The sequence below is a fragment of the Pseudomonas sp. LAMO17WK12:I10 genome, assembly GCF_900215185.1.
GTDB lineage: Bacteria > Pseudomonadota > Gammaproteobacteria > Pseudomonadales > Pseudomonadaceae > Aquipseudomonas > Aquipseudomonas chlororaphis.
In genome coordinates, this window is sequence record NZ_OBDX01000037.1 from 1 (window position 1) to 57,671 (window position 57,671).

Here is a 57,671-nt window from a genome sequence, read left to right on the forward strand (position 1 = left end):
CTAAGTGACCAAGGTAAGATTGACTTTTTAGTTAAATCGCTGGAAAACACCGACGATGCAAGAGAACTGGTTCGCCTGAGCGGTTCTAATAAGGCAGTTGAGTAATCAATAGATCTGGGGCGACCGCGACAACCTACAGGTCGATTAAATAATTGGCAAAGTCCTCTGGATGAACTGAACCGGGCTCGAGAGAACCTAAAAAAACACGCGGAGATCTTCAAAATGCCCTCGCGCTCGGTCATCGAGGGCAATCCGACTACCGCCTTGTCGGAAGAGATGCCTGACTATCTGCCAGCACTGCAACGGCATGAAACTATCGGCCCAAACATATTAAATCCGGCGGGAAAGTGCGAAGCAACGATGGCACCGGCGGCCGAATTCATGAGAGAACAAGGATTCACTGACATCAAGTTCAGGGGAATGTTTGGATGGAAAACCCCCAATGACGTGGATAGCTTCAACCATTTCGTGGTCCTGGGCACCAAGAACGGCAAGCAATATGTGTTCGATCTGACCGCAGGCCAGTTTGAAAAGGGCATGCCATTGCTCAATGGCCCGAAGATCTTGTCCGAAACAGACTGGGCAAAGCTCTATCAAGAGTCCGCCGGTAAGCAAAGGCTCATTGTGTACAGAGACTTTACCTCTTCGGCGCAGGCTGCAAATATGTTCAAGCTGCCACCAGCAACGCTCTTTGATGCACTGGAGCAAGGAGTGAGCGGTGCAACAGTGTTAAGCGAACCACGTTGGTATCAGACTTACCTGAGGCAGAAATTCCCCTTGGGTGACTGATGCTTTGGGTAACCTCCGAAACTTGGGACGACTCAGAACGTTCTGTGCTCGACTTGAAATTGGCGTGGTTGTCCAGGTCGGTGGTTTGGATAGGCTGAACGACTGCCGGTGGTTTTGTTGCATTACGTGTAGAAGTTCAGACTTGATCTGACAGTGGGCCTTGCAGAGAGGTGGGGTTACCCGTTTTGATAGAAATGCAAATCTTCATCAGAACAGCGCTAAATGCGCAGGAGTAACGGTCGCGGTAGGGATGGCAGTTACCTGCCACCCCCCGCACAGATCCGTACGTGCGGAACTACCGCATACGGCTCCTGCCTCGGGTATGTGACGCGAAACGATCGTAACTGATCCATAAACCCCACCTATCCAAAAACAGGCGCGCGTTCAGTGCGTGATGCGGGGGTGAGATCAGATCCTGCTGGCGCGGGGCTATTCGCGGCGGAACTACTTCTTTTTTTGTGGCCTGATGTCCACCACCGTCCCCGTCCGATGCCCCTCCAGTAACCCTTCAGTCGTTTGGCAAACTGGATCAGAGGCGGTATGTCGCTTTCATGCGCATGGCGCAGCCATTGCTGCCAGGCTGATCGCCAACCCCAGGCGGTGCTCGGTGTCCAAAGCATTTTGAGTTCAGCCTTCATCAAATAGACCGTCATCAACGCTTGGTTGGCCGCCAGCAGATCCTCCAGGCGGACTTGTTGTTCCGGCGTTTTCAGGTTCTGCCGATTGCGCAGCAACAGCCATCGCGCCTGCTTGATGACCTTGCGGGCAGGCTTGTCGTGACGTAGCCGATTCGCTTCATCGACGCGAACTCGATCAATCACCTCTCGACCATATTTGGCCACCACATGGAAGAGGTCGTAGACCACGCGCGCTTTTGGGCAGTGCTGGCGAACCTCCAGGTCAAAGGCAGTGTTCATGTCCATCGCCACCGCTTCGATGCGAGCGCAACCCTCTGGCCCCAGCTCTTCGAAAAAGGGTCTGACTGCCGCCCGGCTGCGGCCTTCACCGATCCACAGCACTCGCCGGGTATCCGCATCCATCACAACGCTGGCGTAACGATGACCTTTGAACAGCGCGAACTCGTCCATCACCAAGCGTCGCGGCTGGGCCTTCGGCAGATCGTTCAATGCCGCTTGCAAGGCGCGACGTTCCAGCAAGCGAACGCTGTCCCAATGCAACTCGAACAGTTGGGCCACGTGTAGCGTGGGAAGGCGCTCGCAGGCCTGAATGACCGCCTCGGCCAAGCGGCGCGTCATGCGGGCATAGCGATCCAGCCAACTGACGGCCTCCATGCGTTTGCCACAGTCCCGACAGCCAACTCGCCTGAGCAAAACGCAGAGGCGCACCGCACGGCCGAGAATGGGCAGATCGCGGATGACGCGCTGGCAATACTCATGCGTGGTTGAACAGGGTTTTTGGCAGCCGCCACAGGAAGGGAATCGGGTGGCGTGGGGAATCAGGTCGATCTGCAGGGCGTCGCCCTCAGGCTTGATCGTGACGACAGAAAAGCCCTCCCAAAAGGGAAGGAAAGTATTAATATCACGCATAAGAACGCCGGTTTGTTAGATGTGTTTGCTCGCACGAACATCATCAATCAAATCGGCGTTCTTGTTTCTGTGTTTCCCGGGATTCCGTGAAGAACCTTTTTATTGCCCCCTGGAAAACAACACCCCCTACACTGGTATACCGATCCGGCACTGTGGTTTATGCAATGCCCGCCACACACTCGAAAAGGAATCGTCCGTGTACGAGCCGTTGACCGACCCGGCAGCCCGCGTGGCCGTCAATCAATATTTTGATGACCTGATCGCCCTGGCCGACCCAGAGGGTGCATTACCGCTGCTGCGGCCCCAGGTCGAAGACTTCCGCTTTGAAGCCTTGAATCACGCCGGCATGCTTCGCACGCAAAACCAATTGCATGGCTTCCTGTGGGGGCTGATGGTGGCCGGCGCGCTAACGCCTGAGCAGGCCCGGGACCTGAGTCTGCGTTTAGACCGTGGACGCGATGCCGGGTGGTTGTAATGAGCGCCCGTTACTGTAACGCGGCGCCCATCGACTCGACTGACACCCTCCGCCCCTCCTTACGACCTGCACTGTTACTCGTTTTGTTTTTCTTGTGGTTTTCCCCCTGGACCGCCGGGCAGGGTGTGAGTCGGGAGTGGTGGCTTGCCTCCATTCCAGTCAGCCCCATCCATCGCGGCCTTTGTCGCAGAGTGGGCCTCTGCTTCTCGTAACCGGTCATTCGCGGCTTTCGCTTCCTTCTCGGCAGCCAGTTTCTCTGCATTGGGGGTTGGGTGCGAGGCGGGACTAGGCCCTGGATCGGCAGCGGATGCTGCCAGAGGGAATGCAACAGACAGCATCAGAAGCGGAATAATCTTCATGTCGAGGCACCTACAAGTAACCATAGTCACAGCCTTTTGAGTGTAGCCCCTGGTTGGATGGTGCCCTTGTAGGTCGGCGAATTTTCAATCGTTGCTAGGCTTCAGTAGGACGATGAGGAATAGCAAATGCGCCAGTTTGAAATTGACGATGTGGCCAAGGCTGCTGCAGGCGATCCAAATGCACAACTTCGAGTAGAACGCCGCCAGGAAGTGCTCAGGTTGAATCAGGAAAAGCGCAAGAGTGCAATGGCCCTTGCAACCCCCCTATGGCGGGACAAAAAGGCCATCAGGGATATCTACCAGGAAGCGCGCAGGCTTACTGTTGAGACAGGTATTAAGCATGAAGTCGACCACATCGTACCGATCATGGGAAAAAAGGTCTGTGGGCTGCACGTTGAAGCCAACCTCCAGATCCTTACCAAGACTGAGAACATTCGAAAACATGCCACGTTCTCCGAACCTGACATTTTTAAGCAACTAGAAAAAGCGGGGCTGCTAGTCATTTCAGGTAAGCGTAGTCTCAAGGCAGCACTGAAGGTAGGCAAGCCGGTGGTTGCTGTTGGCGATCACGGACCGTGTTTCAGGATCACTATTCAGAATGAGCAGCTTGTTGTGGTTGCCATTGGCGAGATTGCATCCGCTGCTGAGGTGGTCACCATTGTCAGTAGGGAATCCGTTGCTGCCGTAATCATTGTCCGTTCTGTCGCTTCAACAGTTTATAAGTAACAACTCAATCCAGCAGACCTTCAGCAGGCTCTTGCTGAGTGTGCTGTTAGCCAACCATTAGCCGGTCGGCCGGGTACTGTCGCATAAACTCCATGCTCGCTTCTGCAGGCGCATCCAGCCAGTCGTTGTAGATCCCCTGAGGAAGGATGACGACCATGCGCTTTTCATCGTTTGTTCTTAGTTGTGATCTCTCTGTACTAGGGGGCCGAAATGTTTGGACTGCACTTGTTGGATTTTAAACTTGTAATGATTCGATTCACTTCTAGGATCCGATCCATTAACGTGTATCTGACTCCGGAGTGACGTTCGGATAGTGAAGTAAGTTTTAGTACGCATGGGCTGTCAGGCTTTAGCAGTTTCTTTATGCTAGGACCGGGGCGAGTGCCTGTTAGCTCATGCTGAAGCTTATCTAGATTGTATTTGAATTGCTCCTCTTTAGATTTTTCAAGAAAGTCATTTAGTTTGTACTCGGTATCCTCCAAAGAACTGCAGATGTTTTCTAAAGTATCAATTCTTAAGAACCGAATCCTGTCCAGGGGGAGTCTATATCAACTGGAAATTCAGTACTTGTAAACGCCTTCTCTCCGAGCATGTCAAGTAACTGTTGTGCTGAATTGAAGCCAAAGTCGTCGTTGGTGATTATAAATGAGAAGAACTCAAAGTCAGAGTATTTGTCGCTGCCAGACAGAATCTTGATGCATTGCTGTGATTGAAAAACTCCCTTTATGTGGCTCCCTTCTAGCCGCTTAGTCAGAGTTTCTTCATCCAGAATTGTTTTTACGAAGTCGGTCTGTTCGACACCTTTGCTTTCTATTAAGAGGATTTTTTTAGAGTCTTCTAAAATAAGAAGGTGGTCTACAACATTTTTTCTTTTTCCTGACGTACCAAATGAGCGATACAGATCTTTGATCTGATCTTCGTCAAGGTGGGTAAGATGAGTTGTGGATAAAATCGTGCCAATGTGATCTTCAAACGCTGTGGTGAAAACTGCTTTAAATTTTGAAGCGATAACTCTTGAGTTTGCTGTTTTGAAAATGTGAGGAAGCAAGAAACTAGCAGAAGAGGTAGCAAGATTAGTTGAGATTGTGCGTAAACCATTACCAGTGAAAAGAAAGGGTTTTTGCTTTAGTGGGGAATCGTAGAAGTGACTTGAAAAGTCAGCGTCGTATGTGGTGAATCCTTCAAAGAATCTAGGCATTTCCACTGCAGAGAGCGAAAAGTGTTTAAAGAAATTATATATATCGCTGGGCGTAAGGCAGTTTTGGCTGCCAGTTAATAGGTTGAGAATATTTGTTTCGAAAGAATCTGAGGTGTATTCTATGTGCTGGGTAAGTAACAGCATCCATATCCAGCAGTAAGCTACAATGGATATGCCGAACTCAGACTCGAAGTAGTCATTAAGCTCGCTTTTGTCTGCCACTAGAATTAGCTGACGACTGATGTCAGATAGCGCCCTTAGTGCATCATGCTGATATGTGAGTTGTTGGCTAACCATGGCTCGCATTGCAACAAGAGGATTGTTGTCGTTATCCAGGAAAGGAATTATGCAGTCATTGAACCCCCCAGAGGGAGTTAATGATGGAAATGATTTCGTTTTTTCCAGGTCGACGCTTTCCACCTTTAGAAGTTGCGCTTAGCTTTATTACTAATATCCATACGAACTCAAAGTTAAAGCTTTGGTTGTTCTCGTTGCTTAATGTGGCTATGTGTTTGAGGCAATAGGATATGAAATAGCTTTTGTTATAGCCTGAGATTCTCTTCAGAGCTCGCTCAAAGCGTACTTGATATAGTGCTTGGGCCTTACTGTTTGGGCTGGTAATGAATAGTTCGGGTTGGGGAGGTAGCTCAGCGTCCGTCATCAGAATTTCTCCATGTCTTAAAAAGATTAAGCACATACTAGCGACAGCAAGCCTGTTGTGAGCTACATGATGACTGCAAAAAAGAAAGGCCACTCGAAGGTGGCCTGAAAATCATGCAGCAATCAATTGCCTGGCAAGTGCCATCTCTACTGAATCACCATCCTGGTTCAACGAGTCGAGACCTGAATCTGGCACGTCTCCTGACGTGCTTTGAGCCACGGCAATCTTCTTGGCCATCAGTTGCAGACAGGTAATCTGCGAACTGCCGGCATAGCCAAAGAAAATGACCCGCACAGGCTGCTTCTGCCCGATCCGCCACGACCGTCGTGCGGCCTGTTGCAGGGTGTACACGTTGTAACCCGTCTGCAGGAACACAATGGTCGGGAAGTCGAGCAGATCCAGCCCGGTCTTTACCAGCTCCGGGTTGGTGATCAGCACGTCGATCCCACGATCGACCTGGTCGAGGATCCAGTCCTCGCGCCTGGCCGTATCCACCGAGGCTCGAAGAACTGCAACCCTCAAACCAGATTGTTCCAGCACCCGCTTGAGTCTGCTTGTTGTATCCCGAGTTCCTGTGTACACGGAGTAAGCCAGAACCTTACGGTTATTGGCCTTCTCCGCAAGGCAGAGATCCAACAGCGCCTGCTCCTTGGGCATCAGTTCCTCATCCCCAAAGATCGTCGGCACAAAGGCCAGCGTGTCTCTGGAGCGAGGATGTTTCACCACTTCAGGCCGGAAGCAGCAGTCGGGCCAGGCCAGTAGTACGTTGAGCACAACGCCCAAAAGCGTGGTGTCGCGGCGGGCGAGGGCCTGACGCAACTCAGCAGTCAAAGTTCCTGCAAGCCTCTGGTAGGCTGAAGCCTGGTCAGGGGCCATTGGTATGTCGATGAACTCCTCCTGGTAATCGGGCAAGACGTTGCCGCCTATATCCTTGAGCTTGAGGAATACGGTGAACGGCAGCACGAAGCGGTGTATGCCCTTGGGGCCGAAGCCCGGGGCTTTCACCGTCCGCACCGAGAGCTTCTTGCCTTTGGCCGTCTTGTGAGAGTCACCGTCACGTTCGGTGTATATGTCTTTCAGCACCCCATGATCACGCATGAAAGACATGGCCGCGGGGGCCATGCTTCCTCGTGCGTTGGGTTGGTAGCCGTCCTCGATCATCCTCCGAGTCAGGATGCGGAACAGAAGGTAGAACAGATCGTCAGCGTAACCACCCATCAGGGTGCCGGTCAGCAGCACCGTCTTCCGTGCTTTCGCTGCGAGCACCCCCATGGCCTGGCCCTGGGCCGAACCGCTGTTTTTGTATTCATGCCCCTCATCCACCACCAGCAGATCGAAGCATCCGTCTGGTAGGTAGCGTTTGATAAACTCGGTGGGTTGATAACCGCCTTCGCCAAAGCCGAACTCGAGGTTGGCCATCCCGCGTTCCATGCGTTTAGCCTGGCGGTCGTTGAAGATAAAGTTGCCCTTGGCGTCCATCAGATTGATGAACTCGGACACGTTGTCCACCAGCATCGAGGCGAGGAAATCCTCTCCGAAGTCGTTCAACAGCCTTTCGGCGCGCACAGGGCCAATGGCCGGGATGCGACACATCGACTTAAGGATGGTCGTGCGGCGGCTGCCACCTTCCGTCCTTCCAGGTCGCATTAGGGTCCATAAAGCTGCATCACAGTGAGGGCAGCGCCGGCGGCGTTCCTCCCGCTGAAATTCCTCGATGGTGATCAGGTTGCCTTCGAGGTCCTGCAGCACACGACCGCAGTCCGGGCAGCCAGCAAGTAGACGACCACCACCAGCACGTCGTTGCCAGCATGAGAGGCGCCAGTGGAAACCCATCCGCATTCGCACGCGGCCGAGGATGAAAAACTCCTGGCGTCCGTCATAGGGCAAACCGATCTGGTCGCGCAGCTTGAGCAGCTTGGCCAGTGAGTCCGGTCCGTTGAGTACCCAGACTCGGGCGTCGGGGACCGTTTCGAGGATCTCGCGCCGCCATTTGTAGACCAGGTGAGGTGGAGATATGACCATGGTTCGGCGGTATCCTGCAGCGTGCATCACTGCAGCGACGGCGATCGCCATCATGGTTTTGCCGGTACCCATTTCCGCATTGATGATGCCGGCCTGTTCATTGCGATCGAGCAGCAGTGCGGCAATCGCCTGAACAACGTCAGCCTGGGCCGGGAATGGCTTGCGATTGAGATTATCCATCACTCGCTGGCGAGCAGGATCGTTGTTGCCAGCGTAGACCGGGGGGGGTGGATTGGTTGAGAGAGTCCAGCAGCTCGTCACCAAACTCCTCAATGAAGTCGGTTAGGCCAATGGTCAGTGGGAAAGCAGATGCTGGAATAACAGCTTGCGAGAGGTCGTTCACGGTGTTTCTCCTGGACGGATGAAACAGGGCATGCACGACACCCGGTCGGGTATGATGCATACCCTGCGGGTTGGTAGATGGTGCCGGGGTGGCAGTAGGTCAGTAGTCCTCAGGCAGCAGGACGGTGGTTACGCTGCGATCGGCTTCGGTGATGATCCAGAGCCTGGTTTCGTCGCCGGCTGAAATGTCGTAAGCGGAGAACAAACGATCGCCGCACTTTAGAGCCTGTTGGTTGGTCTGTTTGTCCTCGTCGCACAATTCCCCCCAGTCACCGGCCATGTGGCGCCGAACGTATGGGGTAAGGTTTAGTGAACCGTTCTCCACCAGGTGATGGACAGCGTTGGTGCAAACAAGACGCCCCGGGGGAAACATGGGCACAGTCAGATGGGGCCCTGTTTCCACCGTTGGTGGTGCAGGTGGTGCCTCTTCCTCTGAGGTGGATGAGCTTATGGTCAGAACGCGACCAAAGTTTGGTGAGCTGCTGGTCATTTCCCAGGCCCGAATAATGGGCACGAAGCGATCGGTCAGGATCCTCACTTCAGAAACGTTGCCGTCCTCGTCTTCAGTGAACTCGGTCTTGCGGACCTTATCTTTGTAGGTGTCGCCCTTTAGTACCAGCACCCGTCCCGATCGAGAAGTCACGACTCCTGCTATCGCTCCAGCAGCCAGCGCGAGCGCTAGGTGCCAGCGAGACAGCTCCTTCACTGGAGGTCGAGGCTGAATACCAGCCTGGCCAAAGTGCAGGGTGAAATCTGACCATAGGCCCTTTAGACGTTGAATCTCAGCGCCGAACTGCTCCGGTTCAATAGTGATTCTGTAGAAGTGCTCAAGCTCGTTCGTAGTCGGTACCACCGCGTAAGGTTCCCATGGCCATGTGGCTGGAAGTTCCTCTGCGACTTCTTGTCCGGTCCCGATCGCCTGCAGGCGATCACGCACCTGGGCAACCTCACGAGGCCTGGCCAGGTCCTGCCGGCGAATGCGAATCCCGAAAATGACGACCTGCTTGAAGGTCAGGTCAGCCGCCGCGTAGATGCGCAGATCGGTGAAGTGGTTGCATAACCACCCGCTCAGCTCATCGTCCAGGACGTAGTGTGGAACGATCAGAACCAGAACCCCGCCGTACTGCAGTAGGGGTAAGGATCGTTGGTAGAACAGCTTTTCCAGGCGCCGTCGACCGTTGCCTTGATACTGCGAGGCGCCGGAATGATCTGCGACAAGATCGCCATACGGTGGGTTGAGCCATAGAAGGCTGAAGGATTGGCGGCTGATCATGGTATCCATGAGGTCGCTGTGTAGTACCCGATCGAGCAGGGTGCGTGCGTGCCCTGCACGCTGTTGGTCATATTCGACTGCGAATGCGTCGACCTGGTCTCGACCAAGTGCATGTGCTGCTTCCGCAATGGCAACGCCTTCGCCGGCACAGGGATCGAAGATCCGCATTCTGCCTGTCATAGAGGGGATGAGAGCCTGTAGCGAACGCTCCAGGGTGATTTCATCTGTGGGGTAGTAACCGTTGCGGGCAAAGTTGCGCGCCAGGCGCGGGAACATAAGAGCCATGAAGCCTCCTGGGTATGTGTGCTGTGTTGACGCAAGGTTTGCTGAAGGGGCTCAAGGAGTGGCCTGAGCAGTGGAGTTCTCGATCAGGGTCAGTAGCCAGGTAGACTTCATCTGCCTTCTCCACAGCGTCCTTTATTGCACGCAAGTTCCCCAGTCTTCTACCGAGGACCTTGTAGATGAGTTTGTAGTCCTTGCGAACGCCAGTGGTAATCTCGCTGTCGTTCATACCACTCTCGGGAAGGTCGCGGATATGCCCGCCGCTTGCAAGTACCTGCCAGTCCTCATGCGGACGCAGTTTCTTCATCATCGGCCGCAGCTTCTTCAATTTGCCCGGTGACTCGATGATCATCAGTTTCATGCGGAACCCCTATCTATTAGCCAGGACCGGACTGTCGCGGTCGCGGGGGAGGGGCTTCAATAGGAAATGGTCTGTCCGAAGGAGGGGGTATTCGAGGTGCTAGAGATCGAGCGACAGCTGCTGTTCCTGGGCAAACCCTTTCAGCCATGACGCTTTCATCGCAGGATGACGGTACGGGCAGCTACACACCCGTAGCCCTTTCTGGTCGGCTGCCGCACCAGCAGCTTCTACGGTCGGATGAGGGTTGTTCTGATGACGCCTATCCAACGGCTTTATGGTTCCAGTAACATTTTCCACTGGCTGAGTCTCCCGAAGAGCAAGTCAGTCCCACTGTAGATTCACGTTTTGGCGATTTTTCTGCAGAAAAGCAGATACTTGATATCTGAGTCGATGGTTTATCGATCAGGTTGATGTAATCAACCAAAAATACGATGAATGGCGCGATTTTTCAGTCGTTGAATTGTCGATTCTGCTGATACCGGCGTGTCGAACCAGGTTGCTGACTTAACCCACGTAACAAAATCTTCTTCACATTGACCGCTCCTACGTTGAAGCACAGCAAGCTCGCCAGACAGCTCGACGTGAAGCCGTTCGGTGTCCCAGTCGAAGGATTCAAGATAGTCGCTGCCGAATCGCTCGGAGTTAAAAAGCTCACGCATGAAGTAGCGAGCGGTCGAGGAACTCAGATCGCTGTAATCCTCAGCATATACGTCGGACGTCTTCCATTCAGGCAAGACCCAAGATGCAAGTCTGGCATTATCGGTGATCCCATAGTAGTCCGGTGCATTGACGCTGCTCTCATCAGAGTATCGCCAGTACAGGCGTCCCAGCTCAGGATGATCCACCGCTACCAGAAACCAGCCTTCAGAGTTCCTCACCTCATCATCGCCCAGTAACATTTTTAACACCCCCGCAAGTAGAAAAAAGGGGAGGGGATGACGCTGGATCATCTCCCTTCCCCAGAAACCTCACGATTGGGGCCGGAAAATTAAAGCCCCCCAATCCAGTTAGAAGTGAGGGTCAGAATCCGGGTAGAAATCGGAATCATGATTGCCTTGTGAATCTGGTTGGTTTCGTTGCGTGTTGTCTTGCGATGGCGATGGCGATGGCGATGGCGACTGCGGCCGGCTGTTCTGCTGAGACGATTGGCCCTGTGAGGGAGCCAAGTTCACCATGCTGATGCGGTGCGGCAGGATGGCCACCCTGGTTGCCTGCACTTTGAGCGCTTCGAACTCGCCTTCGTCGGTTTTCCAGCTGTCCATCACGGCGCGGCCGGTGACCTGGACGCGCATGCCTTTCTGGAACAGATTTGCATAGTGCGAAGCATCTTTGTGCCACCACTCCACGTTTGCCCAGAACCCCCCACGATCTTCGTAACCCCCACCTTCTTTCGGAATCGAGTTGTCGAAGTAAACGTTAATCCGCAGCAGTCGCCGCGGCTCCTTGTTGCCGTTTGGGAATTCCTTGAACTCCGGGGCGGAGCCGATGTTGCCTTCCCAGCCAGAAATGGGTGTACCCATGATTTACTCTCCAAGGTTATTGGTGCTGCGATTGGTTGGTGTGCTGCTGCAGGCGCGCGAAGTAAGTGGCCTCTGCCTGGCCCATCTTCTCTGCACACTCGGAGGCCTGCTTGGCGATCGAGTGAATCAGGCTCATCTGCATGTTGAGGGTGATGCGTTGCTGTTCCAGAGCGAGCAGGTCCTGCAGCAGGGTTTCAGGTGTTTTGGGGGAGCGGACCATATCGGCCCAGACACCGACGCCCATGCGCCGACCCATTACCTTCTGCCAGCGCAAGAACATCGTGCCGGCCTGGGTGTTTTGTTCTGTCATACGAACGGGTAGTAGCGGGAAGGGATGCCGCTTGGTCTGATCCAGTACTTCCTGGGCAAGCGCTTTCAGGCCCGCCTCAATGGCTCTGCATTGATCCGCTAACTGGTCCAGCTCCCCCTTACCTTTAAAAGGCTTTAAAAGGCCTTTTAGTGAGGCACCGTGTTGCAGCCCCTGGAAGGCATCCTGTTGCAGTGATCGAAAGGCGAAGCGTTCGCCGTTCCGGGTCGCGCGGTACACGACTTCATCCTGTGGGCAAAAGGCAGGAGGCTTTCCGCGCGACATGAGGCCTGCCGCGACCAGCCCGTTGAGGTGCTGGCTATCGTCGGAATTGGGGCTGGTGAGAAAGTGGTTGCGACTCACCGTGCGCCGATATCGGTTGTCGGGCGATAAGCCGAGCGTGTGCCAAAGAAGACTGAGTTGCTCTTGGCTTACGATTTGAGGACTCATACCTGGCCCTCCGACTTCGACTCAGGGGCCAAGGCTTCAGTCCACAACCGTATGGTTTCTTGTTCATTGGCGGTGAGCTGAGCATTCGTCTGCACCTCCGAAATCTTCGCCTGCAGGGCCTTGAGTCGATCTTCAACTTCGGAGCCATCGTCATAGGCGATATCTGAGGTCAGCTGACTGACCAAGTCCCAGCGTAACGAGCTGAGATGGTTGGCACGGTAGTCGGTGATACTGTTCCAACCTGACGTTACACCCAGAGAAAACACGCCTTCTGCGCTTCGGTTGGTATGCGGCCGAAGACCGCAGGAATCATGGGCTGAGGAAACCGGAGACTTTCGATTTTCTCGGGTTCACGCATTTCTGTAGCCGATCCAAGAACGGCATGTTCGAGGTAGGACGGGTCACTATCAGCAAGCGTATAAGGGCAACGCTCAAGGAAATACGGGCGCAGTTGCATAAGCGCAGGCACGAGCCAGTCCAAGTGATCGGGCAGTGGTTGAGTCGGCTGTTTAGAGGGTATTGCAATTATTACCATGTGCCGGGTAATCGACGGCGGCTGGATACTTTTCGCCGTGAAATTATCAGCGCATGGAGGCATGCTCTTAAACGGCGGAGTCAGCGACACCGTCTGAATTGGGAGCGCATGACTGCTCTGGCAAGACTATTCATCCCCTATCCGCGTGAGTTACCGATGCATCCTTATCCCATAACCCGCTTCGGCGTCAAAACCCAAGGCAGGAGCCGTATGCGGTAGTTCCGCACGTACGGATCTGCGCGGGGGGTGGCAGGTGACTGCCATTCCTACCGCGACCCTAGTCTCCCCCCAGAATTCTTCGCCCCCCTCGCCAACGGGGGGGCACGGTGCGCGAAACGGTCAATCTGGCTAGGTATGGCTCATGCGGGGCAGAAAGATGCCTCGAAATGCGGTGCCGGAAATAGCGCAACTTCCCATATCTCCTGAGGAGACACAATGAATCATTGCCCTACCATACTGCGCGGTGCGCTTGCTGCCACCACCTTGCTACTGGCCAACCTGGCCGCGGCGCAAACGCCTCCCCAGGGGCATAATTCTGTCGAAGCCTTACGCATTCAGAGCATCGCCGAAGAAGCTTATATCTACGGCCTACCCATCGTGATGAATTATGGCGTGATGTATTCCTATGCCGTAGACAACAGTTCGCCGCAATACAAAGCGCCATTCAATCAGTTGCACAACATCGCCCGCGTTTTCACACCGGAAGACAAGGCTGTGGTCACGGCGAACAGCGACACACCCTATTCTTTCGCCTGGCTGGGCCTGTGCACCGAACCTATGGTATTGAGCGTGCCGCCGGTAGAAAAGGGGCGCTACTACTCACTGATGCTGTGTGACGGTAACACCTATAATTACGGACTGATCGGCAGTATTGCGACGGCTGGTGAGCCGGGCGACTATCTGGTGGTCGGCCCTGACTGGCAAGGCGAGACGCCCAAGGGCATTAAGAAGCTGTATCGCTCGACAACTCAGTTTTCGATGGTTGGCTACCGCACTCAGTTGTTCTCGCCGCAAGACATCGATTGGCCCTTTCGTCAGGTCTAGGATCGAGAGCGTATAGATAGTGTCGGCGTTGGCGGTAAGAAAGAGCGAGTTGGAGTCCATCAACTCGGAGAAAATAATCACCGAGTTGTCGTTAGCCCCGATGCTGTGGAAACCCTCGCGAATCGCATAGGCCGAGGCCCCCGAGAAACTGTTCATGAACGCGTCAATGCCGCGAGTGAACGCCAGCGTGTCGTAGACGTCCCGGGTGTTTTTTACGGTCGGCGCGCCGTCCTTGAACTCCAACGTACCGACACGGGTCTCGATGCGATCCGGCGTGGTGATCTCGGGGGGAATCTCGGTTGCCGCCTGCGTCGCGCTTATTACAGGCAAGGCCAGCGCAACAACGGCTGACAATGCGGCGAGTGGTCTGAAAGTTTGCGTCATGGAGTTCTCCTTGAAGGATGCCAAGTAAATGGACTACCCAAACTCAGGAACTATTGGCGCAGGGACATTTCTCAGAGCGCGGTGAATCATCCATCTGCGCTCTCGTCATCACAGAGTGGTACTGACATCGAATCGCTCGGATGATCGTTTACAAATGTTGCGCACCATTGTCGGAGCAGCACAGCCTGCTTGATCAGTTTTTTCCAGCAAACCAAGCATAGGTGCACATTTGCCATTGCTCCAGCTCAACGGCGCTGCACTACCCCCCATGAGTGGGGGGGTGCGAAGCAATTCAACACTTTCTAATGCGACCGCCCGTCCGGTAAAAACTTTGATCGGCGGCTAGGTTGCGGTTATGACAGGGTGTAAATGGACAATGCTGAATCATCAGCAATACTTCACTTCGCCATAAGAGCCCGGTTGCGCTGTTATCTGATCGATAGTGATTAAGCATCATTAGAGAGGGACGTCATGCCGTCGAATTCAAGTGCACTGCCTGCTGCGTTATTCGGATTGCTGACACTTTTTGTTAGTGAACGAGGTTTTGCCGGCGGGCTTATGTTGTATGAAATCGCAACTGACAACGCCGGGTTGGCCAATGCCGGTGCGGCGGCGAGAGCACAAGGCCCTTCGACCATTGCCAGTAATCCCGCAGGCTTGAGTTATCTAAGTGGCACTCAAATCACCGCCGGCGCGCAGATTTTGTTCGGCAACCTGTCGTTCGAACGGGACGGTGATACCAATACCCCAGGTACTGGCAGTGGCAATGTGCTTGATCCCATACCGGGCGCCAGTTTTTTCATTAGCCATCAACTGGATGACCAGTGGTCCGTCGGCTTCGGTTCCTATGGCGATTTCGGCCTGGCGGAAAACTATGACAACGATTGGTCCGGACGTTATTTCGTGCAGAACGCGAGCATCGCCGGTTTGTCACTGGTGCCGAGCGTGGCGTATCGCTTCAACGAGCAATGGTCAGTAGGTGTCGGTGTCAAGGCCATGTACGGCATGCTGAAATCCGAGGCAGCGATCGATCAGAGACCGCTGGGTCTCACGGACCGTGCCGATGGCCAATACAAGTACAGGGACAGCGATTGGGGCTACGGCGCCAACATCGGCGTGATCTATGCACCGCAACCAGGCACCCGAATCGGCCTGGCTTACACCAGTCAGGTCGACCTGGATTTTGAAGACGACCTGGACGTGAAAAGTAATGCGCCGCTGGTGAGTCGACTGGACGGCACCAACCTCGAACTTGATCTGAAGGTACCGCAAACCGCCACTCTCAGCCTGTACCAGCAACTGGACTCGCGATGGGCGTTGCTGGCTTCTGTCAACTGGCAGGACTGGTCGAAATTCGGCGACATCGAAATCGACGTGGAGACCAACGCCGGCGGTGCCCGGTCGACCACCATTGATGCGCATTTCAAAGACACTTATCAGTTGGCTCTGGGCGCGCAATACCAGATGACCCCGGATTTGTTATGGGACTTCGGTATCGCCTACGACACCTCGGCAGTCTCCGACGGCAATCGCACGTTGACCGTGCCCATGAGCGCCGCCTGGCGCTTCGCCGCTGGCCTTACTTATTCGCTGAACAAAGAGACCGACCTCAACTTCAGTTGGGTCACGGTCTGGATGGGTGACATGTCCGTCGACCAGACCAAATCCCTGTCGGGCAATCGCACATCAGGCGAGTTCGATAACGCCTGGATTCAAGCCCTGTCAGCCAACATGACCTGGCGTTATTGAACGAAGGACTACCCCGCAATACCTCACACCCAAGGAGTACTGCTACATGAACCTCTCCCACAAGTGGATAGTTGGTGCGGCACTAAGCAGTTTGCTACTGGCCGGCTGCGTTTCGAAGGTGACCGAAAAAGATCAGTACTCCGGTTTCTTGAAGGACTATGACGGTTTGCAGGAAACCACCTCGCCGAGTGGGGCGACAGTGATGCGATGGGTGGCGCCCGGCTTTCAGCCTTCGGCCTATTCAACGGTAGTGTTCGAGCGTCTGGAACTGTATCCGGTTCCGAAACCGAATGAGCGGGTGGACTTGAAAACCTTGCAGGATTTGCAGGCCTACACCACTGAAAGCGCCAAGCAGGCGCTGTCACAAAATTACCGGGTTGTGCCGAGCACCCGGGACGTGCGCAAAGGCGAAAAAGCACTTGTCCTGCATGCGGCAATCACTGGCGTGACGGCCTCTAACGAAGGGATGAAATGGTACGAAGTGGTACCGGTCGCGGCGGTGATAGGCGCCACCCAGGCGGCCAGCGGTCACCGTGATCAGAACACCGAGCTTTATATCGAGGCCGATCTGGTCGATGTCAGTACCGGAGCGCCGGTCGCAAAAGTGGTGCGCAAAGTGTTTGGCGAAAACCTGCAGAACTCCAGCCAGAAAATCACCGCGAATGAATTCAAGGCGGCTATAAGGGCGATGACCAGCGACTTGCAGGCTGTGCTCCGGTAGCCACTCGCGGTATGCAACCGAGCCGTGTACTGCGCGCCGTTTCCCAGGAGTTCGATATGAACAAGCGCATTGAACGGTCTGTTCTCTCGTTGATCGCTTTCAGTGTGTCTGTTTCCAGCTACGCGGACAGCCAGGCTGAGTTGGCCAAACAGGCACTGAACCCGGTCGCGGCGCTGTACAGCTTGCCGATTCAGTACAACTGGAGCCAGAAAATGGGACCCACCGGCGAAGGCATCCAGAGCGTTACCGACATCCAGCCGGTTCTACCTTTCTCACTCAACGAAGACTGGAACCTGATCTCTCGCACGATTCTGCCGATCATTGATCAACACGGATTGGCTCCGGGAGGTGTCGCCGATAAAAGCGGGGTAGGGGACGTATCTCAAAGCTTCTTCTTCTCACCGAAAAAGCCCACCGAGGATGGCTGGATCTGGGGTGTAGGTCCGGCACTGCTGTTGCCCACTGGCAGCGACGAGTTGCTCAGCAGTAAGCAGTGGGGACTTGGGCCGACAGCGGTTGCGCTGAAGCAGGCTCACGGCTGGACCACGGGTATTCTGGCCAACCATATCTGGTCGCTGGATAACAGCCCACCCGACGACAAGGAGAAAGTAAATCAAACGTATCTGCAACCCTTCCTGGTGTACACCACAGCGACTTACACAAGCTTTGGCATTAACACGGAATCCACTTATGACTGGGAGACCAAGGAGTGGAACGTGCCGATCAATCTGCCCGTGACGCAGCTGTTCAAGGTCGGCAAGCAACCCATGAGTCTTCAAGTGGGGCCGCGCTATTGGGCAGACAGTCCTGAAGATGGAGCACATGGCTGGGGCTTTCGAGTGGCATACACGCTACTCTTTCCTAAATGAAATGCACCGCTAAGAGTACGCAGTTCCCATTCATGATCGACTGCGGCCTCCGGCCGAGCCGCTCATTGTTTTGCATAAAGGCCTGAAAAAATGGATCGCGTAGAGCCCCAACTGATCCTCAAGACCACGCCCCCGCGTGGCCAGAAGTCGGCCCGGATGCGCAGCCGGCTGGCTATCGATACCCCGGAGCTTATCGACAAAGTGGTGATTGCCGTTCATGCGCCGGCAGGTTTTGGCAAAACGTTCCTGTTGACCCAGTGGCGCCGGGAGTGTTTGTCCCACGGCGCAGTGGTGGCGTGGCTGACGCTCGATATGCGTGATGATGATGCCCGATTTATTCAAGGGTTGGGAACGGCCATGGCGATTGGCAGCGGTCGGCCATCCTTTGCTCGCGCCTTCGAGCGTATCCCGGGGCCGGGGCGTGACGAGTTCGAAGGGTTGACACAGTGGCTGGCGGAAGTGGCGGATCTGGGCAGCGAGACTGTGTTGATTCTCGATGAGGCTGATGCCTTGCCCGAGTCAACCGTGCACCATTCGCTGACTTACCTGTTACATAACGCCCCCGCCAACTTACGCGTCATCATGGCCTCTCGCGCACGTCTGAATCTGCAGGTTGCCGACCTCGCGGCGAGAGGGCGGTACGCGACAATTACGGCGACCGCCCTGCGGTTTGGCGTTGAAGAAGCAGTCGAGATTCTCACGAGTCGTTTTGGCAAAAAGATCGATGCCGACCTCTGTGTGCGCCTGAATGAGGTCACCGAAGGCTGGCCACTTGGCTTGCAGCTGGCTATTTCGTCGATGGAAAAGAGTTCCAGTCTGGGGGCCGCCGTCGAGGAACTTTCGAAATGTACCGGCGATATCCAGGGTTATTTCGTCAACAGCCTGGTGGCACATCTGCCTGAAGAGCAAGTCGTGTTTCTGACGGGCATTGCGTTGTTGGAGATGGTTCAGCCTTCTTTATGCATCGCGCTGACGGGTAATCCGCGCTCGGGGGAATTACTCCAGGAACTGTGCGTTTCGACACCGATTTTCGTCGAGAGTGTCGACAGCGATTGGGTGCGCATTCATCCATTGGCCCGGGAATTCCTCCTGGGTCGTTTTGCAAAATTGCCCCCAGAGCAGCGGCAGGGTTTTCACGAACGTGCAGCGATTTGGCTGCAACAGCACGAGTTCCTGGAGCAGGCTGCTCGCCAATACCTGTTGGCCGGGCTACCGAAGCCTGCTTACGCAATGATCGAAGAATGCCTGTACGACGTGATGTTGCGCGGACAGTTCAGTCGAGTGCTGGAATGGGTCGAAGAACTTGAGCCAGAGACCGTGTTGTCACACCCGCGCATCTGCCTGGCCGCCGCCTGGGCACTGGCAATGGGCGAGCGTCAGGCTGAAGCCGCGCGATTAGTTACTATCATCAAGCAACATCCGTCTGCCGATGAGGCCACCCGTTGCGAGGCCGCGGCCATTGAAGCCGCCGCCGTTTTTTTTGCCGATCATCCGGACGAGTCACTGGCACTCATTACGCCATGGGTTGAGCGTTTGCCTTCGTTCCCGATCAAAGTACAGGCCATTGTTGCGAACCAGATTGCTCGACTGACCTTGTCTCAGGGCCTGCCGGAAAAAGCCCGGCGCATCTTTCAGCGTGCACCGCATTACACGTGGAGCCCAGGGCTGGATGCCATTCGCGGATTTGGGGAGTGGTTGGTTGGCCTGACGTATCTGTGGGAGGGACGGATGTTGTCATCGGAAGCGGCCTTGCGCGCCAGTCTGTTGCTCGCTGAGCGAGATATTGGCCGCCGCAGTCCTATTGCCGTGATGATGGCCAGCACGCTGGCGACGGTGTTGCTGGAACGAGGGGACATTCAGGAAGCCAGCACGGTGTTGGCGAACCGGATGGATATGGTTGAGCGTCTCGCTTCGCCTGAGGTCCTTGTGCTGGGGTATATCACCGCTTCTCGGCTGGCTTCGATGCAGGGTCATGGACATCGCGGCCAGGACCTTCTTGAGGCGTTATTCGCGCTGGGAGAAGAGCGCAGCATTCCACGGTTTTGCATCGCATCGCTTGGCGAGCAGATTCGTCTGCATGCCTTGCAGGGGCATCGCGATACCTGCCAGGCGTTATGGCAGCGTCTGGAGGCTGTCACTCCGGTCATTGCCCGCGAACTAACGGGTCTGCTTGGTCCGGAACTGGCCTTGATGGTTAGCGTGGCCAACACTTATGTCTTACTGGCCAAGCGTGATTGGAAGGCCATGCTAGTAGAGCTGGATAAGGCCAACGCTGTAGCCGAGCACCTGCGCCGGGGCCGCGATAGTGTACAGATCAAATTGCTCAAGGCCTTGGCACTCAAGGAGACGGGTGAAGAGGGTACGGGCTGTTTGCTGGAGGCCGTCAGCCTCGCGCAAGAGAACGGTATGCAGCGCGTGGTGCTAGACACCCATCCGGACCTGATCAAATGGGTACAGACGCTCCAACGTGAAACGCAGCAGCCATTCGCGGCGACACCGTCACACGCGCCAGTTACGCGGCCGGAGTCCGTGGCATCGAGCGTGTCTCCCAGTCGTCTGCTGACACCCAAGGAGCGGGAGGTATTGCACTTGCTGGCACGCAATCTCTCCAACAAGCAAATCGCGCTGGCCTTGAATGTCGGCGAGGAAACGGTGAAGTGGCACCTGAAAAACCTGTTTGGAAAATTCCAGGCCGGGACGCGACAGCATGTCGTCGCGCGTGCGTACATGCTGGGGATCCTCGAAACAGCGGGCTGAGGCCCACTCGCGATCCAGGGTGATCCGTTCGGACCACCTTTCAATTTCCCCCCAATCCGATTTCCAGCCACCCCCCCTGTCAATGGGGGGTTGTGCTGTTCGGCTTCACCATAGTCTGGCCCCAACAAGAGCGCTAATGCGCATCGGCTGGTGGGGAGCAGGGTTTATGTCTGGAAAAGTGCTGGTCGCCGGCGCAGCAATGGCATCGTTTCTGCCGCTGGGTGGCTGTGACAGCCATGCGGCGTTGGCAGGGCAGGCCATTCGTGCGGCGTTGGCCGATGCACGGATCGACTATGACCTGGTCGACCAGGTATTCACCTCCTGCGTTCACGGTGAAGCCGGTATCGCCGAGCAGATATTGTCGCAGATTGGCTACTCCGGTGTGCCGGTCTTCAGCCTCAGCGATGGCTGTGCCTCGGCGAGCAGCGCTTTTCAGTTGGCTCACAATAGCGTGCTGTGCGGTCAGGCTGAATGTGTGCTGGTGGTGGGCGTCGAGTGCATGCCGGCGCGCATTTCCAATCGAGAGTTTTTCGGCTTGAAAGAACTTTCTCGCTTTGAGTCGGCAACGGCCGGGCAGGGTGACAGCCCTATCGCGTTTATCGAGCGTCGACAGCAACCGGCGCTGCTGTTCGCGGCCCAAACCAGCTGGTTGTTAACCCGAATGGGCATTGCTGAAAGCAGCTTCGATCAGGTGCTTGAGGGGGCACGGACCCAGGCCGGCCTCAACCCCTACGCCGTGTTGAACCGCGTGCCGGGTCGCGACGGCTGGCTTCCCCCTTATTTGTGCCCACCCGCTTGCGGTGCGGCAGCGGTGTTGATCTGCACCCCGGCTTTTGCGTTGCGCTTCGGCGCCAAGGCAGACGTCACCGTACTGGCAAGCGCCAGGGGTAGCGACAGTGCGTCGGAACAGGAATCGGGCTGCGTGCTGGATGTGCTGGGACGGGCGACCACTCGACGTGTGGCGCAGCAGGCCTATGAGCAGGCGGGGCTCGGCGCAGAAGACATCGACGTGGTTGAACTGCATGACCAAAGCGTCGGCGATTTCATGGTCAATAGCGCTGCGTTGGGCTTTTGCCGGGAAGACGAAATCGATCGGTTTGTGCAGTTCGGTCACCGTCTGAAAGGGCAGATGAAGGCGGTGAACCCGTCAGGTGGGTTGCTGGGACGTGGTCACGCCCCGGGGGCTACCGGATTGGCGCAACTGGTCGAGCTGGTCTGGCAACTGCGCGATATGGCCGATGGCAGGCAGATTTCAGGCACCCGTACGGCACTCCAGCACAGCACAGCTCTGGGGCGTGCCGTGTCAGTCACCATTTTGCAACGCACGTGAGAGGAGGCTCAGCGCGCCGTGATTTAACCCATGACTTTTCGTAAACCATAGAGCAGGTGGCACGTTTGATGAACAAAAATAATAAGATCTGCCATGCAAACTTCCGTAAGGGGGTGTTGACCTCCGCTATTCTCACCGGTCTGGGCATCGCGCCTGTACACGCCATCGAGATCAACACGGGGAATGAAGACTTTGCGGTTCGCTTCGACAACACGTTGAAGTTCAACTACGCCCAGCGCGTAGAGTCGCCCAACAGCAAGTTGGCCAATGCGTGGAACAACAATGATGGGAATCGCAACTTCTCCTCCGGCAGCCCGGTTTCCCAGCGACTGGATGTGTTGTCCGAACTGGACGTGGTTTACAAACAGAAAGCCGGTTTCCGTGTCAGTGCCAATTCCTGGTACGACCACGCCTATGACGATATTGGCAGCGATAACGCTTCGACCAACCAGCTCAACAATGGCAGGCTTGATTCCCGTCACCAGAGCGGGTTCGCCGATCGGTACTACAACGGTCCTTCTTCGGAAATTCTCGATGCTTTCGTGTTCGGCAGCACTGAAGTCGGCGATGAATCGCTGCTCAGCGGCAAGGCGGGCAAGCACACGGTCTACTGGGGCGAAAGCATCCTCGCCTTTGCCCATGGCAACAGTTACGGCCAGTCCGGTCTGGATCTGTCCAAAGCGCTGGCGGTGCCGGGAACAGAAGCGAAAGAACTGTTCATTCCGCGCAATCAATTGTCCACCAGCTTCACACTCAACTCGGAACTGACTCTCGCTGCGCAGTACTTCCTGGATTGGGACGCCGCGCGCTTACCGGAGTCGGGCACCTACCTGGGGTTTAACGACGGCATTCAAAGTGGCGGACACAACCTGTCGCTGGTGGCTGCACAAAACCCTCGTTTCGGCACGCCCGGCCCGTTGGGCGCCAACCAGTTCCTGCGCCTGTCCAACGGCCACACCTACACGCCCGACAACCACGGTGACTTTGGCCTGATGACCAAGTGGAGCCCGGATTGGCTGCAAGGCACCCTCGGTGTCTACTACCGGAAAACCTCCGACATCCTGCCGAACCTGGTCTTGCAACCAACAGCTGTCGGCCCGGCGCAACTGATTTCCGGCAATGCCGGCAGCTACAACCAGTTCTATGTCGATGACATCGACATCTACGGTATCAGCCTGTCGAAAAGCATTGAAGGCGTCAGCGTCGGCCTCGACCTGAACTACCGCCATAACATGCCGCTGGCCAGCGTGCCGGCCACCGTCAATCCGGCGGCGGGTGCTGCCGGTTTGCCGGGGTTCATCAGCAGGTTCGACGGTGACAACGGCGTGGCCCGAGGCAACACCGTGCACGCGGTCATCAACGGCTTGACCACCTTCGGCGCCACACCGGTCTGGGACAGCTCGACCTTGCTGGTTGAACTCGCCTACAGCCGCTGGTTGGACGTCACCGACAATAAACAACTGTTCAAGGGCGAAGACTGGTATCGCGGCGTCGACAAGGTCAGCAAAGACAACTACGTCCTGGGCATCAACTTCAACCCGACCTGGTACCAGGTGTTCCCCGGCATCGATATGTACTTGCCGGCCGCCTACAACGTCGGGCTGTCGGGTAACTCGGCGGTGCAATTGGGGGGTAATAAAGATTCAGGCAGCTACTCGGTGGGCGTTGGCATGGATGTGCACAACCAGTACCGGTTTGACCTGAAGTATGTAGACAACTTTGGTCCGTTCGACACCTGCGATTCAGCCGGTGGCGCGGGTGCGCAAGGCGCGGGCGCCGTACCTGGGGCCAATGGTCAATACAACTGCGTACTGGGGCAGACCACTGCTTTCGGCGGTACACAGCCTCAGCTCAAGGATCGGGGCATGGTCACTTTTACATTCAAAACGACCATTTGATCGAAGTCTTTGCTTGATAGCAGGAGTCACTCCATGAAGTTCGTCAACACACTGTTGTTCGCCGCCTTGACCGTCGCCATTTCCGGCGCGGCACATGCGGCAGTCTCTGCGGATGAAGCGGCAAAACTGGGTAGCAGCCTGACAGGCGTCGGCGCGGAAAAAGCCGGTAATGCCGACAACACCATTCCGGCCTACACCGGCGGCCTCAGCACACCGCCAGCCAGTTTCCAGCCGGGCAGTTCGTTCCGCCCGGATCCGTTCGAGGCCGACAAACCACGCGCCGTCATCGACGGCAAAAATGTCGCTCAGTTCGCCGATAAGCTGACCGCCTCCACTCAAGAATTGCTCAAGCGTTACCCAACGTTCAGGGTCGATGTGTTTCCAACCCACCGCAGCGTGGCGCTACCTCAATGGTTGCTGGATAACACCGCGAAAAACGCCGTAGGCGCCAAAACGCTTGAGAGCGGTGTAGCGCTGGAAAACGCACTGCCGGGCGTTCCGTTCCCGATCCCGAAAGATGGCTACGAGGCCATGTGGAATCACCTGCTGCGCTATCAGGGTCACGCCACCAATTTCAAATACGATTCCTGGAACGTCGACGGTTCTGGCAAGGCGATTCTGGCCACGTCTGGCAATGCCTATCTCGAATACCCGCTCTATGATCCGAAGCGTACGGAACCGGCGAAAGAGACCGATCTGTTCTTCAAGACCAAACTCTACTATCAGGCCCCGGCCCGTCGCGCGGGTGAAGCCATCCTGGTGCAGGATGCGGTCAATCCGCTGAAAATGGAGCGTCGTGGCTGGCAATACCTGCCGGGCCAGCGTCGGGTCAAACTCGCGCCGGACATCGCCTACGACACGCCGAACCCTGGGTCGGCCGGTGCTTCGACCTATGACGATGCCTGGGTATACAACGGCGCTATGGACCGTTACGACTTCAAGCTCGTTGGCAAAAAGGAAATGATCGTTCCTTACAACACTTACAAGCTGAACTATCACAAGGAAGCCGCGGATATCACCACGCCGCATCACGTCAATCCGGACCTGATGCGCTGGGAGCTGCACCGCATGTGGGTGGTCGAAGCCACGCTGAAACCGGGCAAACGCCACATCTACAGCAAGCGCACCTTCTACCTCGACGAAGACAGCTGGATTGCTCTGGCCTCCGATGAATATGACGCCAGCGGCAAGCTGTACCGCGGCTCCTTCGCACACCTGGCTTACAGCTATGACGTGCAGGCGCCGAACTCCGACAATCACATGATTTATGACTTTGTCTCCGGCAGCTACAACATCACCGGCATCTACGGCCCGTATGGCGGCGTCAAGTACATCGACCCGCTTTCAAAAGCGCAGTGGGCACCTGAGTCGCTGGCTGGCACGGGTATTCGCTAAGCCATAAACGCAGGTGTTTTTTTGTCGCCGGCAGTGTTCCTCGCCCTGTTCGGCGGCTTTTGCCGAGTAGATTTCATGAATACATTTAGATGGATAGCGCTCACTGCGCTGGCCGTGGCAATGGCCGTGCCATTTACCAGAGTCGTGGTGGCCGCAGATTTTGTCGACACGTTGTCGAGTCCGGCGATTCAGAGTGAAAAAGCCATTAACGGCATGTTCACAGGGTTGGCCAGTGCGGGTAAACGCCTGGTCGCCGTGGGCCAGCGCGGCCATATTTTTTATTCCGATGATGCCGGCGTCCGCTGGCATCAGGCACAAGTGCCGGTGAGTTCCGATCTGGTGGCCGTGCAGTTCCCTAGCCCGACGCAGGGTTGGGCTGTCGGGCATGACGGCATTGTGCTGCACAGCGACGACAGCGGCCAAACCTGGAGCCCTCAGCTTGATGGCCGACAGGTAGGGCAGATCATGCTCGACCACTATCAGCGGCAAACAGCGCAACAGCCGGATGACCCCGCGAGTGCTTTTTTATCGGGTGAAGCTCAACGAATGATCGATGAAGGGGCGGATAAACCCTTTCTGGACGTGTGGTTCTCTGATGAAAAAAACGGCTACGTCGTCGGTGCGTTCAACCTGATTTTCCGTACTGAAGATGGCGGTCAGACCTGGGTTCCGCTGATGGAGCGTACCGACAACCCGGGGGCACTGAACTTCTACGGGATGCGTGCGATTGGCGACGACCTGTTCATCGTCGGCGAGCAGGGGCTGGTGTTGAAGCTGGACTCGGCAACGCAACGATTCGTCAACGTGCCTACCCCCTACAACGGCAGCTATTTCGGCATCACCGGCTCGTCGCGTGCGGTGCTCGTTTATGGCCTGCGGGGCAATGTGTATCGCAGCGTCGATCACGGAACGAACTGGGACAAGGTTGAACTGGGCGTGTCCTCGAGCATCACCGCAAGCACCGTCACGGCCGACGGCCAAATCATTCTGGTCAGCCAGGCTGGCCATGTCCTGGTCAGCGTTGACGACGGTGCAAGCTTCACGCAAAAGCCCCAAGAGCACCTGGGGCCTGCCGCTGCGGCGCAGGCCGTCGGGTCGGGTTCAATGGTGGTCGCAGGCGCGCAAGGTTTGCGTCAGTTGCCGTACCAATGAGCCCACTTCACATAATAAAAAGAGACGAGCCACGTCATGGGTAATTACAACCTCGATACGATGCCGGTGATCCGAGAGCTCAAGGGCTTCGATGCACTCTCCGGCGATGTCCTTGAACGCCTGATCTTCAATAACCGCCTACTGGTGGTGCTGACCTGCCTGATCGTAACGGTGTTGCTGAGCTATTTCGCGGCCACCCGGCTGACGCTCAATGCCAACTTCGAAAAGATGATTCCGCAGAGCCAGCCGTACATCAAAAACTACCTGGAGAATCGCCAGTCGCTACGAGGGCTGGGCAACACGGTTCGGGTGGTGGTTGAAAACACCGAAGGCAGCATCTACGACCCGAAATACCTGGACGTGCTCAAGCAGGTCAATGACGCGTTGTTCTTGACACCGGGTGTGGACCGGGCATGGATGAAGTCGTTGTGGACGCCTGCCGTGCGCTGGACCGAGGTCACGGAGGAAGGCTTCCGTGGCGGCCCGGTCATGCCGGACTCCTATGACGGCTCGACCAGTGGCGTCGAGCAACTGCGCTTGAATATTGCGCGCTCCGGGATCATCGGAAGTCTTGTCGGCAATAACTTCAAATCGAGCATGATCGTCGTGCCGCTGCTGGAGAAGGATCCGGTCACGGGCGCGGCCATCGACTATCACCAGTTCTCGCGCATGCTCGAAGAGCAACTGCGCAACAAGTTCGAGTTTTCCGGCAGCAACGCGGCACACGTTGCTGGTGAGGAGGGCAAAGGCCCCATCAAGATCCGTGTAATCGGTTTTGCCAAACTGGCCGGCGATTTGATCGATGGCCTGATGCTGATCATGATGTACTTCGGCGCAGCAGCGCTGATCGCCACCGCAATTATCTATGCCTTCACCCGTTGCGTGCGCAGCACCGCGTTGGTGATTCTGTGCTCGGTGGTGGCCGTGGTCTGGCAACTGGGATTGATCACCTTGTTCGGCTACGCACTCGATCCGTTTTCGATTCTGGTGCCGTTTCTGGTGTTCGCCATCGGCGTATCCCACGGCGCGCAGAAAATGAACGGGATCATACAGGACGTCGGCCGTGGCACCCATCAGCTGGTCGCCGCGCGTTACACCTTCCGCCGACTGTTCCTGGTCGGTCTGACCGCGCTGCTGGCTGATGCCGTGGGCTTTGCGGTGCTGATGCTGATCGACATTCCGGTGATCCAGGATCTGGCCGTCACTGCGAGCATTGGCGTAGCGGTATTGATCTTCACTAACCTGGTGCTTCTGCCGGTGCTCCTGTCGTATTGGGGTATCAGTCAAAAGGCGGCGGCGCGCAGTTTGCGTCAGGAAAGCAAGGAGCTGAAAGGCAAAGGATTGGGCAATCTGTGGAGTTTGCTCGACCGTTTTACCGAGCGTCGCTGGGCGACAGTGGCGGTGGTGGTTGCCGGGCTGTTGGCGATCGGGGGCTTCATGGTCAGCACGCACTTGAAGATCGGCGATCTCGATCCGGGCGCGCCCGAGTTGCACGCCGACTCGCGTTACAACCGCGACAACGCTTACATCACGGCCAACTATTCGCTGTCCAGCGACCAGTTCGCGGTCATGGTCAAAACCGCCAGCGAAGGCTGCCTAAAGTACGAGACCCTCGTGGAGGCGGACCGTCTCGGCTGGCTCCTGCAACAGCAACCGGGCGTGCAGACCACCGTGTCGCTGGTCAACGCTGTACGGCAAATCACGGCGGGTTCCTATGAAGGCAACCCGAAAATGCTGACCATCGCGCGTAATCAGGATGTGCTCAATTACGGCGCGCAGCAGGCCTCGGTGAACAATCCGGAATTATTCAACAGCGATTGCTCGATGATGCCAGTGATTACCTATCTATCGGATCACAAGTCTGAAACCCTCGATCACGTGGTGAAAGTGGCCGATCAGTTCGCCCGCGAACACAGCGACGACGAGCGCCAGTTCATGCTCGCCGCTGGCAGCGCCGGGATCGAAGCGGCAACCAACATCGTCGTGCGCGACGCCAACCGCACCATGCTGTTCTACGTGTACGGCGCGGTGATCGCGCTGTGCTTCATCACCTTCCGCAGCTGGCGCGCCGTGGTGGTGGCGGTCGTTCCATTGATGCTGACGTCAATTCTCTGCGAAGCGTTGATGGTCTGGCTGGGTATGGGCGTGAAGGTCGCGACCTTGCCGGTGATTGCCCTGGGCGTCGGCATTGGCGTCGATTACGCGCTGTATCTGCTCAGTGTTCAGTTGGCGCAGCAGCGTGCCGGTCTGTCGTTGACCGAAGCCTACAAAAACTCCGTCGCGTTCACCGGCAAAGTCGTGGCGCTGGTGGGTATCACCCTGGCTGCGGGCGTAATCACCTGGGCCTGGTCGCCGATCAAGTTCCAGGCTGACATGGGCATCCTGCTGACCTTCATGTTCATCTGGAACATGATCGGTGCCCTGGTGTTGATCCCTGCGCTGTCGCACTTCCTGCTGCGCCGCGCACCTTGAAAACCGGAAACCCTTATGGCCATCCCTGAACTCAAAAACAAGAAAGTCCTCGTTACCGGCGCCGCCTCAGGCATCGGTCGCGCAGCGGCGTTTGCATTCGCCAAACGCGGTGCGCACATCATTGCCATGGACGTTAATCCACAGGCATTGAAACAGCTTCAGGTCGACATCGTGGCTGTGGGCGGCATTTGCATGATCCATCAACTCGATGTTTCCAATGACGACGACATGAAGGCGTTTGCCGAGCATCCGTACATGAAGCTGCACCCGATCGATGTGTTGATCAACAACGCTGGAATCGGTTATCTGGGCCAGTTCCTCCAGAGCGACCTGTCCCACTGGCGGCGGGTCATGGACATCAACCTGATGGGCGTCGTGCATGGCTGTTATCACTTCATTCCGCAAATGATTCAGGCCGGCGGGGTGCGCCATGTACTGAATGTGGCCTCGGCGGCGGGCATCTATCCCTCACCGACGATGGGTGCTTATGCAGCCTCAAAACATGCGGTATTTGGTTTCAGTGAAGTGCTGAAAATGGAACTGGACGACTCCAATGTCCGCATCACCACGGTCTGCCCCGGCATCATCAATACCGCCATCACCCAGTCCGCTGGCAACATCTCGCCTTCCATCACCGACGAGCAGCTCGAACGACTGCAGGCTTACTACAAGGCCAAGGGCTGTGAACCCGAATTGGTCGCCGAAGCGATGGTCCGCGCCGTGCAGAAAGGCCAGGATCTGGTGCTGATCGGGCCGTTCGCCAAACTGATTTTCCACCTCAAGCGCCTGTCCCTGGGGCTGATGCGCCGTGTGATGCTCAGCGCCGCCCGGAAGCTCGGTTATCTGTGATTGTCTGCGCTGACTCAAACAAGAATAAAAGGAACCCATAACTATGCTGGGCTTGATGCAAGATCAACCGCTGTTGATTTCTTCCGTTCTGGAACATGCACTGAAGGCGCATACGCACACTGAAATTGCCTCGCGCACGGCTGATGGGTCGATGCATCACTGCACGTATGGCGACATCGGTCGCCGTGCCAAACAGGTTGCCAACGCGCTGGTCACACTGGGCGTGCAACCCGGCGATCGTATTGGCACCCTGGCCTGGAACGGTTACCGGCACATGGAGTTGTACTTCGGTGTTTCGGGCATGGGCGCGGTGCTGCATACGATTAACCCCCGGTTATTCGCCGAGCAGATCGAGTTCACGCTAACCACGCCGAGGACCAGTACCTGATTTTCGACCTGTCGTTTGCCTCGTTGGTCGAGTAAGTCGCGCCTCGCCTGAAAACGGTCAAAGCCTTCATTGCGCTGTGTGACCGTGAGCAGATGCCGGCCATCGTGGTGAATAATCTGATCTGCTACGAAGAACTGCTCGCAGAGCAAAGCAGTGAGTTCCTCTGGCCCGAGTTCGATGAGCGCACGGCGTCATCGATGTGTTACACCTTGGGCACCACGGGCAATCCGAAGGGTGTGCTGTATTCGCATCGATCGTCGATCCTGCATTCGCTGGCACTGTGTACTTCGGATGGCTTTGGTTTGTCGTCGGCGGATTCGGCGCTGTTGGTCGTGCCGATGTTCCACGTCAATGCCTGGGGTATGCCTTATGCCGCTGCGATGTGTGGCGCCAAATTGGTCTTGCCGGGTGCTGCGCTCGACGGCGAGAGTCTTTACACGATAATGCGCGATGAGCAGGTCACTTTGGCGCTCGGTGTGCCGACGGTGTGGATGCTGCTGCAGCAGCATGTCGAAGCGACGGGGCTGCAACCTTCGAAAGAGCTGTGCCTGAACCGGGTGGTGATCGGTGGCGCCGCGGCGCCGCGCAGCCAGGTCGAGACGTTTGAAACCGCGTTTGATTCCCATGTGCTGCATGCCTGGGGTATGACCGAGATGTCGCCACTGGGCACCATTTGCAACCCTTTGCCCAAGCACCGTGACGCGCCATTGTGCGAGGTGCTCGACTTGCAAGCCAAACAGGGGCGGGCGCTGTTCGGTGTGTCGATGAAAATCGTCAATGGAGAGGGCGCTGAGTTACCGCGTGATGGCAAGGTTTCCGGTTTTTTGCTGGTCAAGGGGCCGTGGATTGCCAGCCAGTATTACGGCGGGGAGGGAGGGCAAATTCTGGATGGCGACGGCTGGCTCGATACAGGCGATATTGCAACTATCGACACCGATGGCTACATGCAAATCACCGATCGCGCCAAGGACGTGATCAAGTCAGGCGGTGAATGGATTTCATCGATCGACCTGGAAAACGCCGTCGTCAGTCATCCAGCGGTCGCTGACGCCGCGGTGATTGGCATCCCTCATCCTAAATGGCAGGAGTGCCCGTTGTTGGTGGTGCTCAAATCCGGCAAGACAGCCAGCAAAGACGAGTTGCTGACGGTTTTGCAAAGCCGCGTGGCGAAGTGGTGGTTGCCGGACGATGTGGTGTTCGTCGAGGCGTTGCCGCATACCGCCACCGGCAAATTGCAAAAAATGAAGCTGCGCGAACAGTTTCGCGATTATCGTTTTGCGAACTGACCTGCTACTTATCCAATGGAACAATCAGCGGGCCGTCAAAGGCCTGCATGATCAACGCCGCGGGTTGTTTGTGGCTGACTAGTTGGGCCATGGCGTTCATGTAGGGTGTCAGGTGGCGGAAGTATTTCTTATAGCTCGAGCACAGGTAGTTGAGGCCCGGCTCGCCGTTGGGCGTATTCATGAAACGGTTTTTCGGGCACTCACCGTGGCAGGCAAAACGGTAGTCGCACTGCTGGCAATACGTCGGCAGCGTCTCTTCCTTGGCCGCGCCGAAGGCCTGTTGCGCGGCTGAGGCGAGCAGCACGGTGGGATCATCGGTTTTCAGGTTGCCCAGCAGGTACTCGGGGTACATGTAGTGATCGCAGGAGTAGACATTGCCGTCGTGTTCCACGATTGCCGCTTTGCCGCAGCGAGGGCTGAACAGGCACACCGACGCAGGCAGCTGGCACCATGAGGCCAGCGCCCATTCGAAATTCATGACGTGAACCTCACCGACATCCTTACGAACCCACTCGTCAAAAATCTTGATAAGAAAGTCGCCATAGGCCTCTGGCTCGACCGTGTGTTCCGTCACCACCGCTGGCTCCGACACCGCATGCAAGCGCAGTTCCGGCGGGACCGCGAAATGCAAGCCCTGACTGACTTGCGGGGCGTTGGGCGGGCGTTCCACCACCGGATTGAACTGAATGTGACGAACGCCTTCATCCTTGAGGAACCGATAAATTTCCAAAGGGTAATGGGCGACATCGCGAGCCACGGTAACCAGCACATTGAAGTCGACACCATGCAGCCTGAGCAGCCCGAGTCCGCGCATGACTTCGTCAAAACTAGAGCGCCCGCGCTTGTCGGGGCGATACAGATCGTGGACGAAACGAGGGCCATCGAGGCTGATTCCGACCATGAAGCTTTCACGTGCGAAGAACGCGCACCAGTCATCGCTGAGCAATGTGCCATTGGTCTGCAATGTGTTGCGAATGACTTTGTTCCCCGCGAACTGACGTTGATACAGAACCGCGCGCTGGAAAAAGTCCAGACCGAGCAGCGTCGGCTCGCCGCCTTGCCAGGTAAATTCGACTTCAGGTGTGGGTTGGGCTTCGATGTAGCGTTGCACATACAGGCGCAACACTTCGTCGGTCATACTGAAGCGTTCCCGTGGCGGGTAAAGCTGTTCCTTTTCCAGATAGAAGCAGTAACTGCAATCGAGGTTGCAGATTGGCCCGACGGGCTTGGCCATCAGATGCAGGCCCTGGGATGGGGGTTCGTGGGTAGGCATGATTGGCAAGCTGCGTTCGGACCGCTCGGCGAGTCGCTGCGGTTACAACGCCAGAGGCTAGGGGACGAACCTGTGTTGGCCGCCCCCCATGATTGGGGGGACGGCGATGGTCCGCCTCTATTTGACCTCCTCGACCTCATAGTTCACGTAGCCGAACTCACTGCTGCGAGCCGCCACGTATTTACCGTTTTGCTCAAAGACGGTGGCCTCGAAGGGCGAGCCGCCGAGGGTTGTCACCAGATGTCCGTCCTTGATTTTGTAACTGGCCGGGACGCCGAACTGGCCACCATGCAACATGTTCAGGTATTCACCGTCCGCAGCCGGCTTGCCGTCGACACTGGCGACCACGCGCTGGCCATCCGTACCATAGACAATTTCAAAGGTCTGACCGGTGACCGTATTACGCACCTTGATGGTTTTACCCACCACGTAGGCTTGCAACTGCTCGTTGGTGAGCGCCTTGGCACCCTCGGTTTTTCAGGTCGTCAATGGTCTTGCCACGTGCCATCAACTTGCTGTCCTCGGCGTTCGGCGAGTACCAGATCGGCGAGGTCCAGGCGCGTTCCTGCACGGTGGCCGACACGTCGGCTGGCGGCGGCACTTGCAGTTTGGCCGCATCATAAGTGCTCCAGCGCGGTGTTGGAATCTGCAATACGCGGGCGTAGTAGAACGCGTGCTGGGCTGGATCGAATTCCGGTCGACCCAGACTTTTTCAGTTCGGTGGCGCCAATGGTGTTGGTGTAAGTGGCCTTGGAAACATCCACGGTAGAGCCCACTGCCGGGACTTTACCGGTGGCTGGATCCGGTTTTCGATCACCGGACCAGGCGACGTCGTAGATCTTCCAGCCCTTGATGATCTGGATCCGGTCGAGGTTGCTATCATCGGTATCCTTGGTTGCCCATACCACAAAGGACGGCGCATCTTTGCCCGGTTTTGCCGGCAAGTCTGCGCCCATCGGAACGCCCTGGGCGTAGGCGGCATGAACCCAGTCTTTCTCGTTCCACAGGTTGCTGTCGAAACTCCAGCCGCCAAACAAGCGCACGGGAATCCGCACGCCGCTGGTGCCATAGACTTCTTTGCGCTTCATCGCATCGAAGATCGACTCACGGGTGTTTTCTTCAGCCCAGACACCGGCCAGACCGGAGGTACTGGTTTGCAACGCTTCCATGCCCGAGTTCTTTTTGCCGGAAAGACGTAACTCAGGGTTGTAATCGGTAAAGCCGTGGGAGCCGAAGTTGTTGTCCTGTGCATACGGGATCACCCCGTTGTGAGAGTCGCTGGCACCTACAACACCCATCTTGTAGGGGTTGAAGCCTTTGGTCTCCTGTAAGGCCATGCCGTTTTGCCAGGCTTGCCTGATGTAGCTGCCATTGAGTTTGGAAGTGCCGTTGTCCAGGCCAATAAGAAAATTCATGATTTCATAGTTGGCAAATTCGTCCGTCGGCGACAGCTCCGGATGGGTTTCCGAAGTGCCTTTGACTTGGTGGATTTCGAAGGATTCGTTGCGCATCCGTGTTTCAGCCCACGCGGTATCGATTGGGCGACCACGGTCATCGACGTCGACCGGAAACATCATGCCGTTGCTGAGGTTGGCATTGTGCGAGATCGCCAGCACTTCATTGCCCTTTTTGCGTTGATCGTCCATCCAGCCCCACAAGTCTTCCGGCTTACCCGAATCCAGTGCAGTGAATGGCAGTTCAGGCACCTTTTTCGAGTCGCGGAAGAACACATTGCGGTGCATGTTTTGGTTGTTGGGAGCCGATGTCCATTCATACGCGACGAAGGTGGTGAACTTGCCTGGCTTGTAGTACTTGTCAGCGATGGCGATGTTTTGTTGCCAGATATTGCCCGCAATCTTCGGATCAATCAGCTCCTTGATCGGGTGGTTCATACTTTCTGCAATCCACTTGAAGACCCGATTGAAATCGGCAGGCGTTTTGACAACCAGCTTTTGCGCAATGGGTATTTTACTGAAGTCCGATTTGGGGTCGTTGGCCAGCGCGATAACCCCCACGTATTCCGAATGATCGGTCACCCCATGGAAATCCAGCGGGCGTCCCCTGAGCTTCACTTCACCGCCCATCGGGTGCGCGACGGGTATACCCAGCGAATACTTGTAAGCATCCTCCGGCCCGATCAGGTGGTTACCGATCAGGTAGGCATCCGACCACGACGTATGCGAGTGCGTCTGCCCAAAGTAGACCTCTCGATCCGGGTTGCCTTCCGCCATAGCCTGCGTGCTTACGGCGAGAGCGAGCAGGGCGTAACTAAACAGTGAGGGTGCGATGAGGTGATTATTGGTTTTCATATTCCACGTCTCCGAAGCACGGCAATGACAGGACGGTGCAGCTCAGGACCAAAAACTCGAGACTCTCTCGAAAAACCAGAAGGCGGCGAGCGTTCCTAACCCATAGGCAGCAATGGGTTGGGCATACAGGAGCGCAGGTCTTGGCAGTCGATAACGCAGCAACATCGCCCGCAGGTAAGCACCACGGCGACAAACATCAGTTGGCCAATCTCGACGCCGATGTTGAAGGTAAGCAACGCCAGGGGCAGGTCGCGTTGTGGCAGGCCAACTTGCGCCAGCGCTCCGGCAAACCCAAAGCCATGCAGCAAGCTAAAACAGAACGCCACGACCCATGGCCATTGCGCGGTGAAGCTGGGTTCACCGTGATTCTTGCGCACGATTTCAACCGCCAGCAGCAGAATGCTCAGCGCAATCATCGCTTCGACAGGAGGGCCGGGAAGCCGCACGGCGCCCAGTGCCGCAAGCGCCAGCGTGATGGAGTGGGCGAGGGTGAACGCGGTGATGGTCTTCACTAGCATCCAGCCGTTGCGCACCAGCAGCAGGAGGCCGAAGACAAACAGCAGGTGATCGAAACCGCCGAGGATGTGCTCGATACCGTGAACCAGAAATGCACCTGCCACCGAAAACGCTCCCGACGTGGCAGTGATCTCTATCCATGGCTGGGCGGGTTTCACGAGGGTGGTCGTTAGCGTTCCGTCAAGGAGAGAAACACGCATCAACACATCGCTGATGCTCGCTTGCAGGCCGATGAACTCGATACGCTGACCGACCAGGCCTGCGGGACCTGTATCAATGACTCGGCGTTCTATCAGTGAGTCGTTCAGTTCGCTGACCACGGGTTCAACGATCGTTTGGACGCCTTCGGGAAATCTCAGCGCGATAGGCAATCGCATCCCGGAAAGCACTGGCGTACGCCAAAGCACGTCATAGCGCCCGGCAGCGGTTTCGGTGATTTCCATATATGCAGGGCGGGATTCATGAGCGAAGGACAATTGCCCCACGAACAAGAGAAAAAACAGAAGCCAGACGGTACGCCCCATTACGGCTGCTCCGTTTCAGTGGCCGCAATCCCGCTGGAGGCAGTGGGCATCATCACGACCACTTGATAGCGTGCCTTCAGCGCCTCGAAACTCGAGCGTTTCGACTCGGTACGCTGCTCGGAGAGCCAATCGGATTTGACCTGCTGGGCCACTGTTTCGAAGGGAGGTGCCTGTGGGTTGGCCAGCGCATCAATCCACACCAGATGCCAGCCAAATCCAGACTCGACCGGGCCGACCCAATGTCCTGGTGTTTGTTGAAACAAGGCAATGGCGAACTTTGAACCAAAGTCTTTCGCCACCTGGTCTTGTGATTGTTCCGTATAGGCGTTTTTAAACAGGAAGGCATCGCCTTCGCCGCTGTTTTTATCGGTCAGCGTTCCCAGTGCTGCTTGAGTTTGTGCCTGGGCAGCGCTCCCGCGTTTGTCCGAAGCGAAGAACACATGGCGAAAAGTAACTAAAGGCGGCGGGGCATAGTGTTCCTGATGCGTGCTGTATCAGGTCTCAAGTACGCCGGGGGCGGGTTCACGAAGTGACGCGACATCTTCTGCCAGAAAAATCCATCTTTTGTGCCAGTCGGCGGCGAATGATGGTGTCGTCTTTGTGGAGGCCGAGTTTCAGTGCTTCACGGTAGAGGATTTCCTCTTTTACATACTCGGTGAGCATGCCTTGAAGCTGCTGCTCGGTAGGAGGGCGCTGCCATCGCGCCAGCCACGATATTTCGATCCGCTGAATATCATCCGGGGTGATTTCTATTCGTTGTGGATCCTGATTGACGGTTGAACTGTGCAAACCACCGTACAACACGAAGAGCGCAACACCTGCGACTAGAAAGTGCAGTAGCGGTTCGCGCAGGTAGCGTTTGATCAAGACAGTCGTTTTCCGGAGACTGTTAGGTTCATGCCTTACCGCCCAGATTGAAATCGAATATGTTTTGACGCGGACTGGAGTATTGCAGGTGGATCCAGACTTTCCAGCGTGCCTAATCACGATGGGCACTAGGCATTAGTCGAAATCGTGTTAAGCGCAAAAGCCGCCCGGTTTCAGCGGGCGGCATGGCAGTTAAGGCAAGTAAGTCACGTGAACATCGTTGACCTTGCCGTTAAAGGCGAAAGGTGCACGTTCGAAGTAATCCAGGGTGACAGGGGAGCCCAGGTCTTCAGCTACGTCAAAGGTTTCACTGGCAGTGAACGTCAAGGCCGGGGTAAACGGCGTCACACCCTTGGCCACTTCCTGCCCATTCAGACGCAAGCTCAGGTTGGCCAGTGCACCGAGCTTGGCCGCGGACATCTCGGTCAATACTTCGACACTGACTTTGCCTGCGGGTACGCGTTCAGCGGACTTCAACTTGACTCGGGCAATGGCCAACGCGTTGTACTCGTAGACCAGGTAACCGTCATCCATATACAGACTGACGCCACCGCCAATACCACCCAAGGCATACAGCACGCCGCTGGCGTTTGCCGGGACTTCGGCGTCTACCACGACCTTGCTGTTCTGGTTGCGCAGGTTGGGCGCGGCGAACTCGGGGAAGCGCTGGATGCGGTCGCTGAAATGCCATTCGTGCTGGCTGGTGGCAATGCGCGCGGCCGGATTGAGGAACGGGTATAAACCGGCGCCAATCGGGTAGACATGGTTGGCCTTGGCCTGGGCATCGAACTCAGCCTTCAGCTCCGCGAGTTTTTCCGGGTTGCTGGCGGCGACGTCCTTGGCCTGGGAGTAGTCGTCCTGGAGGTTGTAAAGCGACCATTGATCGTTCTCCGGATTCCAGCCCATAAACTGCGCAAAACCTTGAACCCAAGGTTTACGCGGCCCGAACACCGAAGCCATCCATCCATCTTTGTAGATGCCACGGCTGCCGAGTACTTCAAAGTACTGCGCCGGTTTTTTCGACTTCACCTGGGCGTCATTGAAGGTGTAACGCATGCTCACGCCGTCCAATGGATCTTGCGCGACACCGTTGACCTCTTTCGGCGGTGTGATCGCCAGCACGTCGTAGACTGTCGGGGCGATGTCGTTGACATGGTGAAATTGACCACGGACTTTGGCGTCTGACTTGATCTGCTTCGGCCAGGAAACAGCCAGCGGCGTTCGGGTGCCACCGAAGTAACCAGCGACCAGTTTAGTACCTACAAACGGTCCCGAACCTGCCCAGGCCCACGCGGCGTGGTACATGTTTTCCAGCTTGGGTCCACCGAGCGCCGACAAGCCGCCATACATCTGGTTGAGCACTTTGATCTGTTGCTCTTTGGGTACAGGAATGCCGTTCTGTGCCAGTAATTCGTTGATCGTGCCCTCCATCCCTTCGGAAGAAGCGCCGTTGTCGCCAAAGACATAAAAGATCAGCGTGTTGTCGCGTTTACCTTGATGTTCCAGCTCGTCCAGAATCTTGCCAGCCTGGGTGTCGGCGTGTTCCATGAAGCCGGCATACACCTCCATCAACCGTGACTGGTACTGCTTTTGTTCGGTAGACAAGCTATCCCAGGCAGGCAATTCCGCCGGGCGAGGAGTGAGGGCGGCGTCCTGAGGGATAAAGCCCATGGCTTTCTGGCGAGCGAAGGTCTGCTCGCGATAAGCATCCCAGCCACCGTCAAACTTGCCTTTGTATTTGTCTGCCCACTGCGCGTTCACCTGATGCGGGCCGTGTACGGCGCCGGGTGTCCAGTACAGGAAGAACGGTTTGTTCGGTGCATAGGTCTGCTGATCCTGCAGCCAGTTCACGGCTTGATTCGCCAGGTCTTCGCTGAGGTGATATTTCGGATCTCGAGCCGGTTCGATAGGCGTGGTATCGCGGTACAGACGCGGCTTGTACTGGGAGGTTTCGCCGGCCAGGAAACCATAGAAGTGCTCAAAACCGTAGGCGGTTGGCCAGGTATCGAAAGGGCCGGCGGCCGTGGTGTCCATCGGAGGTGTGTTGTGCCATTTGCCGAAGGCGGCGGTGCTGTAGCCATATTGCTTGAGCACTTCGGCCATGGTGGCCGAGCTTTTCGGAATTTCGCCGGTGTAGCCATCCCAGTCGGTGGCCAGTTCGGCAATCACACCGTTGCCGACTCGATGGTGATTGCGCCCGGTCAGCAGCGCGGCTCGGGTGGCGGAGCTAATGGCTGCGGTATGAAAGGCGTTGTAACGCACACCGCTGTCGGCGACGCGACTCAGGGTCGGCGTATGGATCGCGCCACCGACGGTGTCGGACTGCGCGAAGCCGGCGTCATCAAGCATGATCACCAGAATGTTGGGGGCGTCAGCGGGCAGGTGGGATTGTTGCTGACGTTTCTGGTGCCTGGATTCTTGCAGCGTCGGTTTGGCATCACTGGCCGAAGGTGTAGACGGGAAGGGCAGTGAGTCTTGTGCAGATACGACCGAGCTAGCCAACAGTGCGCAGAGTTTCAAAGTGAAACGTCCGGCGGGTTGCAGCTTCTGGGACATGATTGTCTCCGTTATTCTGGGGTTACAACGGCGCAGCCGCCCGGTGAGCGCCGAGCGGCTGAGAGGTGATTCAGAAGATGTGATCGGTCAGACCGCGAAACTGGTGATGTCTTTGGGCTCGATATCATTGGCTTCGCAGAACGCCAGATAACGGTCTACGCTGGATTTCCAGTTTTCTACCGCAACAACGGTGTTGTTCTCGTCGTAATACAGCAAGTCGCCCTGGGTGATGTTCAAGGTGATGAGTTCGTCGCCATATTCAGTCAGTACGATAGGTGTATGTCTGGAACCTGCGGTTTCGAACACGACACCACCCTCTTTTGAGATCCAGTCGTGTTCCAGGTATTTCCAGCCACCCTTGATGGTGTAAACGATGACCGTGCCGGAGTGATAGTGCTTGGGCAGAGTAGATCCCGCCGGAGCCTTGAGCAGGGTGATGGTTTCCCCGCGAACCGGGTCGCATTTGATGTATTTGATGAAGATTTCATCGCTGCAAGGCGAAAACGGAACCCATGGCAGATCTTCGTCATTGATAGAGGAGGTGTCGATGTTTTCGTAAAACATGCTTGTTGTTCTCGTATTGGATGAAGGGTGTACACGGTGTACGTAGCGACATCCTGAAGGGGGGTAATAACCATTACCCCCCCCTCGACGAGGGGTAGCACCTGGTAACAGGGGCGTGACTGGTGGTTGCTCTGTCTAGCTTTGCGGTACGACCCGGGCCTCATTGCCGGTGCCTTCTATGTACACATTCATGCCTTTGTTCAGCGCTGGATTGATCGGCTGAGTCACCGACACCAGCATGCCACTTTTAACCCGCACGATAATCTGCTGGGCTTCCTTGGGCTGATCATATTTTTTCTTTTCGACATAGTTGCCACCTGCTGCACCAGCAAGCGCGCCAGCGACCATGGCGACATCCCGGCCTGTGCCCTGACCGATAAGACTGCCGATACCTACGCCCGCGAGCCCGCCAAGAATGGCGCCCACGCCGCTGTCATGATTGGTCTGCATTTGGGTGGGAGCGATCTGTTCGATCTTCCCTGAGCGGATCTCCGTTTCACCCGCTCCGCCGCCTCCGGGCCCAACGGCAGCGCAGGCACCAAGCACCAGACTCACAAGTGTGATCGTTAGCCAGGAAGTAATGGTTTTCATCGTAGAACTCCATCATCTATTGGGGGAAGTCACTCATTCAAACGTACCGCACGCCGTCGGAGAAAGAGCCTAGCACACGCTCTTGCTACTCCCAGGCGGCCATTGATTTATCGGGAATGGATCAATGGAGGCGTAATGAGTAAAAGGGTCTAGAAATATTTAGTTACCCAAACATAGACAAGCTAACGATGTCCGCAATACTCCATCGATGCCCTGATCAGTGAACGATCAGATGATCAACAATCGTAAATGGCTTATTGCTGGAACCTTGGGCAGCCTGCTGTTGGCGGGGTGTACCTCGAAGAATAGTGCCGGTGGCTGTAATGGTTGCGTAATCCTGTCTTCCTCTCGGCGGAGAACAACAATGTTGCCATCCTACCTGCGTCTCTGTTTGTTACCCCTTGGCCTGCTGATCGGCGTGTGTGCATTGTCACTGCACGCGGCAGAACCACCCGCTGCTTCTACACCAGCGGTTCAACTGGAGCCCAAGGCGCTGGAGATACTTAAGGCCATGAGTGCGAAGCTCGCGGGCACCCAGGGCATGAGCTTCAAGGCGATCACTACGTATGAAAAGCCCAGTCGATTGGGGCCACCCCTGGCCTACAACACGGTGGCGCTGGTCAATGTGCAACGGCCTGATCGTTTGCGGGTTTTGACCTCAGGTGATGGTGCAGCCACCGAGTTTTATTATGACGGCAAGCAAGTTTATGCCTTTGAGCCGAAAGACAACCTGCTGGCGCAAGCAGAAGCACCACCCACGATAGATGCGACCCTTGAGGCAGCGTACCAGCGTGCGGCCATCTATTTTCCCTTTACCGATGTGATCGTCGCCGATCCCTATAAGGATTTGGAGAGGGACATGCGATTGGCGTTTTACATCGGTCAGTCCACGGTCGTCGGTGATACCACCACGGATGTGATTGCTTACGCCAACGACGACGTGTTCGTACAAGCCTGGATCGGCGCACAGGACAAACTCCCTCGCATGCTGCGTGCCGTGTTTCGTGATGATCCAACCCAATCGCGGCATCAGGTTGCATTCAGCGAGTGGAAACTTTCATCTACATTGTCTGCGGACTTTTTCAAGCCAGAGCATGTCGAGAAAGCGCAACGTATTCGGTTCGCAGCACCGCCCGATCTGCGCGCCCCGAAAGGGGTTAAAGAGCCGGTTACAAAACCCTGATCGAGGAGATTGGCCCATGAACAGATCACCCTTGAAGCTCGCCGGCCTATTGGTCGCGCTGCTGACCTGTAATCAAGCGCTCGCCTGGTCGCACGCGTCTGCTTGGGGGCACTCATCGGGCGGTGGTGGCTCGTGGAGCCATTCCGGTGCATACGGCTCAGCGTCGGGTGGCGGTGGTAGTTGGCGTGCATCCAGCAATCGTGGCGGTACCGCGTCTGGCGGTGGCGGCAGTTGGAGTGGATCAGGCTATCGCGGCGGCTCGGCCTCGGGTGGCGGTGGCAACTGGCACGGTACCGGGGCCGAAGGTGGATTGGCCTATGGAGGCGAGGGTTCGTGGCACGCGCAGGGGGCATATGGCGCTAGTGCCAGTGGCTACCATCCCGCAACGTACGGCACTCGTTACTACCACCCTCCGACGACTGTCATTGCCAGCAGTGGTTGCTACAACTGTGGTTATCACAATGACGTGAGTCCCGCCGCCGCTGCTGCCGTGGGGATGGTGGCCGGAGCGGCCATCGCCACGGTGGCCAATCAGAGTGCAGTGGCGAGCGCCAGCAACAATGCCTATGGCGCAGGCTATAGCGCCGGAATGATGGCCTCCGCACCGCCGACAATGCCTATGGGCTCGACGTTTGTCAGCCTTCCTTCAGGATGTGGTTTGAGGACGGTTTCCGGCGGCACGTTCTACCAGTGCGGGAACTCCTGGGTGCGACCTGCCTACGGTGCAAACGGCGTCTTCTACACGGTGGTGCCGATGCCGTAATCAAGACCTGAGTGGGCAATAATGTTTTTCGGTGGTTACAATGGCGCTGCTACCGCCCGGTACTGGACCGGACGGCAGCGAATTGATGTGGACGTGGCCGGACAGAAAGAAAAACGTATTTCCCCGGGTCGCTGGATTACTGGAAGCGACTGATTACGGCATACGGACTGCCGCGCAAATAACGCCAGAACAACACCGCCAAAACGATGTCACCCAATGCCAGGGCCGGCAGCGGCCAGGGGATATTACCGGCCAGCCAGTAACCGCCAATGAGTGCGACGACCACGACTTTCAAAGTAAGCCCCAGCCCAATGAACGGGCGGTAGCGCACAGGATCGACGCTGACCATCCAGTAAGCCCAGCCAAACATGACGACCACCGCCATGGTGATCTGAATGAACAGCGTGGAGGTCGGGGTGATTTCCAGCCCCAGCAACGCCGCCACTGGCGTCGTGGCCAACAGCATAGGCAGGCCTGCAAGCACGTTGAAGCAAGCGGCGGTCTTGAACAGCCCTCGGGTGTGAGCGGATCGCATAGTCATCTCCTTCAAGCCATCAGCTTGAGCAGTTTCGGGTAGCTGTTGGGAAACAGTCGGCTGACCCAGAACACGGTTCTCGACTTGTTTCCTGTCATGATGCGTTTCGAGCCTTTGCGCAGGCCTTTGATGATGTCGGCGGCGCACTCGTCAGCGGGGGTCAGCAGCACGCCGGCGGCGAGGGCGGCAAACTTGTCTTCTTCTGGACCTGCGGCCTTACAGCGCCGGCTGGATTTTTCGATGTTGGTCTTGATCCCGCCAGGGTGAACACACACCGCGCGTACACCGCTGTTCTCCAGTTCCGACCACAAGCATTCGGTCAGGCCACGAATGGCAAATTTCGACATGTTGTAGGCGCTTTGCATCGGATACCCCAGCAGGCCGAAAATGCTGGAGATGTTGACGACGCAACCTTCGCGCTGCTCCAGCATCATCGGCAAAAACGCCTTGGTGCCGTACAGCACACCCCACAGGTTGATGCCGAGCTGCCACTCGAACTCTTCGATGGACGTGTTAGCGACGGTGCCGACGACGGTGGCGCCCGCATTGTTGACAACGTAATGCACAGTGCCGAAATCGTGTTTGACCTCGGCGGCGTGAGCTTGAAACGCTTCCCACGACGCCACGTCCAGCAAATACCTTTTGGCTTCGCTGCCAGCCGGGAGCCGTCGCAGGGTTTCATCCAGACCCATACTGTTGATGTCGGAGAGTGCGAGGTGCGCTCCGGCTTCTGCCATTTGAATCGCCAGTTCCCGGCCAATACCGGAGCCCGCGCCGGTGATGACCACCACTTTGTTTTGAAACATATCTTGTTATCCTTCTTGTTTTGATGATTCGCCTACCATCGTCAATCGAAACGCAGGGGACCTATTTACTGAGTATGTGAATGGCAACGGCAGCTTCTTCGATGCCCAGCAGCCCTCCACCGTTTTCCTGAATGCCGTGGCACGCGCCTTCAACCTGACGCTTGCCGGCCTCACCGCGAAGTTGCGTGACCAACTCGCAAATCTGGCCGATGCCGGTTGCGCCAAGCGGATGGCCCTTGGATTCAAGGCCGCCCGAGGTGTTGACCGGAATCCGCCCGCCAAGCGTGAAGTCGCCGCGTTCGGCGCACGGCCCTCCCATACCAGGTTCGGCGAGTCGGAGGTTTTCGACCTGGATGATTTCGCCCATCGCCGATGCGTCATGCACCTCAGCGACATCGATGTCCTCCGGCCCCAGGCCGGCGATGTCGTACGCGTGATCTGCCGCCAGTCGAGCGATGTTCAGCTCCGGCTGATCCAGACGGCGATGAGTGAAACTACGGATCACGCTGGCAGCCACTTTGATGCAGCGGCTTCGATCGGCGCCGATGCGTTTGAGGCCTTCCTCGGTGCAGAGGATCGCCGCTGCCGCACCATCGGAAAGCGGTGCGCACATCGGCAAGGTAATCGGGTAGGTGATAGGCGGCGCCGCGAGAATCTCGTCGATGGTGAACGGCTTGCGAAATTGCGAAAAAGCGTTGTGCACTGAGTGTGTGTGGTTCTTGGCCGAGACCGCCGCGATCTGCCGTTGAGTGGTGCCGTAGGTTTTCATGTGGTAACGGCACATGGCGGCATAGATCGCCATGAACTTGCTATAGGGTTTGTCTGACTCCGAACCTTCGGGGATCTCGACGCCTTGGCCCATGTTGACCAGCGTCTGATAGTTCTCTTCGATGCGAGACACGTCCCATCCACCTTCGAAGATTTGGAGGGCCTTGAGCTTGTCGGGGATGTTCATTTTCTCTGCGCCCAGCGCCAGCGCAACATCGGTGGTGCCGGCCTGAAGGCTTTGCAGGGCAAGGTTGAACGCTGAACTGCCCGAGGCGCAGGCGTTTTCAACGTTGTAGACGGGAATGCCCTCAATGCCGATCTTGCTGAACACGACCTGACCCGGAATGGAAATCTGCCCTTGCAACGGCCCGTTGGTCATCCCGGCGTAAAAGGCGATGCCTAGATCCTGGCGGCTGCAGTTGGCGTCTTTCAGTGCGCTTTCCAGGGCTTCACGCGCCAGATCGTCGAGGCTGCGTTCCAGATGGCGCCCGAAAACTGTCATCGCGATGCCGGCAATGTAAATGGTGCTCATGCAACTCTCCTGAGAGACTCCGCATGACTGCGGCGCCGTTTTACGATGGTTGAGGCGAAGGCCTGAGGAATCAGATCTGGCGTTGCGCGCCATCCCAATACCGCGCACGCAGATCTTTTTTCAGGACCTTGCCCACCGGGCTGCGTGGCAGGCTGTCGATGAAGTCCACGGATTTGGGCGCCATGACGCCACCCAGTCGGGACTTGCACAGGTCGATGAGTTCTTGAGACGTAGCGGTATGGCCCGGGTTGAGCTCGACCACGGCCTTGACCGCTTCACCCCATTTCTCGTCGGGCACGCCGATCACGGCGCAGTCCTGCACGGCCGGATGGCTCCACAGCACTTGCTCGACTTCGCTGGGATAAACGTTGAAGCCACCGGTGATGATCATGTCCTTCTTGCGATCGGTCAGGTGCAGGTAGCCTTCGCTGTCGATATGGCCGATGTCGCCGGTGTGTAGCCAGCCGCTGACAATGGTTTGCGCCGTCACTTCTGGCTGTTTGTAGTATCCCTTCATGATCAGGTCGCCCTGCACGCAGATTTCACCGCTTTCGCCCCGGGCGAGAATTTGCCCGGCATCGTTCATCACTTCGACCCGGATCAACGGGTTAGGACGGCCGACCGAGGACAATCGGCTGTCGCTGGCCAGTCGGCCGTCAACCAGATGCTCGTCCGGGCGCAGGTAGGCAATACTGGCTGGGGCTTCAGTCTGTCCGTATCCACCGGTCATGATTGGACCGAGGACTTCAATGGCCTTTTTCAGCTTCTCGACAGACATTGGCGCGGCGCCGTACAGCAGGTATTTCACCGAGGAGAAGTCCACGTTTTCGATGCCGGGTAATTCCAGCAGCTTGTAGATCACCGTTGGCGGCAGAAAGAATTCGCTGATCTTATGTTGCGCAATGGATGTGAGCATCAGCGCCGGATCAGGCTTTGGGAGCACAACGACCGTACCGCCTTGCGCCGTGCAGGGAACCGCCAGCAGGCCGGCCGTGTGGGTCATCGGAGCGGCGGCCATGTTGACGGGCTTGAGCCCATCGCGATAAGCACAGGCCATCATGAAATGAGCAATGAAAGTTTGCGCACTGCGGTGCGTGTTCATCACGCCTTTCGGCTTGCCAGTTGTGCCGCCCGTGGGCGAAAGCATCACGACGTCGTCCATGTCATAGACGACTTCCGGGCGCGTCGACGACTGGCCTGCGGTCCAGGTATCAAGCGAGGGTAAATCGCCGTCGGTGGCGTCTATGCAGATCCAGTGCTTGATCTTCGGCAGGGCAGGACGAATGTCGGCCATCACTGCGGCGAAGTCATGCTGATAGAACATCACGTCACAATCGAACGCATCAAGGATGTCCGCGTTTTCCTGAACGGCATTGCGCGCGTTGACCGGAATCCAGGTCATGTTCGCGCGCCATAATCCCAACGTGCAGGCCCAGGCAGTTACGTCATTGCCGGCCCAGATTGCGCCTTTGGTTTCCTTCGGCAGGTCCAGCGCCAGCAGCGCGTTGGCGATGCGGCAGGACAATTGGCCGATTTCATTAAACGTAAATGAGCGCTCGCCTTGGATGTAGGCGATAGCGGCCGGATCCATACGCCAGCCGCGGTCATAAAAATCGATAATAGCCATGTCAGTTCCTGTGCCCTGGATCAGAGCTGGGTAACGGTGGCGCGAGCCAGACCACGTTCTTCAAGGAAGCCCAACAGGTAGCGATGACCGAAGGCTTTGGAGCCGGAGACGAAGCCGACCTTGTTGGTCTCGCCATCGATCAGCTTGATCGCCGCAGCAACTTGCAGGGCGCCAGTGGCGATGTAAGCGGTGGTGCCATGCACGGTGGCACGCACGGAGGAGAGCTGGCCGCGACCGATGGCGGTGTCGACCATGCGTACGATGGTGGTGCGCTCGCGCGGTGGCATTGTCGGCGTGGTCGACTGGACCATTTGTCGGATCATCACGTCCTGCTGCTTCGACGGCAGGAATTTGTACTCCGACTCCCACTTCTGGCCGACGGAATGCACCATCTGCATCACGTTGTTGTCGTAGAAGCCGACGCAGGAAACGCAGGACCGCACCCGTGGATCGTTCTCGAAATACACCGGCAGCGAGGTGCCACCCCATGGCAAAGCGAAGACCGGGGTCAGGAAGTCAGGCGAGGCGATGTTGAAGGAGGTGCCCATCGGGTGCGGCACGAGCTTCTTCTCCCACAGGTAGCATTGCTCGGAGCGCAGCTGCTCGAAAATCGAAGCGGTCGAGCCAACGGTGACACCCGCTACGCCGCCACGAGGGCCGCGGCACAGGGTTGAGGTTTCCAGCGCGTCGATGCCCGGGTGTTCCAGGGCCAGTTCGGCGGCGATTTCCGCGTAGGTGTACATGTACGACAATGAAGGTGAAACCACCAGGCCGGCCTGGGCATACAGGTCGCCGAACTGTTCACGCACGTTGCGCATGTACTCTTGTTCGCCGGTTGTATCCAGGTGGTGGCAACCCGCCTTGAGCGCGGCTTCAACGGTGGTCAGACCAAATTTGACGAAGGGGCCGACAGTGTTGCAAACCACCTTGGCGCCTCTGAACGCGTGAGTCAGCGCTTCGACGGTGTGTTCTGCTTCGATGATTTCGTAGGTGGCCGATTCAAGACGAACCACCCGTTGCGCCATCATTTCCTGAGTGCGGCGGGCATCGCGGGCCACGGCGGTGAACGGGATGTTTTGGTCAATCAGCCAGTCCATGGTGAGCATGCCGGTGTAACCGCTCGCGCCATAAACAACTACAGGGTATTTAGCCATTTCGTGTGTTCTCTTGTTTTTGGAGTATTGCTGGATGGGTTGTCAAGGTCAGTGCTGCGACCAGCCTTCGGCATAGAGCTGTTGGCATAACAGGCCAACACGCATCGTGATGATGTGGTTCTCGCCGTCTTCGATCAGTGCCGAGCGGGCGTCGCGGAAGATTTTTTCAATCGGGTATTCACGGGATGTGCCCGCGCCGCCGAACAGCTGCAAGGCTTCGCTGACGACTTTCATGCACTCTTCGGTGACGGTCACTTTGGCCGAGGCAGTGGCGTAAGGATGGGGATGCGGGGAGAGGCGGGCATAGGCCAACGAGCGCCGCGCCACACCGCGTGCCAGTTCGACACGGCGCATCCTGTCGCCCAGGCGATAGCGGGTCAGTTGATGGTCAATCAGCAGCTGGCCGCCTTGTTTGCGCTCATGGCAATACTGCAACGCCAGCTCGAAGGCCGAACGCGCAACGCCAGTAAATATCTGCGACATGTGCGTGCCGGCGTAGGACCATGCCGACGATTGATTGCCGTAGTACTCGTCTTTCAGCGCAATGGCAAAGCGCCGTGGCACCGTCACATTGTCGAAGTAGATCTCGCCCTGGGGCAGTGAACGCTGGCCGATCTTGTCCAGTGGTTTGCCCCGGGAAACACCCGGCAGGTCGAGCGGGATAATGACCGCAACGCCATGAGGGCGACCGTCGGCATCGAAGTAACCATCACCATAATCGGCGGCGATGTAAGCCAGGCCGACCTGCGCCACGGCGCCGTTGGACACCCATGCCGAACACTGGCCGTTGATGACAATGTTGTCGTTGTCGACCTTGGCGCTGAGATTGCCTTTGTTGCCGACCTGATCCTTGGGCCATTCGCGCTTTATGTCGTAGACCATGATGTCGCTGCCCTTGTCCGGATGAGTGATCATCCAGCAGCCGATCTTGCCGGTGCACAGCTCCACCAGTTCTTGATTGCCAACAGACATCGCCATTTGCAAAGGAAAACCCGCAGCACTCAACGAAACGCCTAGACCGGCATCGCTCCAGCCCATTTCCTCGCCAATCAGCGACTCCAGCCGAATAGCGACATCGGGTTCAAACTGCGAAAAGAAATCAGGTTCAAGCCCCAGTTTCGCGGCTTCCTGGTAAACCGTCCAGAACGGCGAACCGGGCGCGCAGACATCGGCGGCGCTCATTTTGTCGAGCTCTTGGCCGATGGGCCACAGGATGTTTTTGGCGAAATGATGCACAGAATGCTGGACGGCGCTTTCCACTTCGCTGAGCGGCGTTTCAAAGCCGGTCAGTCCGACATCTGGAAGCTGTAAGGTGTTGTGCAATTTGATCATTGTCATACCCCGCCTGCTGTTAATGGTATTCAGATGCATCTGTCTTCTGGGGTAGGAAAATGACGTGGTTTGATCGTTTAAACCCCCCCATTGGTGAGGGGGGAAGAGAGAGCTCGGGGAGAATTACCTCCGGGTTGCTGAACCCCATACCGGAATTTCGAGCGTTGGCTCCTGTCGAGTCCTCCATGAAAAGACGTTGTTCACTAGCCCGTACGATCACGCTCAGCTAGGCCCGAAAGGTTTAGGGAAAAAATTAGGGCAAATACAGGACCGCTGTAGACCTCGGCACGCCATAGCCGGTAGGTAAAAACGCCGCAATTGCTGGACTGGAGCGGTCCTTAGAGACACGAGAAGGGGTTCGAATCCCTATCTCTCCGCCATATTCAGAAAACCCCTATAATTCAATGAGTTATGGGGGTTTTTCTTTTTCAGTTCTACTACTTATTTCTACTACTCAACACCTCAAATTTACTCTGTGTAGAAGATCTTTGATGCAGATGAATTTTGCATCAGATTAATTGAGTGAGTGCAGTCTGATCGATTCACGTAGCTCTCGCTGCTTCGAGCGATTGCTTCTCCATTTTTGGCGTAATAGATCCAGTACCACTGTTTAGAGTTGTCTTTTTTCTGCCAGTAGCATGGATACGTAACCTCACCCATTTCCTACTCCTTCTATTCAGGCGGACACCATGTCCAGCGTGAAGCGTAGGCGAGTCTTGGTTTCGGGCAAGCCCCACCGCCATTGGCACATCTAATGCTTAATTTTGAATGTGAAGAAATTGTGACGGGGCGAGATGCCTGGTCTTCATAATCTAAAATGCAGTGTGAAAGCCGACCGTGACTAGACGGTGAGTGGTGGGGTAAACCATGAAAGTGAGAGCAACAGTGATTTGCAAGCGAGACGATAGGATTCTCTACGTTCGCAAACAAAATTCGAGATGGGCTCTCCCCGGTGGAAAGGTCGAGGAAGGCGAAACACCTGAGCAAGCGGCTATTCGCGAGTTATGCGAGGAAACCGGGCTTGTAGCTCAAGATATGGTTTTTTTAGCTGAATTTGAAAAAGACAAAATCCTGCATCATGTGTTCATGACCGTCGTCGGGGCCTCGGACGAAGCATCTCCACAGAACGAGATTGCGGCTTGTAAATGGAAGCCCGCCAAAAATGTTAACGACCTTAAGTCCAGCCCCGCAACCAAGTCGATAGTAAAGTCGTACGCCTAGATCTTCGCCAAGCAATAGCTCGCAGAACTCCTCCGCCTTAGCTGCGCTTTGATCACCCAGCGTGGGGGCTGGCCGGCTAAGACCGGAACTTAAATAAGAATAAATCCTATTTATTAAATATAGAAATATCGTGACTCATGAGAGCGCTGAGGCCTACCCCTGCCGTTGTATCGGGAGAGATGCTAGAACGCCTCAGAAGGGTAGAAAAGCCCCTGTAATAGCCCGTTTCGACTTAGGGAAAGGTGATGCCGAGGCGTTGAACCAATCGGCTCACTGTCATAGGGGTAAACTCGGCGCCACGGCTAGTCTTGATCGACTGATTGTTGAGATAGGCTGCTACCCCAGCGAGAGTTTTGATTCCGTCGAAGCTTGCCGCCTTGATGTGATTCTTAACAGTCTGAGCGTAAACGTCTGCCTTCTCTACCTTGGCTGCTGTTGCTGCCTTAGGTCCAACCTTATGAGCCTCCTTACGACCAGCATCACGCCTTTCAATCTTGGCCTGAGCCGTGGCATCCCCATTTACAGCACGTTGCTTCAGCGAGCCTAGAGCGTCTTTGGTACGTTGGCTGATGAATTCCCGTTCCTGCTGTGCGAGTGCGGCGTAAATGTGAAGCTGGAAAGCATCTGCGTCTGGCATTGTGGCGACCTTGAAGGACGCCCGTTTCATCAGACCAGCAATGTGTTCAACGTCACGAGAGATACGGTCCAGTTTGGCTACTACGAGGATTGCACCTGTCTCTTTAGCAGCATTCATTGCCTTGATGCATTCAGGGCGGTCTGTTGGCGCTATCGTGCCCGACGCTGTATCGACGAATTCCGCGATGATCTCCCAGCCTTTCGCCTTAGCTGCAAGTGCGATGTAGTCACGCTGAGCTTCCAGACCCAAGCCCGACTCGCCTTGCTTGACCGTACTGACTCGAAGATAGCTGACTACTTTCATGGTGGTGATTCCCGTCAATTCCTGTTGATGGGTCTATCGTATCACAACGCTGACGAACGTCAAAGGAATGATATGATCAGGGGCGGGAAAACCCGATCAACCATTCAAGTCGCTCTTTGCAGTATGCCGATTGCTCTTCATAGGTTTGTAGTCCCAACAGTTCCGCCTCCTGCTGGTCAGTACATGCGTAGACATTCCACTCGGGATCTATGCCCTTGAGCGGAACAATTAGAGAAAGGCCCGCCATTGCTTCAGCAGTCTGGCGGGGGTGGCCTGATTCGACCTTTACACTGTAGTCATCTAATACCGCGAATTTACTCATTGGAAGCTGCTCGTCTTCTTAGGATGGAAGGTGCAGCGTAGACCAGCGGCGGCAGTATTGGAGTGGGCAGGCGGGGGGTCAGATGTTTTTGAACAACTCAGACAACTCTGTTTCCAGCGCGTCAGCGAGAACCTTGATAGCGTCTAAGCTTGGGTTGGCTCCACCTGTCTCAATACGGCTCATGTAGGTTCTAGCGAACCCACACCTGTCCGCGAAGGCTTCTTGAGTCATGCCGGTAGCAAGACGAAGCTCACGAATTCGATGGCCGAAGCGATGGCGGAGGGAGGGAGAAGGCATTCCCGTATCGTGTGCTGATGTGATCTAATCGTGAACACACTAATCGTGACATTGACTGAATAGATCACCTGCTACTCAGTCAGCAGATGAAGGAGGAACAGGGATGAAGGACGGCATCATTAGACTCAACGATTACCTTTGTTACTTTGCCATTGTTGCCGTTGCGTTTGCGGGTTACGCAATCTATGGCGAGTGGGGGGCAATCGGTGGATTCATAGCTGGAGCGGTGATGGCTGGATTCTGGCTTGTCCTTAGCGGGATTTATGACGAGCTGAAGAAAATTACTGCATCGAAAGGCTTGCGTTAATCAATACACAAGGAATTGATTGATGGACAGTCAAGAAATTGAAATTCGGCAAGACTCTGCAATGCTGCTTCGCACAGATATGCGTTCGAAGAAGATCAGCCTCAAGGAAGCCAATGCAAAACGTCGTGAAATCACCAGCACTGTAGCGGCGGTAGGTGAAGAGCTGAAGTATGCGACCAGTCGCTTAGATGAGCTCAAATCCGGTAGAGGAAAAAAGCTTGCTTCAGCACCGGACATAGAGGTTTTTGAGTTTTGGCTGAGCATTCCCGGTTACAAAGGGAGTATTCAGAAGGCAAAAGCCGAAATGATAATGCATGGCAGTCTGCAACATGTCAGCAACGTCAGCAGTACCAGCAAGAGTGGGTTAGGTGGCGGCATTGTCGGCGGCCTGATTTTTGGGCCATTGGGGGCTGCCGCTGGTGTGTTGGCGACACGGAAAAATAAAGTTAGTACCCATGTTCAACAGGTAGACACGCGACAAGTGGAATTGCAAATCACGGGGCCTGGCTATGCTTGGTCCGTCTTGGCTCACTCGGGTTATGCTGACAGATTCAGGGAGCTGAGAGATTTGATAAATGCTTACGGGTCATCTCCCAAAAGTATTCAAGACTCCCTTCGCGAACAAACCACAACTGTAAATTTTCTACAAGAAAAGTCGGCCAAACAAAAAGCATATCTTCAACTCGCTGCCAAGGATGCTGAAGAGCGAAGCGTCGCTTATGAAATAACGAAAAAAGAGTTCACAACTACCCGCTTACCGCTCCTTACGGATTTGAAATTCAGATGGCAATGTCTATCCGATTTTTGGCAATGGTTGGCAGTGATAGGTGGTCCAGTCTTATTGACTATACTTGCCGGGGCAACTACGTATGCTCGTATGGCTGCTCAACCATGGCTTAGTCAAGCAATTGCTCTAGCTGTGGCGGATGTCGTGCTTTGGTGCGCTTTGTTCATATTCTATTTGATTCGCTACCGTATTTAATTACTCACAATGGGTTGAGAAGGGATTGAGCATAAGTGAGTGCATATCCCTCTACGAATGCAGGAAATGCCTCCGAGTCCCAAGGCCCGCCGACAGCCTCACCATTAACGAAAACTGCGGCATTCACCCAGCAACGGCTCAGTGCTGTAAGCCCCTCAAACAAGCTGTAGGCTTGACTAGGCGTTACCGCAGACTCTATCTGCACAGACCAGCGCCCGGTGTGCTCCAGGTACTGCCATTGCTTTCTAAGCGGTGAGAACGAGTCGATAGAAGGCTTTGTGTTGTTGTCTGGGTTGTCTGCTGAAGCTTGCAAAATGAACCAATAGAAATACGTCATTGGGCTCTCACTTGCAGAAGCTTTACCCGGCTTTCGAGTATTGCCATTCGACTTTCTAATTCGTTCTTTAGCTGGTCATGACTGGCAGAAAGGTTGTTATGTCGAAGCTCAGCGTAAATGTTCAGTTTGGTGATTCTGTCTTGAATTTCACCAGAGTCTGTTTGAAAAGGACGAAGCTGATAAAGAAGAAAACAAATGACCACGAGAGCGATTGCATTAAAAGTCAAAATGGTTGTGTTCAGACGACACTTTTTTGCATCGGCTAGCATAAAAATCCTTGTTAAAAATGTTTGAGGTTGGTTTGTTGTATTTTAGTTGTATATACAAGGGCGAGACGACCCCGTGCTAAGCATTGACTCGGTATCAGCGGCATACAATCAGGTGTTGTGATGCTCGGGTGGAGAAAATGCTTGCACAGATGGCTTTCTTAAATACCTGCTAAGTTACTTGTCTTTAAAAAACTCTTGTGCCTCTTGGAGATATTTGGTTTTCAGAGATGAGAGTTCTTTCTCTTTTTTCTCTGCCTCTTTTCGCAGATGCGTTTGCAGGTGTTGCTCCGCGAGTGCCTCGATTTGTTTTTGTTTCTCTTCGGCAAGCTCGTTCAGATAGTTTTCTTCTACTTCCTTCAGGATTGTTTGAAGATCTTCATCTTGCTCTGATACGGTCTTGTAAACGGTTGCAGAGTGATAGCCTACAGCACTAACAATGTTGCTGTATTGGTGGCGTGCCTGGCCGTTGAGTGCGAGTTGCACCAACCCGTCTACGAACAACTCCAAAGTCTGAGCATGAAACGTAAAGCAGCTATCCAATACAAATGAAGAACCGTATTCGGAACGGCGAACATAGCCATTAACGTAATTGTACTTGGCTTTCTCTTGTCGAGTATCCAGCTCTTCTTGTGAGAAGGATGCGGGGATGGTCACTTTGGTTTTAATGGTTGTCATAATTTTATTACCTCTTTTAGTTTTATTTGGACAATAGCGTCCGTTTATTTGCTCTTGTTAGGAGCGAATTCTGTTTATTTAAATTGTCTTTTGAAGGGCGGGAGAAGCATCTTGCGGCTTGCGCTATCGCTTAGCCTACGTCAATTCACTACACTACGTTTCGTTCTTTGACTTACTATATCTATATTTAAAAAAGATGCTGCAAAGGTGTCACCCTGTCTACCTGCCTCTGAGAGCCACGGATAAAGGGATTCTCGTGGTAGACAGCTTTTTTTAAGGGTGTCTACCAAGGTGTCTTCCTGTCTACCATATGCCCCATATCAGAATAATCCTGCCGGCATTGCACCTTCCAACTCTTTGGTTGTTGAGGCTAGTGTAAGACCTGACTCAAACCCAAACGGGGTAATATAGAATCGCTGAAGCTTGGTTTTCCGTTGCTTACAATCCATATTTAAAAGTGCGTTTGCGACTGCCATATCTGATAGGCCGTGGTCGAACTCATCAGCGTAGTGATCCTTTACCCATTTTACTGTCAGAACTTTATTGCTTTCGGCTACATCAGAAAGAAGATCCTCTAGCTTGTCCGCGCTACTGAAACCCATAAGTTCCTGTTTACTGACCGTCATAGGAGGTGCATCAGTCGGGCGGTGCATGGATAAGTCCACCTGTTCAAGGTAGTCCCGCACCAGCTGAAACCCACCATTCAAAAGCCAAGGCTTGAGAAGTTCGTTTAGGAACATTGCTGTTTCTGTTACATCTTCGCGATGGCGAATAAAGCCAGGTATCCAGAAACGGCGGTCACCTTTTTCCAATACAAGCGGCAGATGGTCGTTGCTGGTGATGATAAAATTAAGGTAGTTATCAATTGTAATTGTAGGCTTGTGTTTCCGGTGCAGCGGAATAGTAGCGTTACCCTGAAAACTTTTGAGTGCGTCGGTTGTGCTCTTCTTCGACTTATACACCTCATCCACCAAGGCGAGTGTTTTGCCTTCGATGACATCATTAAAATCGCCTACCACGTCCTTCAAGGCGCATACACAGACCGAGGAACGGCCCAGAAGACCTGACAGTAATGTTTCTACTAGAAACCCCTTACCAACGCCGTGCTGGCTCCGTAGGACTGGGGTGGCAATGATGCGCTGCTCAGGCTTACGCACCACGTGAGACAACCACCATCCAAAATAACGTCTCTCGTTTTCATCCGGGAACCAACGCAATAGGAATTCGAGAAATGGGGCAACCTGTTCGCGTGTAACCACCTTACCTGTGGGCTGGATGAGAGGTGCTTTCCAGAGATTAATCAAACCGCCATCCAATACAGTACCGCCATTAGGTTGGAAGCCTTCGCCGTATGCCCACGGCAAACAAGCAAGTAAATACGGAGCCTGATGTTCTGCTCCACCTTGCTGCAAATAGTAATGGGAGAGAATCCCCGCATCTCCTTGATCAATACCTGTTACTAAATCACGGAATCGAGGATAGGCAGTTTGAGAAGGGATTCGGACAAAGCGAGACTTTAATTTTTCAATTGCAGAGTTGTTATTGATTGCTGGTGCTGCGTTCGTCATTGGTGTTTACCTCATCTGATGGGTTTTTATGTTCTGGGTTAAACAGCGATTCGTGTAATGTAGAGATAATTATGTTTAGTGTGTGATTGGTTGATGTGTAGCCATAGTGCTGCATGATTTCAAGCAGCTCAGCGCTTGAGCGTTGGTTAAGGTTTGTTCTCATTGCGCAAATCCTTCTATTGAGTCTTGTAGTGAGTTGTCGAAGTCCTTGATGTCAGCGGGAGTCTTCAGAAGTTTCAAAGCTGCATTAATTTGAAGTCGCACCTTCTTGCGCAAGGAGTAGACTTTGACGACGCATAGGTTGCTACAGTATATGTGGCGTTTGTCGGTGGGATAAAAGCTTTTGTTACAGACTAAACATTCGTTCATTGTTGTTCCTCGGAGCTGGTTGATAAATCTTCTGGTTTTTTGTTCTTACAAAATTCTTTGTACTCGGTAATTGATAGATCTAGCGCTTGGCGATCCATATGCCATCGTCTATAGCAAGAGCGTGTTCCGCACAGGAACTTCTTCGCAGATAGAGCTTCATAGGGATTCCCGCAGCTCAAGCAATGCCTTGTGGTTTGTATAGCCATTAGTGTTCCTTCTATTGTTGTGAATACTTTTTGACGGGCACGACAAAACGGCACAATGAGCACCGTAAAGGGTGGTAAATTCTTTTCAGCAGAGAATAAAAAAGGCTGAGTAGTAAGGACTAAACAGCCTTTGATGCCAAGTGAGGTAAGACTTGGACTTTTTAAACACCAATACAGCTGCTTATAGCCGAAGATGCTGGTTATGATGTTTTTTTGGAACGAGGGGTATGCGAGAGAGTGAAACAGGTAGCTATCAAAGATGGAGGCAGATTTTCATCTGTTTTTTTCTTCTCCTTCTCATCTTATTATACTAAATAAAACTTGTTTTTGTATAGATACAGTTAGGGGTAGTTTAATTTATTTTACCCATACAGTTTGCACTCAAACTGAGTAATGCCTAAAGGATGTATAGGAATAAAGCGAAAGTTTTACGAAGTAGGAAGTATGTTTTAAAGCTAGATGGTGAAGCGAGCCAGACTAAGTGTCAGTCGGTGTTACTTCTTTATTTATAGGAACCATATTCTCATACTTTAAGTTGAAATTGCAACCCTTTATGAAAATTACTAAGACTATTTAATTGTAACTATGTAACAACTTATTACTTGTTATAGAGTTGTGATTGCGCATAGCTTAGATTATTGCTGGGCATTAGATGTTATGCAAGTTGAATTGTATCTATATTTCTCTATTGTATTCATGTAGTATAGATACTCTGCACTGAGTTCAGAAAATTGGTAGAACTTCCCCAGGGAGATAGGAAATACTCAAAAGAGCAGAGCCTTATCCCCAAGGTCTACACAACCTTCTGACTCAATGCTACAGGCTAGGCCTGCTCTGCACTTGAGGCGAGATGATTACAGCTTGTAGGCTGTACCTAACGGATGGTTAGGGGTAGTCCGGCTCCATGACTGACATAACAAGCTCAATCACCCGCAGCCTCACCGGAACCGACTTGCGTCGGCAACTTCATGCATGCACCGCCTCGCTTTGTAGCGGCGACTGTATAGCCCTTTCTTGAAGACAAGTATTTAGCCAAACGACAAGAAAGCCCTGTTACAAATAAGAAAAATTTGCAGGGGTATCTATTTTACAGCATAAAGCAAGTTGTGGGAATGTATACGCTGCAATAAAGTTTCT

General features: G+C 55.3%; 51 protein-coding genes and 3 pseudogenes. 21 read left to right on the plus strand and 33 right to left on the minus strand.

The genetic code is table 11. The features are described 5' to 3' along the window. Window positions 1-222 precede the first annotated feature (222 nt). Window positions 223-789: a hypothetical protein gene (locus tag CRO75_RS28500; RefSeq protein WP_097139723.1), complete on the plus strand. Its 567-nt coding sequence runs from the start codon at window positions 223-225 to the stop codon at window positions 787-789. 362 nt (window positions 790-1,151) lie between these two features. Here CRO75_RS28500 and CRO75_RS28505 read toward each other — a convergent pair whose 3' ends face one another. After that, window positions 1,152-2,336 (minus strand): ISL3 family transposase, encoded by a 1,185-nt coding sequence (locus tag CRO75_RS28505; protein ID WP_239990660.1) that lies wholly within the window; start codon window positions 2,334-2,336, stop codon window positions 1,152-1,154. Window positions 2,337-2,532: 196 nt separating this feature from the next. Between CRO75_RS28505 and CRO75_RS28510 the strand changes: the two genes are divergently transcribed. Beyond that, window positions 2,533-2,811, plus strand: coding sequence for a hypothetical protein (locus CRO75_RS28510; protein ID WP_097139725.1), 279 nt, complete (start codon window positions 2,533-2,535; stop codon window positions 2,809-2,811). A 74-nt stretch (window positions 2,812-2,885) separates the two neighbouring features. Here the strand turns inward: CRO75_RS28510 and CRO75_RS32700 are convergent, their stop codons facing one another. Next, window positions 2,886-3,170 carry a hypothetical protein gene (locus tag CRO75_RS32700; protein WP_143504120.1) on the minus strand — a complete coding sequence of 95 codons (285 nt, stop codon included), beginning with the start codon at window positions 3,168-3,170 and terminating at the stop codon, window positions 2,886-2,888. Window positions 3,171-3,296: 126 nt separating this feature from the next. On the opposite strand from CRO75_RS32700, the gene CRO75_RS28520 reads away from it, so the two are divergent. Beyond that, the gene (locus CRO75_RS28520; RefSeq protein ID WP_097139730.1) at window positions 3,297-3,896 is read left to right on the plus strand and encodes an HNH endonuclease signature motif containing protein; all 600 of its coding nucleotides are present in this window, start codon (window positions 3,297-3,299) and stop codon (window positions 3,894-3,896) included. A gap of 46 nt (window positions 3,897-3,942) precedes the next feature. Here the strand turns inward: CRO75_RS28520 and CRO75_RS33400 are convergent. The 10 genes and pseudogenes from CRO75_RS33400 to CRO75_RS28570 form a co-directional block, all read right to left on the minus strand. Next, window positions 3,943-4,065: pseudogene (locus tag CRO75_RS33400) on the minus strand (SOS response-associated peptidase); the annotation flags it as partial. A gap of 345 nt (window positions 4,066-4,410) precedes the next feature. Further along, complete coding sequence (locus CRO75_RS28530; protein WP_143504127.1) at window positions 4,411-5,514, minus strand: hypothetical protein; 1,104 nt, start codon at window positions 5,512-5,514, stop codon at window positions 4,411-4,413. Between the two features lie 352 nt (window positions 5,515-5,866). Continuing rightward, a pseudogene (locus CRO75_RS28535) lies at window positions 5,867-8,120 on the minus strand (DEAD/DEAH box helicase). A gap of 99 nt (window positions 8,121-8,219) precedes the next feature. Then, window positions 8,220-9,677, minus strand: coding sequence for a DUF6094 domain-containing protein (locus tag CRO75_RS28540; protein ID WP_097139733.1), 1,458 nt, complete (start codon window positions 9,675-9,677; stop codon window positions 8,220-8,222). Further along, entirely contained in the window at window positions 9,613-10,035 is a 423-nt protein-coding gene (locus CRO75_RS28545; protein WP_097139735.1) for a toprim domain-containing protein, read from the minus strand. Before CRO75_RS28545 ends, CRO75_RS28540 begins: the two co-directional genes overlap by 65 nt. A 99-nt stretch (window positions 10,036-10,134) precedes the next feature. After that, window positions 10,135-10,302, minus strand: coding sequence for a CrpP family ICE-associated protein (locus CRO75_RS28550; protein ID WP_143504154.1), 168 nt, complete (start codon window positions 10,300-10,302; stop codon window positions 10,135-10,137). Between the two features lie 149 nt (window positions 10,303-10,451). Continuing rightward, window positions 10,452-10,985, minus strand: a complete 534-nt coding sequence (locus CRO75_RS28555; RefSeq protein WP_097139738.1) for a hypothetical protein — start codon at window positions 10,983-10,985, stop codon at window positions 10,452-10,454. Window positions 10,986-11,042: 57 nt separating this feature from the next. After that, window positions 11,043-11,555, minus strand: a complete 513-nt coding sequence (locus tag CRO75_RS28560; protein ID WP_097139740.1) for a single-stranded DNA-binding protein — start codon at window positions 11,553-11,555, stop codon at window positions 11,043-11,045. A gap of 16 nt (window positions 11,556-11,571) precedes the next feature. Continuing rightward, window positions 11,572-12,147, minus strand: a complete 576-nt coding sequence (locus tag CRO75_RS28565; RefSeq protein WP_097139801.1) for a DUF3158 family protein — start codon at window positions 12,145-12,147, stop codon at window positions 11,572-11,574. A gap of 161 nt (window positions 12,148-12,308) precedes the next feature. Further along, a complete protein-coding gene (locus CRO75_RS28570; protein WP_097139742.1) occupies window positions 12,309-12,578 on the minus strand; it encodes a hypothetical protein in 270 nt (89 codons plus the stop codon). Window positions 12,579-13,282: 704 nt separating this feature from the next. Between CRO75_RS28570 and CRO75_RS28580 the strand changes: the two genes are divergently transcribed. From CRO75_RS28580 to CRO75_RS33575, 13 genes are all read left to right on the plus strand, one after another. Then, complete coding sequence (locus tag CRO75_RS28580) at window positions 13,283-13,891, plus strand: DUF1254 domain-containing protein (protein ID WP_097139744.1); 609 nt, start codon at window positions 13,283-13,285, stop codon at window positions 13,889-13,891. Between the two features lie 855 nt (window positions 13,892-14,746). Next, a complete protein-coding gene (locus CRO75_RS28590) occupies window positions 14,747-16,024 on the plus strand; it encodes an outer membrane protein transport protein (RefSeq protein WP_097139745.1) in 1,278 nt (425 codons plus the stop codon). Between the two features lie 46 nt (window positions 16,025-16,070). Beyond that, a complete protein-coding gene (locus tag CRO75_RS28595; protein ID WP_097139747.1) occupies window positions 16,071-16,745 on the plus strand; it encodes a DUF3313 domain-containing protein in 675 nt (224 codons plus the stop codon). Between the two features lie 56 nt (window positions 16,746-16,801). Next, window positions 16,802-17,614, plus strand: a complete 813-nt coding sequence (locus tag CRO75_RS28600; RefSeq protein WP_097139748.1) for a hypothetical protein — start codon at window positions 16,802-16,804, stop codon at window positions 17,612-17,614. Between the two features lie 90 nt (window positions 17,615-17,704). After that, window positions 17,705-20,371 carry a LuxR C-terminal-related transcriptional regulator gene (locus CRO75_RS28605; RefSeq protein WP_097139751.1) on the plus strand — a complete coding sequence of 889 codons (2,667 nt, stop codon included), beginning with the start codon at window positions 17,705-17,707 and terminating at the stop codon, window positions 20,369-20,371. A 136-nt stretch (window positions 20,372-20,507) separates the two neighbouring features. Then, window positions 20,508-21,701 (plus strand): acetyl-CoA acetyltransferase, encoded by a 1,194-nt coding sequence (locus CRO75_RS28610; protein ID WP_239990661.1) that lies wholly within the window; start codon window positions 20,508-20,510, stop codon window positions 21,699-21,701. Window positions 21,702-21,769: 68 nt separating this feature from the next. Next, window positions 21,770-23,599: a DUF1302 domain-containing protein gene (locus tag CRO75_RS28615; protein ID WP_097139753.1), complete on the plus strand. Its 1,830-nt coding sequence runs from the start codon at window positions 21,770-21,772 to the stop codon at window positions 23,597-23,599. Between the two features lie 33 nt (window positions 23,600-23,632). Further along, a complete protein-coding gene (locus tag CRO75_RS28620; protein WP_097139755.1) occupies window positions 23,633-24,994 on the plus strand; it encodes a DUF1329 domain-containing protein in 1,362 nt (453 codons plus the stop codon). A gap of 21 nt (window positions 24,995-25,015) precedes the next feature. Continuing rightward, window positions 25,016-26,146 (plus strand): YCF48-related protein, encoded by a 1,131-nt coding sequence (locus CRO75_RS28625; RefSeq protein ID WP_239990662.1) that lies wholly within the window; start codon window positions 25,016-25,018, stop codon window positions 26,144-26,146. A gap of 36 nt (window positions 26,147-26,182) precedes the next feature. Next, complete coding sequence (locus tag CRO75_RS28630; RefSeq protein WP_097139757.1) at window positions 26,183-28,618, plus strand: MMPL family transporter; 2,436 nt, start codon at window positions 26,183-26,185, stop codon at window positions 28,616-28,618. A gap of 15 nt (window positions 28,619-28,633) precedes the next feature. After that, window positions 28,634-29,467 carry an SDR family NAD(P)-dependent oxidoreductase gene (locus CRO75_RS28635; protein ID WP_097139759.1) on the plus strand — a complete coding sequence of 278 codons (834 nt, stop codon included), beginning with the start codon at window positions 28,634-28,636 and terminating at the stop codon, window positions 29,465-29,467. 43 nt (window positions 29,468-29,510) lie between these two features. Beyond that, the gene (locus CRO75_RS33570) at window positions 29,511-29,855 is read left to right on the plus strand and encodes an AMP-binding protein (protein WP_256596242.1); all 345 of its coding nucleotides are present in this window, start codon (window positions 29,511-29,513) and stop codon (window positions 29,853-29,855) included. Between the two features lie 92 nt (window positions 29,856-29,947). Next, complete coding sequence (locus CRO75_RS33575; protein WP_256596243.1) at window positions 29,948-31,141, plus strand: AMP-binding protein; 1,194 nt, start codon at window positions 29,948-29,950, stop codon at window positions 31,139-31,141. Between the two features lie 4 nt (window positions 31,142-31,145). Here the strand turns inward: CRO75_RS33575 and CRO75_RS28645 are convergent, their stop codons facing one another. From CRO75_RS28645 to CRO75_RS28675, 8 genes and pseudogenes are all read right to left on the minus strand, one after another. Then, a complete protein-coding gene (locus tag CRO75_RS28645; protein WP_097139761.1) occupies window positions 31,146-32,414 on the minus strand; it encodes an anaerobic sulfatase maturase in 1,269 nt (422 codons plus the stop codon). Between the two features lie 117 nt (window positions 32,415-32,531). Next, a pseudogene (locus CRO75_RS28650) lies at window positions 32,532-34,723 on the minus strand (DUF3604 domain-containing protein). 95 nt (window positions 34,724-34,818) lie between these two features. After that, window positions 34,819-35,763, minus strand: a complete 945-nt coding sequence (locus CRO75_RS28655) for a HupE/UreJ family protein (RefSeq protein ID WP_239990663.1) — start codon at window positions 35,761-35,763, stop codon at window positions 34,819-34,821. Continuing rightward, window positions 35,763-36,203: a peptidylprolyl isomerase gene (locus CRO75_RS33410; RefSeq protein WP_239990664.1), complete on the minus strand. Its 441-nt coding sequence runs from the start codon at window positions 36,201-36,203 to the stop codon at window positions 35,763-35,765. Before CRO75_RS33410 ends, CRO75_RS28655 begins: the two co-directional genes overlap by 1 nt. Before the next feature lie 82 nt (window positions 36,204-36,285). Further along, window positions 36,286-36,630: a hypothetical protein gene (locus tag CRO75_RS33415; protein WP_239990665.1), complete on the minus strand. Its 345-nt coding sequence runs from the start codon at window positions 36,628-36,630 to the stop codon at window positions 36,286-36,288. Between the two features lie 192 nt (window positions 36,631-36,822). Then, window positions 36,823-39,186 (minus strand): arylsulfatase, encoded by a 2,364-nt coding sequence (locus CRO75_RS28665; protein ID WP_097139763.1) that lies wholly within the window; start codon window positions 39,184-39,186, stop codon window positions 36,823-36,825. 87 nt (window positions 39,187-39,273) lie between these two features. After that, window positions 39,274-39,750, minus strand: a complete 477-nt coding sequence (locus CRO75_RS28670) for a 2,4'-dihydroxyacetophenone dioxygenase family protein (protein ID WP_097139765.1) — start codon at window positions 39,748-39,750, stop codon at window positions 39,274-39,276. A 135-nt stretch (window positions 39,751-39,885) separates the two neighbouring features. Further along, on the minus strand, window positions 39,886-40,341 hold the full coding sequence (locus CRO75_RS28675; protein ID WP_097139767.1) for a glycine zipper 2TM domain-containing protein: 456 nt from the start codon (window positions 40,339-40,341) through the stop codon (window positions 39,886-39,888). 232 nt (window positions 40,342-40,573) lie between these two features. Between CRO75_RS28675 and CRO75_RS28680 the strand changes: the two genes are divergently transcribed. After that, window positions 40,574-41,524 carry a DUF2092 domain-containing protein gene (locus tag CRO75_RS28680; RefSeq protein ID WP_239990666.1) on the plus strand — a complete coding sequence of 317 codons (951 nt, stop codon included), beginning with the start codon at window positions 40,574-40,576 and terminating at the stop codon, window positions 41,522-41,524. Between the two features lie 16 nt (window positions 41,525-41,540). Next, window positions 41,541-42,287, plus strand: coding sequence for a hypothetical protein (locus CRO75_RS28685; protein WP_097139769.1), 747 nt, complete (start codon window positions 41,541-41,543; stop codon window positions 42,285-42,287). A gap of 136 nt (window positions 42,288-42,423) precedes the next feature. On the opposite strand, the gene CRO75_RS28690 is transcribed toward CRO75_RS28685, so the two are convergent. The 6 genes from CRO75_RS28690 to CRO75_RS28715 all read right to left on the minus strand — a co-directional run bounded on the left by CRO75_RS28690 (window position 42,424) and on the right by CRO75_RS28715 (window position 49,047). After that, the gene (locus CRO75_RS28690) at window positions 42,424-42,822 is read right to left on the minus strand and encodes a hypothetical protein (protein WP_097139771.1); all 399 of its coding nucleotides are present in this window, start codon (window positions 42,820-42,822) and stop codon (window positions 42,424-42,426) included. Between the two features lie 11 nt (window positions 42,823-42,833). Next, window positions 42,834-43,628, minus strand: a complete 795-nt coding sequence (locus CRO75_RS28695; protein WP_097139773.1) for an SDR family oxidoreductase — start codon at window positions 43,626-43,628, stop codon at window positions 42,834-42,836. A gap of 61 nt (window positions 43,629-43,689) precedes the next feature. Next, entirely contained in the window at window positions 43,690-44,928 is a 1,239-nt protein-coding gene (locus CRO75_RS28700) for a thiolase family protein (protein ID WP_097139775.1), read from the minus strand. Between the two features lie 70 nt (window positions 44,929-44,998). Continuing rightward, window positions 44,999-46,555 (minus strand): AMP-binding protein, encoded by a 1,557-nt coding sequence (locus CRO75_RS28705; RefSeq protein ID WP_097139778.1) that lies wholly within the window; start codon window positions 46,553-46,555, stop codon window positions 44,999-45,001. 20 nt (window positions 46,556-46,575) lie between these two features. Next, complete coding sequence (locus CRO75_RS28710) at window positions 46,576-47,709, minus strand: DUF5938 domain-containing protein (protein WP_097139780.1); 1,134 nt, start codon at window positions 47,707-47,709, stop codon at window positions 46,576-46,578. Window positions 47,710-47,757: 48 nt separating this feature from the next. Next, entirely contained in the window at window positions 47,758-49,047 is a 1,290-nt protein-coding gene (locus CRO75_RS28715) for an acyl-CoA dehydrogenase (protein WP_239990667.1), read from the minus strand. 861 nt (window positions 49,048-49,908) lie between these two features. Between CRO75_RS28715 and CRO75_RS28725 the strand changes: the two genes are divergently transcribed. After that, a complete protein-coding gene (locus tag CRO75_RS28725) occupies window positions 49,909-50,262 on the plus strand; it encodes an NUDIX hydrolase (RefSeq protein WP_097139786.1) in 354 nt (117 codons plus the stop codon). Window positions 50,263-50,494: 232 nt separating this feature from the next. On the opposite strand, the gene CRO75_RS28730 is transcribed toward CRO75_RS28725, so the two are convergent. The 3 genes from CRO75_RS28730 to CRO75_RS28735 all read right to left on the minus strand — a co-directional run bounded on the left by CRO75_RS28730 (window position 50,495) and on the right by CRO75_RS28735 (window position 51,821). After that, window positions 50,495-51,202, minus strand: coding sequence for a recombinase family protein (locus CRO75_RS28730; RefSeq protein ID WP_097139787.1), 708 nt, complete (start codon window positions 51,200-51,202; stop codon window positions 50,495-50,497). Between the two features lie 76 nt (window positions 51,203-51,278). Continuing rightward, on the minus strand, window positions 51,279-51,524 hold the full coding sequence (locus CRO75_RS32705) for a hypothetical protein (RefSeq protein ID WP_143504133.1): 246 nt from the start codon (window positions 51,522-51,524) through the stop codon (window positions 51,279-51,281). 78 nt (window positions 51,525-51,602) lie between these two features. Beyond that, the gene (locus CRO75_RS28735) at window positions 51,603-51,821 is read right to left on the minus strand and encodes a helix-turn-helix transcriptional regulator (protein WP_097139789.1); all 219 of its coding nucleotides are present in this window, start codon (window positions 51,819-51,821) and stop codon (window positions 51,603-51,605) included. Window positions 51,822-51,924: 103 nt separating this feature from the next. Here CRO75_RS28735 and CRO75_RS28740 point away from each other — a divergent pair, with 103 nt between their 5' ends. Together CRO75_RS28740 and CRO75_RS28745 are read left to right on the plus strand one after the other, a co-directional pair. Further along, window positions 51,925-52,128: a hypothetical protein gene (locus CRO75_RS28740; protein WP_097139791.1), complete on the plus strand. Its 204-nt coding sequence runs from the start codon at window positions 51,925-51,927 to the stop codon at window positions 52,126-52,128. A gap of 22 nt (window positions 52,129-52,150) precedes the next feature. After that, on the plus strand, window positions 52,151-53,110 hold the full coding sequence (locus CRO75_RS28745) for a hypothetical protein (RefSeq protein ID WP_097139793.1): 960 nt from the start codon (window positions 52,151-52,153) through the stop codon (window positions 53,108-53,110). Between the two features lie 4 nt (window positions 53,111-53,114). Here the strand turns inward: CRO75_RS28745 and CRO75_RS32710 are convergent, their stop codons facing one another. From CRO75_RS32710 to CRO75_RS28755, 4 genes are all read right to left on the minus strand, one after another. Then, on the minus strand, window positions 53,115-53,447 hold the full coding sequence (locus CRO75_RS32710; protein ID WP_143504137.1) for a hypothetical protein: 333 nt from the start codon (window positions 53,445-53,447) through the stop codon (window positions 53,115-53,117). Then, complete coding sequence (locus tag CRO75_RS32715) at window positions 53,444-53,716, minus strand: hypothetical protein (RefSeq protein WP_143504144.1); 273 nt, start codon at window positions 53,714-53,716, stop codon at window positions 53,444-53,446. Before CRO75_RS32715 ends, CRO75_RS32710 begins: the two co-directional genes overlap by 4 nt. A 174-nt stretch (window positions 53,717-53,890) precedes the next feature. Beyond that, window positions 53,891-54,391: a hypothetical protein gene (locus CRO75_RS28750; protein WP_097139795.1), complete on the minus strand. Its 501-nt coding sequence runs from the start codon at window positions 54,389-54,391 to the stop codon at window positions 53,891-53,893. A 320-nt stretch (window positions 54,392-54,711) separates the two neighbouring features. Beyond that, window positions 54,712-55,959: a primase-helicase family protein gene (locus CRO75_RS28755; protein ID WP_097139797.1), complete on the minus strand. Its 1,248-nt coding sequence runs from the start codon at window positions 55,957-55,959 to the stop codon at window positions 54,712-54,714. Between the last annotated feature and the right edge of the window lie 1,712 nt (window positions 55,960-57,671).

Coding starts and splice junctions, on each gene's coding strand:
- CRO75_RS28755 (WP_097139797.1), bottom strand. CDS start 55,959: ATGACGAACGCAGCACCAGCAATCAATAACAACTCTGCAATTGAAAAA.
- CRO75_RS28665 (WP_097139763.1), bottom strand. CDS start 39,186: ATGTCCCAGAAGCTGCAACCCGCCGGACGTTTCACTTTGAAACTCTGC.
- CRO75_RS28690 (WP_097139771.1), bottom strand. CDS start 42,822: ATGCGATCCGCTCACACCCGAGGGCTGTTCAAGACCGCCGCTTGCTTC.
- CRO75_RS28745 (WP_097139793.1), top strand. CDS start 52,151: ATGGACAGTCAAGAAATTGAAATTCGGCAAGACTCTGCAATGCTGCTT.
- CRO75_RS28600 (WP_097139748.1), top strand. CDS start 16,802: ATGAACAAGCGCATTGAACGGTCTGTTCTCTCGTTGATCGCTTTCAGT.
- CRO75_RS28655 (WP_239990663.1), bottom strand. CDS start 35,763: ATGGGGCGTACCGTCTGGCTTCTGTTTTTTCTCTTGTTCGTGGGGCAA.
- CRO75_RS32710 (WP_143504137.1), bottom strand. CDS start 53,447: ATGACGTATTTCTATTGGTTCATTTTGCAAGCTTCAGCAGACAACCCA.
- CRO75_RS32700 (WP_143504120.1), bottom strand. CDS start 3,170: ATGAAGATTATTCCGCTTCTGATGCTGTCTGTTGCATTCCCTCTGGCA.
- CRO75_RS28580 (WP_097139744.1), top strand. CDS start 13,283: ATGAATCATTGCCCTACCATACTGCGCGGTGCGCTTGCTGCCACCACC.
- CRO75_RS32715 (WP_143504144.1), bottom strand. CDS start 53,716: ATGCTAGCCGATGCAAAAAAGTGTCGTCTGAACACAACCATTTTGACT.
- CRO75_RS28740 (WP_097139791.1), top strand. CDS start 51,925: ATGAAGGACGGCATCATTAGACTCAACGATTACCTTTGTTACTTTGCC.
- CRO75_RS28565 (WP_097139801.1), bottom strand. CDS start 12,147: ATGTCGCGCGGAAAGCCTCCTGCCTTTTGCCCACAGGATGAAGTCGTG.
- CRO75_RS28715 (WP_239990667.1), bottom strand. CDS start 49,047: ATGACAATGATCAAATTGCACAACACCTTACAGCTTCCAGATGTCGGA.
- CRO75_RS28670 (WP_097139765.1), bottom strand. CDS start 39,750: ATGTTTTACGAAAACATCGACACCTCCTCTATCAATGACGAAGATCTG.
- CRO75_RS28700 (WP_097139775.1), bottom strand. CDS start 44,928: ATGAGCACCATTTACATTGCCGGCATCGCGATGACAGTTTTCGGGCGC.
- CRO75_RS28520 (WP_097139730.1), top strand. CDS start 3,297: ATGCGCCAGTTTGAAATTGACGATGTGGCCAAGGCTGCTGCAGGCGAT.
- CRO75_RS28505 (WP_239990660.1), bottom strand. CDS start 2,336: ATGCGTGATATTAATACTTTCCTTCCCTTTTGGGAGGGCTTTTCTGTC.
- CRO75_RS28645 (WP_097139761.1), bottom strand. CDS start 32,414: ATGCCTACCCACGAACCCCCATCCCAGGGCCTGCATCTGATGGCCAAG.
- CRO75_RS28680 (WP_239990666.1), top strand. CDS start 40,574: ATGATCAACAATCGTAAATGGCTTATTGCTGGAACCTTGGGCAGCCTG.
- CRO75_RS32705 (WP_143504133.1), bottom strand. CDS start 51,524: ATGAGTAAATTCGCGGTATTAGATGACTACAGTGTAAAGGTCGAATCA.
- CRO75_RS28630 (WP_097139757.1), top strand. CDS start 26,183: ATGGGTAATTACAACCTCGATACGATGCCGGTGATCCGAGAGCTCAAG.
- CRO75_RS28675 (WP_097139767.1), bottom strand. CDS start 40,341: ATGAAAACCATTACTTCCTGGCTAACGATCACACTTGTGAGTCTGGTG.
- CRO75_RS28725 (WP_097139786.1), top strand. CDS start 49,909: ATGAAAGTGAGAGCAACAGTGATTTGCAAGCGAGACGATAGGATTCTC.
- CRO75_RS28615 (WP_097139753.1), top strand. CDS start 21,770: ATGAACAAAAATAATAAGATCTGCCATGCAAACTTCCGTAAGGGGGTG.
- CRO75_RS28555 (WP_097139738.1), bottom strand. CDS start 10,985: ATGATCCAGCGTCATCCCCTCCCCTTTTTTCTACTTGCGGGGGTGTTA.
- CRO75_RS28610 (WP_239990661.1), top strand. CDS start 20,508: ATGCGCATCGGCTGGTGGGGAGCAGGGTTTATGTCTGGAAAAGTGCTG.
- CRO75_RS33575 (WP_256596243.1), top strand. CDS start 29,948: ATGCCGGCCATCGTGGTGAATAATCTGATCTGCTACGAAGAACTGCTC.
- CRO75_RS28545 (WP_097139735.1), bottom strand. CDS start 10,035: ATGAAACTGATGATCATCGAGTCACCGGGCAAATTGAAGAAGCTGCGG.
- CRO75_RS28735 (WP_097139789.1), bottom strand. CDS start 51,821: ATGCCTTCTCCCTCCCTCCGCCATCGCTTCGGCCATCGAATTCGTGAG.
- CRO75_RS28730 (WP_097139787.1), bottom strand. CDS start 51,202: ATGAAAGTAGTCAGCTATCTTCGAGTCAGTACGGTCAAGCAAGGCGAG.
- CRO75_RS28540 (WP_097139733.1), bottom strand. CDS start 9,677: ATGGCTCTTATGTTCCCGCGCCTGGCGCGCAACTTTGCCCGCAACGGT.
- CRO75_RS28750 (WP_097139795.1), bottom strand. CDS start 54,391: ATGACAACCATTAAAACCAAAGTGACCATCCCCGCATCCTTCTCACAA.
- CRO75_RS28560 (WP_097139740.1), bottom strand. CDS start 11,555: ATGGGTACACCCATTTCTGGCTGGGAAGGCAACATCGGCTCCGCCCCG.
- CRO75_RS28635 (WP_097139759.1), top strand. CDS start 28,634: ATGGCCATCCCTGAACTCAAAAACAAGAAAGTCCTCGTTACCGGCGCC.
- CRO75_RS28500 (WP_097139723.1), top strand. CDS start 223: ATGCCCTCGCGCTCGGTCATCGAGGGCAATCCGACTACCGCCTTGTCG.
- CRO75_RS28620 (WP_097139755.1), top strand. CDS start 23,633: ATGAAGTTCGTCAACACACTGTTGTTCGCCGCCTTGACCGTCGCCATT.
- CRO75_RS33570 (WP_256596242.1), top strand. CDS start 29,511: ATGCTGGGCTTGATGCAAGATCAACCGCTGTTGATTTCTTCCGTTCTG.
- CRO75_RS28590 (WP_097139745.1), top strand. CDS start 14,747: ATGCCGTCGAATTCAAGTGCACTGCCTGCTGCGTTATTCGGATTGCTG.
- CRO75_RS28705 (WP_097139778.1), bottom strand. CDS start 46,555: ATGGCTATTATCGATTTTTATGACCGCGGCTGGCGTATGGATCCGGCC.
- CRO75_RS28685 (WP_097139769.1), top strand. CDS start 41,541: ATGAACAGATCACCCTTGAAGCTCGCCGGCCTATTGGTCGCGCTGCTG.
- CRO75_RS28710 (WP_097139780.1), bottom strand. CDS start 47,709: ATGGCTAAATACCCTGTAGTTGTTTATGGCGCGAGCGGTTACACCGGC.
- CRO75_RS28695 (WP_097139773.1), bottom strand. CDS start 43,628: ATGTTTCAAAACAAAGTGGTGGTCATCACCGGCGCGGGCTCCGGTATT.
- CRO75_RS28595 (WP_097139747.1), top strand. CDS start 16,071: ATGAACCTCTCCCACAAGTGGATAGTTGGTGCGGCACTAAGCAGTTTG.
- CRO75_RS28605 (WP_097139751.1), top strand. CDS start 17,705: ATGGATCGCGTAGAGCCCCAACTGATCCTCAAGACCACGCCCCCGCGT.